The sequence below is a fragment of the Vibrio sp. SCSIO 43086 genome, assembly GCF_051132235.1.
Lineage (GTDB): Bacteria > Pseudomonadota > Gammaproteobacteria > Enterobacterales > Vibrionaceae > Vibrio > Vibrio diabolicus.
In genome coordinates, this window is record NZ_CP072677.1 from 2,702,058 (window position 1) to 2,759,728 (window position 57,671).

The following is a 57,671-nucleotide window of genomic DNA, read 5'->3' on the forward strand; positions in this document are numbered from 1 at the left end:
GCTTCAGCGTTGTTACCAAGGTCAAGTACGATTGTGTCGCGGTTTACTTTTTTCACAACGCCAGTGATTAGATCACCTTCATTGTCGATGAACTGCTCAACGATTTGTGCACGTTCAGCTTCACGAACTTTTTGTACGATAACTTGCTTAGCCGTTTGAGTCGTAATACGGTCAAACGTTACTGATTCGATTTCGTCTTCTACGTAGTCGCCAAGTTCGATTGAGTCATCTTCGTACTGTGCTGCTTCTAATGAGATCTCTTTTGTAGGGTTCTCAACATCATCAACAACTAACCAACGACGGTAAGTCACAAACTCACCAGTTTTACGGTCAATGGCAACACGTACGTCGATTTCGATTTCGTATTTTTTCTTTGTAGAAGTTGCTAGAGCAATCTCAAGAGCCTCAAAGATACGCTCACGAGGTACCGCTTTTTCGTTCGATACCGCTTCTGCTACCGCTAAAATTTCTTTACTCATTGTATTTAGCCTCTAAGCTTAAACTTTTTTAGGGAACTAAAATTTAGGGATCAGGTTAGCTTTGGAAATGTTACTTAGAGCAAACTCTTCTTGCTGACCGTCTACAGTAATTGTCACTGTTTCGCCATCAACGCCGTGGATAATACCTTTCCACTTACGACGGTTTGCTACAGCCATTTTCAATACGATGCTGACCTCGTGACCAATAAATTGCTCGTAATGTGCTGCTTTAAAAAGTGGTCTTTCTAAACCTGGAGAAGACACTTCTAGGCTGTAAGCAACAGAAATTGGATCTTCAACGTCTAAAACCGCACTAACTTGGTGGCTAACTTCTGCACAGTCGTCCACGTTAATACCATTTTCATGGTCAATGTAGATGCGTAACGTTGAGTGCGCGCCTGCACGAATGAATTCTAATCCAACCAACTCATAGCCTGATGCCTCTACTGGTGCTTCAAGCATTTCAGTAAGTTGTCTTTCTAAACCAGTCATTTAACCACTCCAGAAACAAAAAAAGGGCTCAGAGCCCAATCAAAAAACCAAGCAGTCTCTGAGCTATTTCAAAAAGCTCAGATAACAAAAAACCCCGATAGTCGGGGTTTTATGCTGCTGGACCCTGATACGTTAAGAATAGCCAACAAATGCTTCTCTTAACTCGTAGTGTGGTTAGCACTACGCAAACTTGCCAATCTACGATTTCTTCTTATAAGAAAGAGATTGGTTGCGGGGGCCGGATTTGAACCGACGACCTTCGGGTTATGAGCCCGACGAGCTACCAAGCTGCTCCACCCCGCGTCCGACTTGCTGAGCATTATACTCGCAAACAAGTGATTTACAAGTTTGTAAATACATGGTGCCGAGAGAGGGACTCGAACCCTCACACCTAAGGCACTAGCACCTCATGCTAGCGTGTCTACCAATTTCACCATCTCGGCATCAAAACCTTACAGCTTATTGAGGAATTTCATCACCCGCAGGGGCTGGAACTTCACTCGCTGCATCCTTAACTTGTTCAACACCTGGTTGACCTAATGTTGGGTCTACCCATTGTGATTCAGTCTGGTGCGTAGACATACGACCAAGCAACAAGCTAACGATAAAGAATACGGTTGCTAAAATAGCAGTTGTTCGGGTTAAGAAATTACCTGAGCCGCCAGCACCAAACACTGTGTTTGAAGCACCAGCACCGAACGAGGCTCCCATATCTGCGCCTTTACCTTGTTGAATCAACACAAGGCCAATCACACCAAGCGCTGCCAACAGGTAAATCACAAGTAGAACTGAAAACATTTTTTCCACCTATGTTCCAAATTGTTGAGCCAGCGCCGTTCAAGAGAATAAATCATAATTGAACAAGGCTAGCGACCTCCTAACGGGAGGCGGAGCAATACTAGCGAAAGCCGGTAACGCTGACAAGGGAAAATTAGTAAAAAATCAATGCCAATGCGCTAAGCGCTCAAAAAAAGGGCAAAAGATGCCCTTTTCATTCACCGCACACTTTAACGCAATGATTAACAACTTGCTTTTACAGCTTCGGCAATTTTCAATGCAGAGCTTTGAACTAGCTCGCCATCCTCACCTTCCACCATAACGCGAATCAAAGGCTCTGTGCCAGATTTACGCAGCAATACACGTCCTTTATCACCCAGCGTAGCTTCTACTTCGGCGACGGCGTTTAGTACTGCTTGAGCTTCAAGAGGATTACTTTCCCCTGCAAAGCGGACATTTTCTAGAACCTGAGGATACAACGTCATGCCTTGCGATAGCTCATGCAAAGACATATCACTGCCAACTACAGAAGCAAGTACTTGCAGTGCTGCAACAATCGCATCGCCCGTGGTGACTTTATCTAATAAGATCACATGGCCTGAGTTTTCAGCACCAATTTTCCAGCCTTTTTCTAGCAGCTGTTCCATGACATAACGGTCACCAACAGCGGCACGTACGAATGGAATGCCTAGCTGCTTTAAGCCATTTTCCATGCCCAAGTTAGTCATCAACGTACCAACTACACCACCCTTTAGCTCACCACGACGAAGAGCATCACGAGCAATAATGTAAGCAATTTGGTCGCCATCGACTTTGTTGCCAAGGTGGTCGACCATAATGATACGGTCACCATCACCATCAAATGCGAGGCCAAGGTGCGCTTGCTCTTCAACGACACGCTTTTGAAGCGCACGAACATCTGTTGCACCCACTTCTTCATTGATGTTGATGCCGTTAGGCTCTACGCCCATTGCAATAACTTCTGCGCCAAGCTCTTTGAAGACATTTGGAGCAATGTGGTACGTTGCACCGTGCGCACAATCTACCACGATTTTAAAGTTTGCAAGACTCAATTCAGATGGGAAAGTACTCTTACAGAATTCGATGTAACGGCCAGCAGCGTCATTTAGACGAGTGGCTTTACCAAGTTCTGCAGACTCAACACATTCAATGTCTTTATCCAGTTCAGCTTCAATCGCCAACTCTATATCGTCAGGTAGCTTAGTACCTTCAGAAGAAAAGAATTTAATGCCGTTGTCGTAATATGGGTTATGCGATGCAGAAATCACAATCCCCGCCTCTGCGCGGAAAGTTTGAGTTAAATATGCCACTGCTGGAGTTGGCATTGGACCAGTAAATGTTGCTTTAAGTCCCGCTGCCGCAAGGCCTGCTTCTAATGCAGATTCAAGCATATAACCGGAGATACGCGTATCTTTACCTATAATAACTTTCTTTGTGCCTTGTTTTGCTAGTACACGACCAGCAGCCCAGCCAAGCTTAAGTACGAAGTCCGGAGTGATTGGGTATTGTCCTACTTTACCGCGCACACCGTCAGTACCAAAGTAACGTCTTTTATTCGACATAAACTTTCCTTTATTATTTTTAAATATTGTTTTTCGTCATCTCAACAACTTTCATTGCTTCGATTGTCTCTTCAAAGTCATGCACACGAATGATCTGCGCGCCTTTCATTGCTGCAATCGTAGCGCAAACGACACTCGCATTTGTACATTCAGCCGCTGGCTTATCCAACAATTTAAAAATCATTGACTTACGAGACATGCCAGCCAAAATTGGCAGGCCGTATTCATGAAACTTTTCAAGATGAGCGAGCATATGATAATTGTGTTCTATCGTTTTGCCAAAGCCAAACCCAGGATCGAGAATCAGTTGAGATTTATCAATCCCTGCTGCTTGACATGCCGCGATACGTTCTTCTAGAAAGGCAGATACGTCGCTCATCACATCATCATAATGAGGTGCAACTTGCATGGTTCTAGGTTGACCTTTCATATGCATCAGACAAATTGGAAGCTTTGCTTCTGCTGCGACTTCGAGAGCACCAGGTTCTTGCAAAGATCGAATGTCATTGATCAAATCTGCACCAGCATCAATAGCTTGACGCATAACTTCCGCTTTACTGGTATCGACCGAAATCCACACATCGTACTTTTCACGAATGGCCTTGATTACTGGAACAACACGTCGAAGTTCTTCTTCTAAAGACACATCTGGTGCGCCAGGCCTTGTCGACTCCCCACCAACATCAACAATGCTTACACCAGCCTTTATCATTTTATCAACTTGAGCAAGGGCGAGTTCAATCGAGTTGTATTTACCACCATCCGAAAAGGAATCCGGAGTCACATTTAGAATGGCCATAACATGTGGACGGGAAAGATCTAAAAATTTGTTATTTGCTGTAATCATCATCATAAACACAAAAACCCCGAGATAACTCGGGGTTTATTATTATCAACACTCTTTATTCAGAGTCTTTCTTTTCAGGCGCTTCGCTAGAAGTCGCTTCTGGAGAGCTAGACTTTTCTGCATCTTTCGCAGCGTCCGTTGCTTCTTCTTTAACTTCTGGCTTTGCTTGAGGCTTCTCGTTGTCTTCAGGTTTGCTAGTTGAGTTATCACTCCAGCCCGCAGGCTCACGAATTTCAGCTTTGCGCTCCATCAAGTCATCAATCTGGCGAGCATCAATGGTTTCATACTTCATCAGCGCATCTTTCATCGCATGCATGATATCCATGTTCTCTTGAAGAATCTTCTTCGCACGATCGTAGTTGCGGTCAATGATCTGACGAACTTCATCATCAATCAACTTCGCTGTATCGTCAGACACATGTTTAGTCTGAGTTACACTACGTCCTAAGAACACTTCGCCTTCATCTTCTGCATACAGCAGAGGACCAAGCTTTTCAGAGAAACCCCATTGAGTAACCATCTTACGAGCAATATCAGTTGCACGTTCAATATCGTTTGACGCGCCTGTTGAGACTTTATCAGCACCGTAGATGAGTTCTTCCGCTAGACGACCACCGTACAAGCTAGAGATCATAGACTCTAGATGCTGGCGAGACATGCTGACACGGTCTTGCTCCGGTAGGTACATAGTCACACCCAACGCGCGACCGCGTGGAATGATCGACACTTTGTACACTGGATCGTGCTCAGGTACTAAACGACCAACAATTGCGTGACCTGCTTCGTGATAAGCCGTTGACTCTTTTGTCTCTTCAGACATCACCATTGAACGGCGCTCGGCACCCATCATGATTTTGTCTTTCGCTAATTCGAATTCAACCATAGAAACGTTACGCTTGTTACCACGCGCAGCAAATAGCGCCGCTTCGTTGACTAGGTTTGCTAAATCAGCACCAGAGAAGCCTGGTGTACCACGAGCGATTAGAGAAGGCTCTACGTCACCTGCTAGAGGGACTTTACGCATGTGTACTTTTAGAATCTGCTCACGACCACGTACATCTGGCAATCCAACCACTACTTGGCGGTCAAAACGACCAGGACGTAGCAACGCTGGGTCAAGAACGTCTGGACGGTTAGTTGCAGCGATTACGATGATACCTTCGTTACCTTCGAAACCATCCATCTCTACTAGCATTTGGTTTAGTGTTTGCTCACGTTCATCGTGACCACCACCAACACCAGCACCACGCTGACGACCTACCGCATCGATTTCATCGATGAAGATAATACAAGGCGCTGCTTTCTTAGCTTGTTCGAACATGTCACGTACACGAGATGCACCGACACCCACAAACATTTCTACGAAATCTGAACCCGAGATGGTAAAAAATGGTACTTTTGCTTCACCAGCAATGGCTTTCGCTAGAAGCGTTTTACCCGTACCAGGAGGACCAACCATTAACACACCAGTAGGAATCTTACCGCCCAGTTTTTGGAAGCGGCTTGGATCACGCAAGTAGTCCACCAGCTCTTTCACGTCTTCTTTTGCTTCGTCACAACCAGCGACGTCAGCAAAAGTTGTCTTGATTTGTTCTTCGCTCATCATTCGAGCTTTGCTCTTACCAAAAGACATGGCGCCTTTACCGCCGCCGCCTTGCATTTGACGCATGAAGAAAATCCATACACCAATCAGTAAGATCATTGGGAACCAAGAAATGAAAATAGTACCAAGCAAGCTTTGCTCTTCTGGAGGCGTGCCCTGTACTTTCACGTTTTGGTTAATTAGGTCATCTAGAAGCTTTTGGTCATACACTGGCATGTAAGTGACCATTTTGGCACCGCCGCCACGACGAACAAAGCTAATTTCACCGTCTTTAAAAGTTGCTTCTTGAATCTGGCCTTGGCCAACTTCCTGTACAAACGTGGTGTAATCCACGGTTCTGCCATTGCTTTCTCCAGGGCCAAAGCTCTGGAATACCGACATCAATACGACGGCGATAACAAGCCACAGAATTAAATTTTTTGCCATGTCACTCAAGGTGTAAGCCTCTCGATAACTAATTGTAATTAAAGGTAGGGTACTACAGTTCATTCACTGTAGCTATAGTGTTAACACGCTCTCAAGAGAGCAAAATGGTTAACCTTTGTAACCAGTGGCTACAACAAAGACTTCTCGAGAGCGAGCTCGCGATGAGTCTGGTTTTCTAATTTTTACGGCTTTAAACATGTCTCGGACTTCTTTCACATACTGATCGAAGCCTTCCCCCTGGAAAACCTTTACGACAAAGCTACCATTAGGCGCTAGAACTTGTCGACACATATCTAAAGCCAATTCAACTAAATACATAGCACGAGGTTGGTCAACAGAGTTATTTCCCGCAATATTAGGTGCCATGTCAGACATTACTACGTCTACCATTGAAGGTTGGATTCTTTCTAGCAAAGCTTCCAATACTGCATCATCGCGAAAGTCGCCTTGTAAAAAGCTGACACCTGCAATCGGGTCCATAGGAAGCAAATCACACGCAATGATCTGACCACTGTCTCCTACTATCTTAGCAGCATATTGAGACCACCCGCCCGGTGCCGCACCCAAATCGACGACTGTCATCCCAGGCTTTAACAATTTATCTTTCGTTTGAATCTCATCGATCTTGAAATAAGCACGTGAGCGATAGCCTTTTTTACGAGCCTCATTCGCGTATTTATCATCAAAGTGTTCTTTCAACCAACGACCAGAACTAGCCGAATGTTTTTGTTTACTCATTTTAATCCCAACAAGGCGCAAATTGGAGCTATTGTTTTAATAGGCGCTACCTATTACTCAATAAATTATAGTCTTCAGCAATAGATGGCGTTAAAATAGCTTTTTTCAACCCTTATTTTAAAGAAAATTGGCCGCGTAATGAACCTAAGCACCAAACAAAAGCAGCACCTTAAAGGCCTAGCTCACAGTTTAAAACCTGTCGTGCTAATGGGCGCAAATGGACTTACAGAAGCCGTGCTAGCAGAAATTGAAATCGCTCTTAACCATCACGAACTGATCAAAGTAAAAGTTGCTTCAGAAGATCGTGAAACAAAACAGCTAATCATCGACGCTATCGTACGTGAGACGGGCGCAGAAAAAGTTCAGACTATTGGTAAAGTGCTTGTGCTGTACCGCCAGTCTGAAGAGCGTAAAATCGAAATCCCTCGTAAGTAATTCTACTTACGTTGCTGAAGAAAAAAGGTCGCCATTGGCGACCTTTTTGCGTTTTATTGGAGTAACATACTACTCTCAACGACTTAGATGTACTCTACTCGGTCGATTTCGAAGTCTTTCGCGCCACCCGGAGTTTGAATAGCAACCTCATCGCCTTCCATCTTACCGATCAAGCCACGAGCAATTGGTGAGCTTACTGAAATACGGCCAGCTTTAATGTCTGCTTCGTCATCACCAACAATTTGGTATGTTTTTTCTTCTTCGGTGTCGATGTCAATCAAGGTTACGGTTGAACCAAAAATAACTTTACCCGTGTTCTCCATCTTCGTTACATCAATTACTTGAGCAACTGACAGTTTGTATTCAATGTCACGGATTTGTGCTTCACAGATACCCTGCTCTTCTCGAGCGGCGTGATATTCTGCGTTCTCTTTTAAATCACCTAACTCACGAGCTTCAGCGATTGCCTCTGAAATTTGAGGACGTAGTTTAAGTAGACGATCGAGTTCTGCACGTAGCTTTTGCTCGCCACGTAATGTCATTGGAACTTTTTCCATTTTATAACCTCAAGCCCAAATGGGTCTTTGGACAAAAAAAAGCCCACCCTGCCATAGGGCTGGGTAGTGCGCTTAAAGATGTATTTCATTTAGTGTAAACAAACTCCCGGACGAAATCATCTTAATTCGAAAGGCTGTAAGACTATGCATTTTCGGCATAATGATATAAGTCACTTTTAGAACGATTCTAGAGTGCATCACTGTCGCAATTTGTTGAAAAACAACACTGTTCATTACACCAAAAACATCAAAAAAGATAAAAACTAATCAATGTCAGACGAATGTTATGGCCACAAAATATCATTTAAAACAAAAAGTTAAATCAAAAACCAGAACAATCGAACAGTGTTCATCGATACGATTTATATCATTTTACTAACTCATACGGAAACTTTAGCAGTAAAACATGTCCAGCGAGTTGTTAGATCAAAGGCTTACAAGGGCGAATTATACCGCTTACTGGCCGATTATAGACCAACAACTTGTGAGAGATTACCTCTCCCCCATACAACAATGATTATGGACAGCTAACTAGGACAAATAAGATGAAAAAGACTCTAATTGCTCTTTCTGTATCTGCAGCAGCTATGGCAACTGGCGTAAACGCAGCTGAACTTTACAACCAAGACGGCACTTCTCTAGAAATGGGCGGCCGTGCTGAAGCACGTCTATCTATGAAAGATGGCGACGCTCAAGACAAATCTCGCATCCGTCTAAACTTCCTTGGTAAACAAGAGATCAATGACAACCTATACGGTGTTGGTTTCTGGGAAGGTGAATTTGAGACTGCTCAAAACGGTACTGTAGACGGCGACGACAAGAGCGATCTAGAAACTCGTCTTGCTTACGCTGGTCTTGGTGGTGCTTACGGTGAGTTCGCATACGGTAAAACTGAAGGTGCACTAGGCGTTATCACTGACTTCACAGATATCATGGCTTACCACGGTAACTCTGCAGCAGACAAACTAGCTGTAGCAGACCGTACAGACAACATGATGGCTTACAAAGGTCAATTCGAAAACCTAAGTGTTAAAGCAAGCTACCGCTTCGCTGACCGTACAGAGCTAAAAGCAGACGGTACTCCTGCTGGTGAAAACGATCGCGTTGATCACTACTCAGACAACAAACAAGACGGCTACTCTCTATCTGCAATCTACGCAGTAGCAGACACAGGTCTTGAGCTAGGTGCTGGTTACGCAGACCAAGACGAAGCTAACGAATACATGCTAGCTGCATCTTACACTATGGGTGACCTATACTTCGCTGGTATCTTCACTGACGGTGAAAAAGCGAAAACTGAAGGTGACTACACTGGTTACGAACTAGCTGGTGCTTACACTCTAGGTCAAACAGTATTCACAACAACGTACAACAACGCAGAAACTAACAACGAAACTTCTGCTAACAACTTCGCTATTGATGCATCTTACTACTTCAAGCCTAACTTCCGTGGTTACGTTTCATACAACTTCAACCTAATCGACTCTGGCGATAAACTAGGTAAAGTTGGTGGCAACACTACAGCATCTAAAGCTGATGCAGAAGACGAGCTAGCTCTAGGTCTACGTTACGACTTCTAATTCCGGTCTTTGACTAGAATATCGAATGCCCGCTTCAAGCGGGCATTTTTTATACTCCATTTTAAGCCGCGCGCCTTTCTCTCATGTCTCATTCCTGATGACATATAAAGCATTTCTTTAGTTACCTAGCATATTGAAAGGACTTGCGTATACTCAATCACATAACTCACCTTAGAAAGTATCATTATGCGTTTACGTTGGCCCTTGCTCATATTCTCTTCATTACTTTCTGCTTTTTCACAAGCGTACCCTCATCAAGAAGTGTTGCCGGAAGGCTCTCGCATCAGTTTAGTCGCAGAAAAACTCAGTGAGAATGCTGAACTTGACGGTGTTCATCCTACCGAACAACTGTTCCCACCAGCCAGTACATTAAAAATCGTCACAGCATTAGCGGCAAAGTTAGAGCTAGGTGATAACTTCCGCTTTCGAACCAAGCTAGAAGCGTCAAGCTCAGACGCAGTGATTTACTTTGTCGGCGATCCAACGCTCCAAACCAACGATTTAAAATCACTTCTTACCCTAGCCAAGAAAAATGGCTTAAAACGTATTGACGGTGACTTATGGCTCGATAACAGCGCATTCACTGGTTACAACCGTGCAGTGGGCTGGCCGTGGGATATCTTGGGAGTTTGCTACAGCGCTCCGGCATCGACCATCACACTCAATAACAACTGTGTGCAGGCTTCTATCTATACGCAAAAAGACGGTGGGACTCGAGTCTACGTACCTGAGCATCAACCTATTCGTGTAACAAGTACTGTCGAGACCGTTTCTAAAACGATTAAGAAAAGTCGTCATTGCGATTTAGGCTTAGTCGCAAACCCTGATAACAACTACAAGCTAACTGGATGCTTAGTTGAGAGGGAGAAACCATTGCCACTTAAATTTGCCATTCAAGATCCTGAACTTTATACCAGCCATAGATTGGCAGCTTTGCTTAAGCAGCTCAATATTGAGTTATCAGGAAAGATTAGGATCGGTTCGGCTCCGGAAAAACAGCGCAAGCTAATCGCCATGCATCAATCAGAGGCATTACCAGACATTCTGGAAGAGATGCTTAAAAACTCTGATAACTTGATTGCAGATACATTAACCAAAACACTTGGCGCTAAGTTTTTTGTTCAGTCAGGTAGCTTTGCCAACGGTACAGAGGCGATCAAGCAGATCATTTTCGCCAACACTGGTATTGATATTCGTAATGCGCGCCTGGAAGACGGCTCAGGACTTTCGCGAAACAACCGTATTTCCGCCACCAAAATGGCGGAAATTCTTCGTTATATTTGGAAGCACGAAGACGAGCTTAAACTGATCGCCATCATGCCGAAGTCAGGTGAGTCAGGCACACTAAAGTACCGACAAAGTATGCGAAAGTTGCCAATTAAAGGACAATTGATCGCCAAAAGCGGCTCCCTCTACGGAACTTACAACATGGCCGGATATGGCTTGGATAAAAATGGTCAACCTAATACCGTTTTTGTTCAGTTTGTTTCAGACTACTTCCCAGAAAAAAGGGACGATAACAAACCTGTCATCGCCCCTATTACACATTTTGAGCAGCTTTTTTACAATGATATTGTGAACTTTAGTCAGGCAATACCTAAGAAATAGTTCACCACGTTAAAGTATATCCACATCCCTGAAATATCGACGATAGATGCAAGCACTGGACTCACCAATACCGCTGGGTCCATCTTGCAAGCTCGTGCAATAATTGGTAGCAGCCCACCTAATGTTGTAGAAATCGTTACTTGGATGAATAACGCAACCGCTATTGCCAATGCAATATCGGTAAGTTCAAAGCCCCCTGTTGATTGACCGGCACTAAATAACATAATGCGTCCAATCATCACGATAGCGATCGCTAACGCAATAAATAGAGCAACGCGGCTCTCTTTCCACAAAACTTCTAACCATTGGCGTTTTTTTAGCTCTCCAGTTGCAAGAGCACGAATCACCAAAGTTGCAGCTTGTGTTCCTGTATTGCCACCAGCCGCAGCGATCACAGGCATGTACACCGCAAGCAAAACGAGCTGGCTAAGGGTGTCCTCATACTGAGCAATGATCAAACCCGACACAATCCCTAAAAGGGCCAGTGCAATGATCCACCCAATACGCTGCTTCACGTGCCCCAAAACACTAGTCGATAAATAACCATCAGGTGTATCAACTTCAGACATATGCAAACCCAATTGGTGAGCATAATGACGTGCGCGTTTGTCATGGCCTGCTTGCTCAAGTTGAGCAATAAGACTATTCACATAACCGACAGAGCAATGCTGCAAAATACCTACCGCCTCATCGATCGGCATGATCGTAAGCAAATGGATTTGTTGCTCTTGCTCATACTGCAAAAATGCATTGCGAGCTGCACCAATTTCTACTTCAGAAAAGTTTGGTGTTGTTTCAATAAAAGTGTTGTTCATTACCGTCATGGCGAATCTCCCGATTGGCATTGGTAACGACCATCGACAAGGCACGCAAAGTCAATCTTGCATACTTAAAGTCACACAACAATTAAGATGCACAGAGAAAACCAATGCGGATGCACTGTCTATTCAGAATGTATGAAGGAAATAACGAGAAGAAAATTAGAAAAGATGCCTCACCACTTAGGTAAGGCGGAGATCGCCAATACCGAAGCGGGTTATTTCGCTCCCTTGCTCTTACTCACCCAACGACTGGGAGGATGGTCGGTATTGTTCATGTAAATCTCCGATAACGCTGCCATTATTGGCAGCGAGAGTATAGTAGCAAAGTTAAACATGTTTGGAAGTTTTACTTTGTCTTTTTCGCTAAATTTTTATACAAAAAAAGCGCCCATCAGGCGCTTTCATTTGCAGCGATTATTGATTACTGAATAGTAATACGTGCAAATTTACGTTTGCCTACTTGGAACACGTAAGTACCCGCTGCTGGAGCAAATTTGCTGTCCGCAATTTTTTCACCATCTATCTTCACAGCGCCCTGCTTAACCATACGCATCGCATCTGACGATGATGGGCATAAGCCAGCCTCTTTCAACAGATTGCTCACTGGGCGACCTGCATCAAAATCAAATTCTGGCATTTCATCAGGAATTTGGTTCTTCGCAAAACGGTTTACGAATTCTTGCTCTGCCGCATCTGCATCAGCTTCACTGTGGAAACGAGCAATAATTTCTTTTGCTAGCAATACTTTGATGTCACGAGGGTTTTTGCCCGCTTCTACATCAGCTTTGAATTGAGCAATCTCTTCCAGAGGACGGAAAGATAGCAGCTCGTAGTAGCTCCACATTAGGTCATCAGAAATAGACATGATTTTACCAAACATTTCGCTTGGCGCTTCGCTGATACCGATGTAGTTATTTGCTGACTTAGACATCTTCTTCTCGCCATCAAGGCCCACTAGAAGAGGCATCATCAGAACAACCTGTGGTTTTTGACCGTGAGACTTTTGCAGTTCACGACCCATTAGCAGGTTGAACTTCTGGTCAGTACCACCAAGCTCAACGTCAGTTTCCATTGCTACTGAGTCCCAACCTTGTAGAAGTGGGTACATGAATTCATGAATAGCAATTGGCTGACCACCCGCGTAACGCTTTTTAAAGTCATCACGTTCTAGCATACGAGCAACAGTTTGGTTTGCAGCAAGACGAATCATACCTTCTGCACCAAGCTCAGATAACCACTCAGAGTTGAACTGAATCTTAGTTTTTGCAGGGTCTAGAATTTTGAATACCTGCTCTTTGTAAGTTTCTGCATTACGCAATACGTCTTCGCGGCTTAGCGGTGGACGTGTTGTGTTTTTACCTGTTGGGTCACCAACCATTGCAGTGAAGTCACCAATTAGGAACGTCACCTCATGACCTAGCTCTTGGAACAAGCGAAGCTTATTGAAAATAACCGTATGACCTAGGTGAATATCTGGAGCCGTAGGATCCGCACCCAATTTAATACGTAGAGGACGGTCTTCTTTTAGTTTTGCGATAAGCTCTTCTTCTGGAATCAGCTCTTCAACACCGCGCTTAATCTCGGCTAGTGCAGCTTCAATGCTCGCCATTCTTGTTCACTCCCACAGATTTGGCAAAAATATAATAGCTGAACATATTACTTGAATAGCGATGCATTTTGAAACACGTTAGACTAGGTAGTTGTGAATTTTTCCGTTTAATTTAGCAATCAAGTACCTCATGCATTCGATTTTTGTCCGACTTCCACTCTTGCACAAAGTATTGATCGGTTTTTTTAGTGCGCTGATTATCTTCGCGCTCTTCTTTTTACCTGATCCGCAAGACCTAGACCCACAGCAGAGCCGATTAAAAGTTGGTCAACATTATCCTGTGCCAGTTTCCCTAGAACTCAGTGCACTAAACAGTTCGTCTCCAGCGTCCCCCGCTGTACTGCGTTGGGAAACGTACAAAGTGAAAAATGGTGAGAGTGCCGCCATCTTGTTTAGTCGCGTGGGGCTTTCTGCCCGTCTATTGCATGAGCTTGTCTCATCAGACAAAGAAGTGGAAAAGCAATTAACCCGACTTCGACCTGGCGATCGATTGCAATTCGGTTTTGATGAAAACAACGACTTAGTACAGTTAAGAAGAACATTAAGCGCATTCGAAACTTTTCGTATCACGTTAAAAGACGGCAAATACGTCTCAGAAGTCGATAAAAAAGAAGTCGACTTCCAGTACAACTACGCTGAAGCCACCATCAAATCAAACTTTTGGAATGCGGGAATATCTTCTGGATTAAATGGTAACCAAATCATGGAACTGGCTGGCATATTTGGTTGGGACATCGACTTTGCTTTAGATATTCGTAAAAACGACAGCTTCCGAGTGCTTTACCAAGAGGAAGTGGTAGAAGGTGAAGTAATCGGTCGTGGAAAAATCATTGCTGCGATCTTTAAAAACCAAGGCGATACCTTCACCGCAATACTGGATCAGAAAAGTGGCAAGTATTACGACGAAAATGGACGAGCAATGAAAAAAGCGTTCTTGCGCGCGCCGTTGGATTTCCGTCGAGTTTCGTCTAACTTCAACCCACGCCGCTTACACCCTGTAACGGGACGCGTTCGTCCTCATAGAGGCACGGACTATGCGGCACCAGTGGGCACCCCGATTTGGGCGGCTGGCGATGGTGTCGTTCAAAAATCGTCTTACAACAAATTTAATGGTAACTACGTTTTCATTAAACATAGCAATACTTACATTACCAAGTACCTGCACTTAACTAAACGTACAGTACGAGCGGGTCAACGCGTTAAACAAGGTCAAACCATTGGTACGCTTGGCGGAACAGGTCGTGTAACAGGCCCTCACTTGCACTATGAGTTCCTTGTGAATGGTGTCCACAAAAACCCGCGTACGGTGAATTTGCCACAGTCTAAATCCCTAACAGGCAAAGCGAGACAAACTTTCATGGCAAACGCAAAAATTAGCATGGACAAGCTTGAGCGCTACAGCAAACTGTTAGCAATGAAGTAAATTGATGCATTGAAAAGGGCAGCTCAGCTGCCCTTTTTGTTTCTTTAATATCATCACGATGAAGCTTACTTTTCGGAGTGATGCTCTCTCCCGAGCATGAGCAAGCATGGTGTCAGAACCAGTGTTAGCAAAGTCGCAAACGCCAATCCACCCGCGACAGCCGTCGCAAGTTGAGACCACCATTGAGTGCTTGGCGCGCCAAATTCCACTTTTTGGTTAACTAAGTCGATGTTCATTTCTAGCACCATTGGCAATAAGCCTAGTATGGTGGTCACCGTCGTGAGTAAAACGGGTCTTAAACGCTGCACACCTGTGCGCAAAATAGCCTCAGATTTTTCTAAACCACGTTTACGCATCTGATTATAAGTATCGATTAAAACAATATTGTTGTTTACCACGATACCAGCCAACGCAATCACTCCAATTCCCGACATAATGATACCAAATGGCTTTTGGAAAATAAGCAATCCAGCAAAGACCCCAACGGTAGAAAACAACACAGCACTGAGGATTAAGAAAGCTTGATAAAAGCTATTAAACTGCGTAATTAAAATCAGAGCCATCACACCAAGCGCGACAATAAAAGCATTTTGTAAGAATGCTGATGAGTTTTCCTGCTCTTCATTTTGACCCCGAATCTTATATTCAATGCCTTCCGGTAAGTCGAGCTGTTCCATTCCAGCGGCAATCTTAGGTAACTCAAGCGCCAAATTGTAACCTTCCACCATATCCGCTTTAATATTGATAACTCGATGACCGTCGACCCGACGAATAGTGTCTTGCTTATGATCTGGTTTGATTTGAGCAAAATTCGTAATCGGTACCAGACCAGCTGCCGTTTTCACTCTCAGTTGATCAAATCGACCTATGTCGCGCTTATCTTGCGGATAGCGCACCAAAATATCGACTTCTTCATCCGCATCATCAGGCAAATAATCGCCTATTTTCAAGCCGTTCGTAACAAACTGGACGGTATTCCCGACTAAGGTAGCATCCGCTGCAAAGCGAGAAGCGTCATCTCGCTGGATATCAATTTGCCAATCAATCCCTTCCTTATTAGTGGTATCACTCAAGTTGGTCAGTGCAGGATTACCATCAGCCCAATGTCGTACTTTTTTGGCTGCTTCATCTAACGCACTAACACTCAAATTTCGTGATGACACTTCAATCACGAGATCATGCTCGACAGGCGGCCCTGCGTCCGGGAATTTATACTCAAGTTCAACACCATAAAAGCGGTCTGTCGTCTCTTTTAGTTCCTCAATAATGGTTTTCACTTTGCGTCGATACTGCCAATCCACAGGCGTTATTTGAATCTGGCCAATCTCGTCCCCATTATCGCTCGATCCTGTGCGCGTGTAGACACTTTCAAACTCGTCATGACCGAGCATCACCTTCTCGATTTCGCGCATAACAACATCTTTTTCGTGAATAGACAGGTCACCATAAGAACGAACTTTAACGGTAAAAAAGGCAGGGTCCACCTCAGGGAAAAACTCTGCACCCAAGCCAGCTTTGTTGTAAGTGAAGCCGACACCTGCCGCTAGCAGTATCGCGCTGAGTAAGACTTTCCATGGATGACGAATCGCTACAGACAGAGTCTGGAAATAAAGCTTGGTAATGCCTGTCGCTTTTTCAAAGTTGCCGTTATGCAGCTCAACCATTTCTCGCTGAGCTTTCTGATTGACTACTTGAGGCTTGCCAATGATCCCACCGATGACAGGAACGAACAGCAACGCCATCATCAGCGAAGCGGCCAAGGTAGCAATTAAAGTAAGTGGTAAGTACTTCATGAACTCACCTGTGATGTCTGGCCAGAAAAGTAACGGAGCAAACGCAGCCAATGTGGTTGCAGTGGATGCGGTAATTGGCCATGCCATCCGCTTTGCTGCATCTCGATAGGCTTCTTTACGTGGCGTACCTTCTTGCATGCGCCTGTCAGCAAACTCTGTCACCACAATGGCACCATCCACCAACATGCCCACCGCCATAATTAAGGCAAACAGTACGACGATATTGACCGTCAACCCAAATACCGATAACACCAACAACCCAGTCAAGAACGATCCCGGAATAGAAATACCTACGAGAAGCGCGGTCCTAACCCCCAATATAGCAATAATGACGATCACGACGAGGATAATTGCGGATAAGATATTGTTTTGTAGATCACTGAGCATCAATTTGACATCGTCGGATTGATCCCAAGTGTATTTGACTTGCAAATTGTCGGGCCAATCGGCTCGTTGTTGTCCCTGAGCCAGTACTTCTTTTACCAGCTCGACCGTTTCAATGATGTTTTCCCCTGCCCGTTTTTTTACGTCCAAAACGATGGCAGATTCACCATCTAAACGAGCAAAACTTTCAGGATCGCGAAATGCACGTCGTACTGTCGCCACATCGCCAAAGGTGATCACCTCTTTGCTATTCACTTTGATTGGCAGTTCAAGCACATCTTTCAGTGAATCAAACACCGATGGGACTTTTACCGAAAAGCGTCCATACCCAGTATCGACAAATCCCGCTGCAACCACTCGGTTATTCAAGGCGATTAAATTATAAATATCCGCTTGATCGAGACCGTAGCTTTCCATCAATAGCGGATCGACAACTATTTCCACGATATCTTCGCGATCCCCTGCGATTTCAACCTCAAGAACCTGACGGAAACTCTCCAAACGATCACGTAGCGTTCTGGCAATCTGTACAATGGTCCGCTCTGGTACTGTGCCATATAGAACAACAGTCAAAACAGGCTCTTCAGATGCAAACGTGACTTCATTTACCGTTGGCTCATCACTGTCCTCTGGTAATTTTGGCTTCGCAAGGTCAACGGCGTCTCGGACATCTGCCATCGCTTTATCAAGATCCACTCCAACACTAAATTCCAGCGTCACCGAAGCATGACCTTCTGATGCCACAGAGGTCATCTCTTTTACGCCTTCAATAGAGCGCAACTCTTGCTCTATTGGGCGAACTAATAAACGCTCGGCATCGACGGGAGAAATGCCTTGATGCCCAACAGAAACGTAGATAATAGGAATGGTAATATCAGGGCTCGATTCCTTGGGGATTGTGACGTAAGTAATGACACCGGCAATTAAAATCATCACTAATAATGTCAGCATGGTGCGAGCGCGGGATAACGCAGCATCAATCAGAGTGTACATAAGTGCTCCTTACTGCTCACTAGCCGCTTCAACAACTACGTCATCAACTTTATTGGCCAGCACCTGATCGCCATCGCGTACAAACCCTTGCCCCAGCACGATAATATCGGCTCGTTCTCCTAACCCAGAGAGCCAAACGCCATCATCTTCGGCCTTAACGAGCTGAATCGGAACAAATTCAACATGCTCATTACGCAGTGTTTTAACACCTAAATTACCTTCTTCATCGAGTGCTAGCATTGCAGCCGTAATCTTTACCGCTAACACTTCACTCAACGGCAGCTGTACTTCAGCGCTCATACCGGCCGGAATTCTTGCATCTTGGTTATCAATTTCGATTTCAATTGGAAAGGTGTTAGTAGAAGCAGAAGAAACACGCCCAATGTAGCGTACCCGACCTTGATAATGCTGTTGGTTAATGGTTCTTACATCGGCTTGTAGGCCTTCCTTAAGGTATTGTATATGCCGCTCACTGACATCGGCTTCAATCACCAAAGTGTCCAAATCAATGACCGTCGCAATAGGATCGCCAATCCCTACAAAGTCGCCTAACTCAACAAAGTGGTGATCAACAATGCCATCGAATGGTGCTTTCACCTCGGTATTTCTTAATGCCGTTTGCACGTTACTCAAATTCGCTCGAGCATCCACCAATGCCGCTTGTGCTGTCGCAAACGCAACTTCGCCCTGTAGTCCGCGACTTTTTAGCGATTTAGCTGCATTAAACTCTTTCTCTTTAACCAACAGCATCGCCTGAGCCCGCTTGAGCTGAATACCAAGATCGCGCTTGTCGATGCTTGCGATCACTTGCCCCTGCTTGACTGTTTGACCTTTTTCTATATTGAGGCTGACTATTTTACCGGCGACTTCAGCGCCAAGGCGCGCTTGACGATTGGGGGCAGTCCGTCCATACAGTTCGATGGTTTTACTTGTGGGTTCAGCAATAAAGGTGTCGAACATCACCTTTGCAAGTGGCGTGGTGTTCGTTGAAGAGGATGAAGAATTGAGATTATCATCTTGTGCTTTCAGTTGACCGATTGCCAACCATGCAACAAGAAGCAATATGAGGATAAGAGATACTAGCCACGGGCGCTCGACAATGCGACGTCCGAAAGACGATCCAGACATATAAAGTCCTTTTTATTATTTCTCTGCATATTCTGCGAGAGCGACTTTACGTGACATCCTTCTACGTAAAGTTCAGGCAGCCACTGGCTGCCTGATTGGTGTTAATTACACACTGAACGATGCACCACAACCACATGTTGTCGTTGCATTTGGGTTGTTTACAAAGAAGCGCGCTCCTTCTAACCCTTCTGTGTAGTCAACAATGCCGCCAACGAGATATTGCAGACTCATAGGGTCTACAACCAGTGTTACACCACTGTTTACGATTGTCGTATCGCCTTCGTTTACATTTTCATCAAAAGTAAAGCCGTATTGGAAGCCGCTACAGCCGCCACCAGTAATGTATACGCGCAGTTTCAATGCTGGGTTTTCTTCTTCAGCAATCAATGCTTTAACGCGAGATGCTGCTGCGTCAGAAAAAGATAATGGTACGTTTACTTCGCTCACGAAGACCTCTCTCACTCGTGTAATGCGTCAAGCCTGAAGCAAGACGTCAAATTTGTGCTAATTGAGACGATTATCCAATACCTGACAAACTCGTTCAAGTATTCACCGCCGATTCTTTATAACAGATGCGGATATATAAGATTACACTGCGAAACAACACATAAATTAAGCAAAACGTTTCTAACTTGATTATAGCTAGGTACAATGCGCTCCACTTGGTCCGAGCAATCAAAAGAGGATAACCCCATGACCAAATCATCAGAGCTGTATCAAAAAGCTCAGCAAACCATCCCTGGCGGTGTCAATTCACCAGTTCGTGCATTCAACGGCGTTGGCGGCTCTCCGCTATTTATCGAACGAGCAGACGGTCCACTGATTTTTGATGCCGATGGTAAAGCGTACATTGATTACGTTGGCTCTTGGGGTCCAATGATTCTTGGCCATAACCACGCGGTTATCCGCGAAGCCGTCATTGACGCAGCGCAACGTGGCCTTAGCTTCGGCGCACCAACTGAACTTGAAATCGCGATGGCAGAGTTAGTTTCTGAACTTGTTCCATCAATGGAGCAAATCCGCATGGTAAGTTCTGGTACCGAAGCGACTATGAGCGCGATTCGCCTTGCACGTGGCTTCACTGGTCGCGACAAGATCATGAAGTTTGAAGGTTGTTACCATGGTCACGCAGACAGCTTACTAGTAAAAGCGGGCTCTGGTGCACTAACTCTAGGTCAACCAAGCTCTCCTGGCGTTCCTGCAGATTTTGCTAAGCACACGCTAACAGCAACATTCAACGACCTAGATTCTGTACGCGAGCTATTCGCTGCTAACAAAGGCGAAATAGCTTGTATCATCGTTGAGCCAGTTGCAGGCAACATGAACTGTATCCCACCAGTGGAAGACTTCCACGAAGGTCTACGTGAAATCTGTGATCAAGAAGGCGCGCTACTGATTTTTGATGAAGTAATGACAGGCTTCCGCGTGGCACTTGGTGGCGCACAAGCGCACTACAACATCAAGCCAGACCTAACGACACTAGGTAAAGTGATCGGTGGTGGTATGCCAGTGGGTGCTTTCGGAGGTCGTAAAGAAGTAATGCAATACGTTGCGCCAACGGGTCCGGTTTACCAAGCGGGTACGCTTTCTGGCAACCCTGTCGCAATGGCTGCAGGCTATGCATGTTTGAACCTTCTAAAAGAAGAAGGCAACGAAAAACGCCTAGCTTCAAAAACCAAACAACTAGCAGATGGCTTTAAGTCTCTAGCAGAGAAACACGGTATTCCTCTGGTTGTGAACCAAGTGGGCGGCATGTTCGGCTTCTTCTTCACTGACCAAGAAAAAGTGACTTGCTACGAAGACGTAACGAAGTGCGATGTGGAACGCTTCAAGCGCTTCTTCCACTTAATGCTCAAACACGGTGTCTACCTAGCGCCTTCAGCGTTCGAAGCGAGCTTTACTTCCCTTGCTCACGGTTCAAAAGAAATCGATGCCACGCTAGAAGCGGCTGACCGCTGTTTTGCAATTCTTGCAGAAGAAGCAAAATAATCGCTTAAAAGCTGCGATAACTAATTTAAAAAAGGACCATCACGGTCCTTTTTTATTGCCAATTCAATATAACCAATACTGCTAAAACACCAATAACAATGCCAAACCACGGTATTCGTTTGGCTTTTTTCTCGGTTTGACACTTTTTATCACCGTTGCAACAACCCATAGTTCATCTCTTGATTGATAACCGACTGATTTGTGGTCATTATAACAAGGTATATTGCTCTGCTCTAATTCGGCATTGTCATAAGCTTGAAAGAGTTAAGAGTGCAAAGTAATAAAGGTTCAACGCCATATTTGAAGGCGCAAACCGTAAACGTCACCTGTAAGTTGGACTAATCTCATGCCAAATAATGTAAAAATAACGTCGAGTCACCGAGTGCTAATGGTCGCTTTACTCGCCGCTGCTTTTGCTTGCTACTTATTGGTTGAGCCATACATCAATTCCATTGTGATGGCTTTTATCATTTCTTTGCTCATGTTTCCGGTACACGAATGGTTTGAGCGAAAAATTCCCAAGCACCCCAATATGGCCGCACTGCTGTCATGTGTCGTCTTGACGTTTATTATCGTTATCCCACTGCTATTTGTGTTTGCAGCCATTGTTCAACAAGGCTCTGTTTTTTCACAAAATACGTACAACTGGGTCACTAATGGCGGCATCCAAGATATATTCCAACATCCTTTTGTTATCAAAGGTTTAGCTATAGTTAATGAGTACTTACCTTTCGATAAAATCGAGCCAAAAGCCATTGCTGAGAAAATTGGTCAATTTGCTACATCGTTTGGCTCTAACTTAGTTGCTATCAGCGCCAAAATTTTAGGAGACGCCACCAACTTCCTAATGAACTTCTTCCTGATGCTGTTTGTGCTGTTTTTTCTGCTTCGTGACCACGACAAAATTATCTCTGCGATTCGTCATATTCTGCCACTTTCACGCAGCCAGGAAGACCGTATATTGACAGAGATAGAGCAGGTTTCTAAATCAGCCGTGATGGGCTCATTCCTAACGGCTATTGCACAGGGTCTGGCTGGCGGTATCGGTATGTGGCTTGCTGGCTTCCCGGGGTTATTCTGGGGAACGATGATGGGCTTTGCATCATTCATCCCTGTGGTCGGAACCGCACTAATCTGGATTCCTGCAGCGGCGTACTTGTTCTTAACAGGCGATATGACTTGGGCTATCTTCTTGACGGTGTGGAGTGTGGTCGTCGTTGGTTCTATTGATAACCTATTGCGTCCGCTGCTAATGCAAGGCAGCGCAGGCATGAATACCCTAATGATTTTCTTCTCGTTACTAGGTGGTCTGCACCTGTTTGGATTGATCGGCCTGATTTACGGTCCACTGATTTTTGCCGTGACAATGGTACTGTTTAATATCTACGAAGAAGAATTCAAAGACTTCCTCAACCAACAAGACAACAGCTAGTCACAGCTTAATCACTTCAAGCTTGGGGCAGATTGTGCGAAAATCTGCCCCAATTATTTCTGATGAACCCAATTTATGTCTGCTTATATCGCTCCTAGCCAAATAGCTCAGCGTCAGCTCGAGTACTTCAACGGAAAACATGTTTTAGTTGCAGGTGAAGTCGAAGATCTCTTTCCACTTGAACTGACCAAACACTGTGAATCTGTAGAAGTCTTCACATCAAACTACAGCTTCTACCGTCAAATTCGCACTCATAACAAGGTTAAAAGCCATTTTGGTTCTGAGTTTAATACTGAGACACAAGCAAACATGGTGCTTTTGTACTGGCCTAAAGCCAAAGCCGAAGCCGAATACCTCCTGGCGATGTTGATGGCGAAACTAGGCGTGAACACTGAAATTGTAGTGGTTGGCGAAAACCGCTCAGGTGTTAAAAGCATCGAGAAGATGTTCAAAGAGTATGGCCCGGTCAATAAATACGATTCCGCTCGTCGCTGTTCATTTTACTGGGGCACTTGCCTCAATGAACCAAAGCCTTTCAATCAAGCAGACTGGTTTAAAACCTATACGGTCACACTTGGTGAGCAATCACTGACTGTTAAGAGTTTGCCTGGAGTATTCAGCCATGGCGAATTCGATTTAGGTAGCCGCCTATTACTCGAAACCTTACCTACTCTATCAGGTAAAGTCCTCGACTTTGGATGTGGTGCTGGGGTATTAGGTGCTTTCATGGCAAAAGCCAATCCAGAAATTGCGATTGAGATGTGTGACATTAACGCGTATGCCATCACATCGAGTCAAGCCACACTAAAAGCCAATGGATTAACCGGCCATGTATTCGCCTCTGATATTTACTCAGACACTGCCGACGATTATCGTTTTATCATCAGTAACCCACCTTTCCACAGTGGTTTAGATACGAACTACAACGCAGCAGAAACACTCTTGGGTCAGGCTCCAAAGTATCTCGATAACCATGGTGAAATGATCATTGTCGCGAATAGCTTCTTAAAATATCCACCAATTATTGAGCGAGCGTTTAATAATTGCGAGACGCTAAATAAGACCAATAAGTTTTCTATCTACTACGCGAAAAAGTCATAATCTTCCCTCGCGCAGGTACAAACCTGCGCGATTTTTTCTCAAAAACTCAACACTCATAAGAAAAACTGCGTCACCCTGCACGCTTTACAACTAACTTTCTTGTCAAAGAAAAAAAACTCGTTAATTTTGTTAATTCTATCTAGTTGAACATCTTATCCGTTTTTAACGAGAACCTCGGCAGCGAAGTACATTTTAGAACTGCCCTTTATGAGTTGTAATCTTATCCATGTTTAAATTCTACAAAAAACAGAAATTTAAGCGCCTTCAGAGTACACTGATGACCGCATTTCTGGTGCTCAGTATCACACCTCTTACTATTACTGCGATCTTTTTCCTACAGTCCCACAGTAAAGATCTGCAAGAACAAAGCACCTCACACTTGTTGTCTGTTCGAGATACAAAACAACAGCAAATTATCGACTACTTTGAGGCGCGGGAAACCGAAGTCATGGGCTTTGTGCGCTCTGAACTGGCTTACGCCAGTGGTGGTCGATTCTACGGTCTCGTCAATGCTTTTAGTCGTTTAGGCAATGACATTGAAGAATCTCGTAAAAATGCCCAACAGCGCTACATTGAAGGCAGCGGAGATCAAATCAAAACGTCAACGTTACCCGAGTCTTCCAACTATGTCGGAAGTGAACGTTACCGACTCTTACATAAACGTTACCACTGGGCCTACTTGGAGCTCCTCAAGCGCTCTGATTTTAATGATATTTTGCTGGTCGATATCAACGGTAATGTCACCTACTCGATCAACAAAGACGATAACTACGGAACAAACTTATTATCAGGCCCCTACAAAGACTCAGCACTTGGCAAAACCTTCAAGCGTCTAGCTGATGACGTCACTGAACGCCGTAAGGTGAATGAAGACTACACCCCTGTGATTGTGTCTGATTTCGAACTGGAAGGTGGTAAACAAGTCGCTTGGTTAGGTGCTCCAATTGTTCAGCAAGGCTACCTACACAGCTATGCTATGTTCCGCTTACCAAATAATGGCATCACGAAGTTAGCCGCAGACGCCAACCGAGAGTCATCCATTAACACCTTACTGGTTGGAAATGATCACCAACCTCGCACAATTAACACCAAGCAAGATGACATTAAGAACAGCTTAGAAGTGATCGATAAAGCACTCTCTGGTGCATTTGGCGTCGGCACTTACACGAACGGTTTAGGTGAAGAGATCATCGCTGCTTATGCACCGATTGAAACGCGTGGTGTTATTTGGGCACTCGTCGTGCAATTACCAGAAAACGAAGCTTTCGCTCGTATTCATCAACTAGAAAAACTGTTTGTTATCGCCATGCTGATCGCCATCATTCTAGTGGTAATCGCTTCCCATTATTTATCAAACTTTATTACTTCTCCGTTGCTGAAGTTAACTTGGGCTGCCGAAAAAGTGTCTGCCGGAGATCTTGATGACACCACCTTTAATACGGTTCGCAAAGATGAAATTGGCCGTCTTGCGCTGAGTTTTGAACGAATGCAGCGCTCTATTCGAGAGAAAATTCAAACCATTAAGAAGCAAAATGAAGAGCTCGAGAGCAACATCCAGATCATTCAAAAACAAAATGATGAACTGCAATTGGCCGATAAACTTAAAGATGAGTTCTTAGCCACCACTTCTCATGAACTCCGCACACCATTGCACGGCATGGTCGGAATCGCTGAGACCTTAGCGTCCGGCGCTAACGGTGCTATCCCTGCTAGCCAAAAATATCAGCTTGATATCATCATTAAAAGTGGGCAACGTCTCGCAAACCTTGTTGATGACTTATTGGATTATCATAAAATGCGTTACGGAAGCATGGATATCCAGAAGTCAGCGGTGAGTTTAGCCAGTGCAACGCGACTGGTACTAGAGCTTTCCAGTCATTTACTCGGAAATAAAACCATCCGTATCATCAACCAAGTACCAGCGGATTTGAAAGCGGTGTCTGCCGATCCTCAACGCCTTGAACAAGTGTTATATAACCTGATCGGTAATGCGATTAAGTACACCTCTGAAGGTAAAATCGTTATCTCCGCCAATGTGGTTGATGATCATGTTCGTGTGCAAGTTGTGGATACTGGGCAAGGTATTCCCGCAGAACATCTTGAACATATTTTCGAACCACTTATCCAAGCGGGACAAGACGCAAGTCGCTATCGTCAAGGTGCGGGGCTCGGGCTTTCGATTAGCCGTCAATTGATTGAGTTGATGGGTGGCTCGTTATACGTCAGCAGCCAGCCTATGGTCGGCACCACCTTCAGTTTCACGTTACCACTTGCCAGTGAAGAAGAGATCCAAACAACTCAAACCCTTGCAGCGCACGGACACTTCCAGATTCCTGAAATCGATGTAGAGAACAATGAAGACTTATCACTGCCAGAGAATCCAGACGGCCCGTTACTGTATGTCGCTGACGATGAGCCAGTAAACCTGCGTGTGCTTGAGAGTTTCTTACGTTTAGAGGGCTATCGCGTACGTACCGTCTCTGATGGACCAGAAACATTAGCACTCGTTGAGCAGGAAAAACCGGAACTCCTGTTATTGGATATCATGATGCCAGGCATGAGCGGCTATCAAGTCTGCAGTGAATTACGTGAAACTTATGACCATGCCGAGCTACCTATCATTATGCTAACCGCGCTTAGTCAAACAGAAGATCGTGTACGAGGCTTTGAAGCAGGAGCCAACGACTATTTATCTAAGCCATTCAATAAACAAGAGCTAGCTGCGCGCATCCAAGCGCACTTAACGGCAAGCCAAGCTGAAATGCGCCACATGGAGAATAAGATACTTGAATCTGAACTTCGCCAACGAGCGGCTGTAGAGGCAAGCTTATTAGAAACTCAAGGGCGATTGTTGGAACAACTGGAATCGGCTCCTGAAGCGATTATCTGTTTGCGTGAAGATAAACGTATCCGGTTTGCTAATGAAGCTGCTTGCAAGCTATTCAAGCGTAACTTAGAACAATTAAAACGTTCATCTGCCGATGAGTTGATTGCACCTAAGTATCTGACCGTCAAACAACCTCATTACTGTGGCAAGATTGATATCTATATTGAAGATATTCGTCAAAACATCGAAGCAGACATTCTTAAACTACCTGAAGGCTCAGGCTTAGATGTCATGTATATCTTTAATGTTGGCGGAGGAGCCAATGCCGCTCGCATACACAACCTAGAAACCGCAGTAGAGGTGCTTTCAAGTTATGCTTTTGATGGCGATAAAGACCAGTTGCAGAAGCTGAAAGAACTCGGTGGAGAGTTTACACGCCTTGCAGACAAAGCGCTTGGTAACAAAAAAGACAAACAAGAGCTAATGCGAGAAATTCTGGTCGACGCAATGACACATGCCTTAGAGTATTGGGAGTCAGTCACTGGTGAAAGTAAATTCGCATTTGCCGAACAAAGTGGCTTATGGCGCGTTTATCTTGACCGTAGCACTCTGCAAACACGCACTTTGGATAAATACATGCGTATAGAAACGCTGCCAAAAACGCCACGTTGGAGAACGGTATTGAGCTCGATAGAATTCATCCTTGAACACTGTAAAGAACAGAGTCCTGAGCGTGCGTACATCGAAGCTCAACGAGATAAACTACAGCGACTGTTGACCAGCTAATACCTATCAAAAAACTAGCCCAGCGCATACGCTGGGCTTTTTATTATCCAAGCCTTCTCTTTCTCTAAAGACGAACAAGGCAGCGACTCTCTACCGTTACCACATTAAAATGCCGAATAAGCCTCTGGACGAAGTTGTCCATGGTAGGCACTCCAAACATACGCTTCTATCACTCTAACCTGCCCAAATTAGGTTGAGTCGAGCGAATAAAACACTTCATTTTCACAATAAAAAAAGAGCAATAAATGAGAGAAAACTGTCGATAAAAGAGACTATTTTTCAGATAACAAACGGTTTTTAACCAACAATTGACAGAGATTGCGAACTCAATCACAACAGAACGGCAGATTAATTTTTAGCTAATTAATTAACACATTTTCTGCATGTGAGCGAGATCTCCGAACCAGGAAGAGAATCATAAGGCTTTTATTTTAAATAGATTATAGGTTAGCAATTACTAACACTCACTATTAATAAGGATATAAACTGCGACGCATATCAACGTTTATTTTTTGGTCTATCTCTAGTCAAAATTAGCCAAAATAACGTTTATAACGGAGAGTGACGATATTTTAACGTTTTTAACGAGAATCGAGTTTGATTATTTTATGGATAAGGTGTTTTCTTACTCCTGCCTAAGGCCTACAGGCCACTCTTGGCGAAACTCAATGTTGTAATGAGTAATGCATAAACAAGAGGTAGGTCTTAGAGAGTGTTTATCAATTGATGACATTCAATTCCATTTAGTGAAATGAAAGCAAATAGTAAGGAACAGCTATGCTTGCCAATATTAAAAAAACAGCACTAGCAACAGCAATTATTGCAACGGCTACTACAGGTTTTGCATCGGTAGCTACTGCGGCTGAACGCAGTGAACTGACTATCCACCCTAAAGAGTTTACAACTTTCGTTCGTAACTTTAACCCTTTCTTGGGTGCAACTAACCTGCACACAACAACCGACTTTATTTACGAGCCGCTCGTTGTTTTTAACGAAATGCACGGTAACACGCCAGTATTTCGTCTAGCAGAAAACTTTACCATGGCTGATGACCTAATGAGCGTGACCTTCGATATTCGTAAGGGCGTAAAATGGTCTGACGGCAAAGCGTTTACCGCTGATGACGTAGTTTATTCTTTCAACCTAGTTAAAGAGAAACCAGAGCTAGACCAGTCTGGTATCAACTCTTGGGTAACTGGCGTAGAGAAAGTTAACGACTACAAAGTTAAATTCCGTCTAAGCGAAGCAAACTCAAACGTTCCTTACGAAATTGCGAAAGTACCAGTTGTACCTAAGCACGTATGGAGCAAAGTGAAAGATCCAGCAACATTCACAAACGAAAATCCTGTAGGTAGTGGTCCATTTACCGAAATCGACACTTTTACACCGCAACTATACATTCAGTGTGAGAACCCGAATTACTGGGATGCTGATAACCTAGATGTAGACTGTCTACGAGTGCCACAAATCGCGAACAACGACCAATTCTTGGGCAAAATCGTTAACGGCGAAATGGACTGGACATCTTCATTCGTACCAGACATCGACCGCACTTACGCTGCAGCAAGTCCGAATCACCACTACTGGTACCCACCAGCGGGTACTCAAGCGTTTGTAGTGAACTTCAAAAACCCAGACGCGGCTAAAAACGAAGCACTTACTAACGTTGACTTCCGTCGTGCGTTCTCTATGGCGCTAGACCGTCAAACGATTATCGACATTGCATTCTACGGTGGCGGTACAGTAAATGACTTCGCTTCAGGTCTAGGCTACGCATTCGAAGCTTGGTCTGACGAAGAGACGCACAACAAGTACAAAGGTTACAACACATACAACGCCGAAGGTGCGAAAAAGCTTCTTGCTAAAGCAGGCTTCAAAGATGTAAACAAAGATGGCTTTGTAGATACACCATCTGGCAAGTCTTTCGAGCTTCTCATTCAATCGCCAAACGGTTGGACTGACTTTAACAACACTGTACAACTAGCTGTTGAGCAACTAGCAGAAGTAGGCATTAAAGCACGTGCTCGTACTCCAGATTTCTCGGTATACAACCAAGCAATGCTAGAAGGTACATACGACGTTGCTTACACCAACTACTTCCACGGTGCGGATCCACACTTGTACTGGGACAGCGGCTACAACTCGAAGCTACAGTCTGGTGACGGTATGCCTCGCTTTGCAATGCACTTCTACAAGAACGATAAGTTAGACGGTCTTCTTAACAGCTTCTACAAAACCGCTGATAAGCAAGAACAGCTAGAAATCGCTCATGGTATCCAGAAGATCATTGCTCAGGATCAAGTAACCATTCCTGTGCTATCTGGCGCGTACATGTATCAGTACAACACAACTCGCTTCACTGGTTGGTGGAACGAAGAAAATCCTAAGGGCCGTCCAAACATTTGGGCTGGTATCCCAGAGCGTCTACTTCACGTACTGGACCTAAAACCAGTTAAATAAGTAGAAGTTCATTTCAAGCGGCATACATCCCGTGTGCCGCCTATAAAAATCCCTTGTTAACGAAACCAATATGTGGCGCTCGTCGTCAGGGGATTTTTCGCTCTAAATTTCGCTAGGAGCGACCTGAAACCAGAAACAGGGAAAAAATCTGGGTGAGTAAGGTGTGAGTTATGGGTTATTTTTTAAGACGTTTGTCGTTCTATCTTGTCGCGCTCTTAGTTGCAGCGACGTTAAACTTTATTATTCCGCGAGCAATGCCTGGTGACCCAGTTACCATGATGTTTGCTAATGCTTCAGTACAGGTGACGCCAGAACGAATCGCAGCAATGAAAGAACTGCTCGGTTTCGTTGATGGGCCGATTTACATTCAGTACTTCTCGTACATTAAAAACATTCTAAGTTGGGAGCTAGGTACATCAATCCAGTTCTACCCTCTTTCAGTTAACTCTTTACTAGGTAGTGCATTTGGCTGGTCTCTCTTCCTAGCTGGTACTGCGGTTGTACTTTCTTTCTCAATCGCTTCTGTACTCGGTATTTTTGCCGCATGGAAGCGTGGTAGTAAATACGATGCATTCGTAACACCTGGTACATTGATCATTCAAGCTATCCCACAGATGGTTATCGCAATGTTAGCGCTGTTTACCTTTGCGATTGGCCTAAAATGGTTCCCATCTGGCTATGCTTACACGCCAGGTACTATCCCTGATTGGTCAAGCTGGGAGTTCATCAAAAACGTGGGTTACCACGCAGTACTCCCTCTATTCTGTGCAACCATCGTTCAGATCGGCGGCTTCCTCGTCAATATGCGTAACAACATGATCAACCTTCTTGCCGAAGACTACATCACGATGGCGAAAGGCAAAGGGCTGAGCGAGAACCGTGTCGTCTTCAATTACGCCGCACGTAACGCGCTACTTCCAAGTGTAACCGCGCTATCTATGTCTTTGGGTATGGCCATTGGTGGCCAATTGATCATCGAGATGATTTTCAACTACCCAGGTTTAGGCACCGTGCTACTTAACGCAATTCACGCTCGTGACTACCAAGTACTTCAAGGTCAGTTAATTATCATGACGATGTTCATGCTGTGCTTCAACTTAATGGCTGACATGCTGTACATGATTCTAGACCCTCGCCTACGTACGGGAGGCAAATAATCATGAAAGAACTATTCAAACTTATTTTAGGTAACTCATTCGCTCGAATCGGTCTTGGTATTGTTACCGTATTCGTATTCGTTGCGATCGCAGCTCCTTTACTTACGAAACATGCGCCAGACAAGCGAACCGGTAATCCACACGAATACCCTAGCTTTGTCGTAAAACAAGCGCAAAATAATCCTGATGGCTGGGTAGCTAAAAATCTAGCAGATGATCGTCGTACGCTGATTATGTCGAAAAAGGCTGATCACGTTCTGGGAACTTCACGTATGGGTCGTGATATTTGGTCACAAGTGGCTTACGGTGCTCGCGTATCGCTAGGTGTCGGCTTTGGTGCTGGCATCATCGTATGTTTCCTAGCAACGGTCATTGGTATCTCGGCAGGTTACTTCGGCGGCAAAGTGGATGACATATTGAGTGCAGCGATGAACATCATGCTGGTAATCCCTCAATACCCATTACTCTTTGTACTGGCAGCCTTTATTGGCGAAGCAGGTCCACTCACCATTGCCTTGATTATCGCTGGTACCTCTTGGGCGTGGGGCGCACGTGTTGTCCGTTCTCAAACCATGGCTCTGCGCGAGAAAGAGTTTGTGAAAGCCGCTGAAGTATTGGGCGAGTCTTCATTCCGCATCATCTTCGTTGAAATTTTACCAAACCTAATCCCGATTGTCGGTGCAAGCTTCATCGGCTCAGTAATGCTCGCTATCAATACTGAGGCTGTAATCTCGTTCTTGGGCCTGGGCGATGCCAACACCATCAGTTGGGGCATCATGCTCTACAACGTGCAAACCTCATCAGCGATGTTGATTGGCGCATGGTGGGAAGTATTAGCACCTTGTATCGCCTTAACTCTTTTGGTGACTGGTCTTGCTCTACTTAACTTTGCCGTTGATGAAATTGCTAACCCACAGCTTCGTTCTCACAAAGGCATGAAACGCTGGAAGAAACTGGCAGAGAAAGACAAGAAAGAGCGCGCGCCTGAAATGGCACCACAAAATGCACTATGGAGCGGAGATAAATAATCATGACTGTACCACTAATTTCTATCCGTAACCTATGCGTAGATTACATCACAGATGCGGGCGATGTCCGCGCCTGTAACAACGTTAGCTTTGACATTGCGCCAGGTGAAGTCTTTGGCCTGGCAGGTGAATCTGGCTGTGGTAAATCCACAGTTGCTTTCTCGCTCATGCGTCTTCATAAGCCGCCAGCATTCATCACTGGTGGTGAGGTCATCTTCAACGGTGAAGACATCATTAAGTACAGCGATGAACGTATGCAATCATTCCGCTGGAGCGAGATGTCGATGGTGTTCCAAAGTGCAATGAACGCATTAAATCCGGTGCTTACGATGGAAGAGCAGTTTTGCGATGTCATCATGCGCCACACCAACATGACACGTGAACAAGCGAAAAAGCGCGCCGAAGGATTGTTGGAAATCGTTGATATTCATCCAAGCCGCTTGAATGACTACCCACACCAATTTTCTGGTGGTATGCGCCAGCGCTTAGTCATTGCGATTGCTCTAGCTCTCAATCCAAAGATGATCATCATGGATGAGCCAACGACGGCACTCGATGTTGTGGTTCAGCGTGAAATCTTACAAAAAATCTATGCACTGAAAGAAGAGTTCGGCTTCTCGATCCTTTTCATTACCCACGACTTGTCACTCATGGTCGAGTTCTCGGATCGAATCGGCATTATGTACTCCGGTGAGTTGATTGAAGTTGCCCCTTCTAAGCAAATTCTGGAAAGTCCTTACCACCCTTACACCAAAGGTTTGGGTAGCTCTTTCCCTCCACTAACTGGTCCTAAAACCAAATTAACTGGTATTCCAGGCAACCCTTTGAACCTATTAGAGATTCCTCAAGGCTGCCGCTTCCAAGCTCGCTGCGACCGCGTCCACGAAGCTTGTACACGAGTACCAACTCAGCTGCGTCAAATTGAACCTGGTCGTTTTTCAAATTGCCACTTATACGGCGACACGATTGCTCAAGCTAAGGTTTAACAACAAAAAATAACGCTAGCTAAGAACAAAATTACACTGGAGAGAATTATGAGCAAACAACTCGGCGAACTGCTGATTGAGGGTAAACATGTCGTTAAGGACTTCCCGTTAAATAGTAACTCAATCAAGCAGTCAAAAATGCGCGCGATCAACGACGTGTCATTCAAGATGTACAAGAGCCGCGGTTTGTCAGTAGTAGGTGAATCAGGCTCTGGTAAATCTACTACCGCTAAAATGATTGCAAAAATGTACGCACCTACCGAGGGTGTAATCGAATACAGAGGTCGTGATATCCAAGATATTACCTCTCGACATGACTTGATGACATACCGTGAAGGCGTACAAATGGTATGGCAGGACCCATTTGGCTCACTAAACCCTACACACAATATCTTTCACCACATTGCTCGCCCGTTGCTAATCCATAAAAAGATTGCACCAGGCAACAAAAAGGAACTGGAAGAGCGTGTGTATGACCTACTAGAACAAGTTGGTCTGATTCCGCCAAAAGAAACCGCACAAAAGTTCCCACATCAGCTGTCTGGCGGCCAGCGTCAACGTGTAAACCTAGCTCGTAATATCGCTGTAGGTGCAGAAGTGGTATTGGCAGATGAGCCAACATCAATGCTGGACGTATCAATTCGTGCAGGTGTTCTTAACTTGATGGAAGAGATGAAGTTCGAGAAACAAATGTCTCTGCTTTACATCACTCACGACATCGCAACGGCGCGTTACATTGCTGAAGATCTAGCGGTTATGTACGTAGGTCACATGGTTGAATGGGGCGATACTGAAGAAATCATTCACGATCCTCAACACCCATATACGCAACTGTTGGTATCTGCTGTGCCTGATCCATCGAAGTCTATCCACGAGAAGCTGAAAGGCAACAAAGGGGAAATCCCACTTTGGACACCGGATTCAGTCGGCTGCCCATTTGCAGGACGCTGCGTACACGCAACCGATAAATGTCGCGAACGACTACCAGGCGTCACTCAGCTTTCTGAGAACCACTTTGTTCGCTGTTACTTATTTGAAGATTAATTATAACGAGGGTCAGGTTCAGCCTGACCCATTCCTGTTTTATCGTTTCCCGGAGACATTGAATGCTGCTACTGACTAACCACATTGGTTATGAACATCTGGGCCCAAAGAAAGCCATTGTCCAGACCGAACAACCACACTTGTCTTCTTACACTGCTCAATTGATTTGTGCCACTACCGAGCAAACCGTGGCAACTTTTGCGGTTGAAGAACAGGGTAAAGTGGCGAACTGGCATCAGGGCTATTTCTATCTCATCGACTTTTCACCTTTCACAGATTCAGGCGACTATTTCCTGCAAGTGGAAGATACGCGCTCTTCCTCTTTCACCATTGGCGAACATATTCTGTTGGATCAAACCCTGTCAGATGTGATCCACTACTTCAAATCACAACATTGTGGTGGAATTTTCGATCAACAAGATCGACAAGTTCCAGTGCTCAACGCCAACCAAACGGTTGATGTACACGGAGGCTGGTACGACGCATCTGGAGACGTTAGCAAATATTTAAGTCATCTTTCATACGCTAATTATTTGAACCCTCAACAAACCCCAATGGTGGTTTGGAACATCCTAAAAGGGCTTTCATTGCTTGAAGGAAGCGAAGACATTGCAGCCTTCACACGTACACGTCTTATTGAAGAAGCCCTGTTCGGTGCAGACTTCCTTGTTCGTATGCAAAACGAAAAAGGCTTCTTCTACATGACGGTCTTTGATAAGTGGAGCAAAGATACTGCGCAACGAGAAATCTGTGCCTACGAAACGCAACTTGGTCACAAATTTGATGACTACCAAGCAGGCTTTCGACAAGGTGGCGGTGTCGCCATCGCAGCGCTGGCCGCGGCGTCGCGTTTAGGTGTTCACGGCGAATACGATCAACAGAAATACCGCAACGCTGCTGAAAATGGTTACTGGCACTTAAAAGAGCATAATACGCAGTACCTCAATGATGGTGAAGAAAACATTATCGACGAATACTGTGCGCTACTAGCTAGTGTAGAACTGTTTAAAGCCACCAAAGAAACTCGCTACTTGGAAGAGAGCCGTTGGTGGACACAACGCTTAGTTGCCCGCCAAATGAGCGACGAGCAGATTCAACACTTTTGGTCAGCAAACCAAGACGGCAGTCGTCCATACTTTCACGCTGCCGAAGCAGGTCTACCCGTTATTGCCCTATGCGAATACCTAGCAATTGAAGACGACTCCGTACAGACAGAATCGGTAAAACGCATCGTTAACCGAGCGTGTGAATTTGAGATCAAAATATCGAATAAAGTGACCAACCCATTCGGTTACCCTCGCCAGTATGTTAAAGGCGTAAATGAGTCAAAACGCGATGCATTTTTTGTCGCACACAACAATGAATCCGGCTATTGGTGGCAAGGCGAGAATGCTCGATTGGGCTCACTCGCGACCATGGCGTATCTTGCTCAACCGCATATAGCGTCGCAAGAAATACAGCAACAACTTTCCGTGTTTGCTCAAGATGCATTGAACTGGATTGTAGGCTTAAACCCATACGACATGTGCATGCTTGATGGCCACGGTCGTAACAACCCTGATTACCTTCCTCAATATGGTTTCTTCAACGCTAAAGGCGGTGTGTGTAACGGAATCACTGGCGGCTTTGAAGACGAGGAAGACATCGCATTTAACCCACCAGCACAAAAAGACGACATGTTACAAAACTGGCGCTGGGGCGAACAATGGATCCCGCATGGCGCTTGGTACTTACTCGCGATAATGAGTCAAGCTCAGCATATTTCTCAGTTGGCAACCTCTAAAAATATTAAGGAACAATAATCATGGGGATGTATTTTGTTGGTATCGATGGTGGCGGCACGTCATGTCGAGCCAGGATTAAAGATTCACAAGGTAATTTTCTTGGCGAGGCCAAAAGCGGCAGCGCCAACATAATGCTAGGCGCTGAAATTGCAATGGCTTCGATTCTTGAATCCATCACTTCAGCTGCCGAGCAAGGCGGCCTGACACAACAAGATTTAGCATCGATGCACGTCGGCTTAGCCCTTGCAGGTGCTGAGCACAAAGCATCTTGGCAAGCCTTCATGTCTCTTCCTCATCCGTTTGCCAGTATGACTCTTAATACTGATGCTTACGGCGCGTGCGTTGGTGCACACAATGGCGAAGATGGCGCAATCATGATCGCAGGAACAGGCTCTTGTGGCATCTATCTTAAAGGATTGGAGCAGCACGTTGTCGGTGGTCGCGAATTCCCGATTTCGGATCAAGGTGGCGGCGCAGTGATGGGGCTTCGCCTAGTTCAACAAGTTTTGTTAGCAGAAGATGGCATCAGAGAGAAAACGCCTCTAGCACAACACGTCATGGCGCATTTCGAAAATGACGTTGATAACGTGGTGGCTTGGTCTAAACAAGCGCTTCCTCGTGATTATGGGCAGTTTTCTCCTGCAATTTTCCAACATGCAGAACAAGGTGATGCACTGGCAATTGAGATGCTGAAGCAAACTGCAGCTGATATAGAAATGTTTCTCGTGGCATTAAACAAGCGCGGCGCAACGCGTATTTGTTTAATGGGCAGCATTGCTGAACGTATTTTACGTTGGCTTTCGCCACCCGTTCAGCAATGGGTTGTTGAACCACAGTTTGACGCGATTGAAGGCGCAATTATGTTTGCAGGTAAGCCTGAACACAACCTTTACTCGCTCAATGCGGCGTAGGAGTAGATATGGAATATCGTGTTGATCTCGTCGTCCTATCAGAGCAAAAGCAAAACTGCCGTTTTGGACTGACGTTTCATAATTTAAGCGATCAAGATCTCCACAATTGGAGCCTGATTTTTGCTTTTGATCGCTACATTCTGCCGGATAGTATTTCGAATGGTCAGCTCAAGCAAATTGGCAGCTATTGCACTCTCAAACCAGAAGGGTTGGTGCTGGCAGCTAACCATCATTTTTACTGCGAGTTCAGTATTGGTTCGAACCCATTCCGTTACTATTCTGATGGATTCAATGAAGCCTTGGTCAACTTTGAAGTCAACGGCAACCTTCAGCGAGCTCAAGTCGATGTCACGCCGATCGTATTGGCTTCACCGTACCGTGAACGTAGTGAGATCCCTTCCAGCTTGACGCATGCGCAGCCTTTATTGCCAAAACCAAACCATATAGAAGTCAGCGATCACTGCTTTAGCTTTAATCATCAAGCTGGCGTTGCGGTTTATTCAAACCTAGCCAATTCAGCTAAAGAGTGGTTACTTGAAGAGCTTAAGCGCATTCATCAATTTGAGTTCGCATCAGACAATGGCAGTCAGATCATCTTCAAAGGCAACCCAACCTTGGATGAAGGCGCTTACAAGCTGAAGGTAGCAGAAGAGTCGATCAAAATTGAAGCAGGCTCTTCGTCTGGTTTTACCCATGCTTGTGCAACGTTATTGCAACTGATCAAAGTTGGCGATCAACCAGCCTCAATGGAAGTGGTTTGCTGTTCAATCAAAGACCGACCTCGTTTTCGTTACCGCGGTATGATGCTAGATTGTGCTCGCCATTTTCACTCCGTTGAGCAAGTCAAACGTTTGATCAACCAGTTGGCTCACTACAAGTTCAATACATTCCATTGGCACCTTACCGATGATGAAGGTTGGCGAATTGAGATCAAATCATTGCCTCAACTAACCGATATTGGTGCATGGCGTGGGCTGGATGAAACCAATGAGCCACAGTACACGCACCTTGCTGAGCGTTACGGCGGTTTTTACACTCAAGAAGACATCAAAGACGTGGTTGCATTTGCTTCTAAACGAGGCATCACTGTTATCCCTGAAATCGATGTACCAGGCCACTGCCGAGCTGCCATCAAGTCGTTGCCACACCTATTGGTAGAAGCAGAAGATACCACCGAATACCGCAGCATTCAGCATTACAACGACAACGTCATTAACCCAGCTCTGCCGGGGAGCTATGAGTTTATCGACAAAGTGCTGGAAGAAGTCTCCGCGTTGTTCCCTGCCCCTTATGTTCATATCGGTGCGGATGAAGTACCGAACGGCGTGTGGTCAAAAAGCCCTGCGTGCCAAGCCCTAATGGAGCAACAAGGTTACAGCGACTACAAAGAGTTGCAAGGGCACTTCTTGCGTCATGCCGAAGACAAACTTCGTAAATTGGGCAAACGCATGCTGGGCTGGGAAGAAGCACAGCATGGCGACAAAGTCAGCAAAGACACAGTGATCTATTCGTGGTTAAGCGAAGAAGCGGCATTGAACTGCGCGCGCCAAGGTTTCGATGTGGTGCTACAACCGGCACAAACCACCTACCTAGATATGACCCAAGACTACGCACCAGAAGAACCGGGCGTGGATTGGGCGAACCCGTTGCCGCTAGAAAAAGCTTACAACTATGAACCACTCGCTGAAGTGCCAGCCGACGATCCAATACGTAAACGCATTTGGGGCATTCAAACAGCATTGTGGTGCGAAATCATCAACAACCAGTCTCGTATGGACTACATGGTCTTCCCGCGCTTAACCGCAATGGCAGAAGCATGTTGGACAGACAAACAACACCGAGATTGGACCGACTATTTATCACGTTTGAAAGGACACCTACCGCTGCTTGATTTGCAGGGAGTGAATTACCGTAAACCGTGGAAGTAATACAGAGCTGATGTAGAAGCATCACGCTTGAAGAGTTTTTAAATTTTGGCTGCAGACGCAGCTTTGTAAAAAGGAAAGACACAAATGAAATACGGCTATTTCGATAACGAGAATCGTGAATACGTCATTACTCGCCCTGATGTACCTGCTCCTTGGACCAACTACCTAGGTACAGAAAAATTCTGTACCGTTATCTCGCATAACGCAGGTGGCTATTCGTTCTACAACTCTCCAGAATACAACCGTGTTACTAAGTTCCGTCCAAATGCGACATTCGATCGCCCAGGACACTACGTTTACCTACGTGATGATGAGACGGGTGATTACTGGTCAATCTCTTGGCAACCAGTCGCCAAAAGCCTAGACGAAGCGAACTACGAAGTTCGTCATGGTTTGTCGTACTCTAAGTTCAAATGTGAATACAGCGGCATTAGCACAACCAAAACGCTCTTTGTACCAAAAGGCGAAGACGCGGAAATTTGGGATGTGGTCATCAAGAACACCTCTGACAAACCACGTACGATCAGCGCATTCTCATTTGTTGAGTTCTCATTCAGCCACATTCAATCTGATAACCAGAACCATCAGATGTCTCTGTACTCTGCTGGTACGTCATACAACGAAGGCGTGATTGAGTACGACCTGTACTACAACACGAACGATTTCGAAGGTTTCTACTACCTAGCTTCAACGTTTGACCCAGATTCGTACGACGGTCAACGTGACAGCTTCCTTGGCCTATACCGTGACGAAGCAAACCCGCTAGCGGTAGAACAAGGTAAGTGTTTCAACACAGCGCAAACGTGTTACAACCACTGTGGCTCTCTGCACAAGCAATTCACTATCCAACCGGGTGAAGAAGTTCGTTTTGCTTACATTCTAGGTATCGGTAAAGGCAACGGTGAGCGTCTACGTGCTAAGTACCAAGACCTTGCAGAAGTCGACAATGCATTTGAGGGGATCAAAGCACACTGGGATGAGCGTTGTGGCAAGTTCCAAGTGAAATCACCAAACGAAGGTCTAGATACCATGATCAATGCTTGGACACTGTACCAAGCAGAAACTTGTGTGGTGTGGTCTCGTTTTGCTTCGTTCATTGAGGTGGGTGGTCGTACTGGTCTTGGTTACCGCGATACAGCGCAAGATGCAATCTCAGTTCCTCACGCTAACCCAGCAATGACGCGCAAACGTATCGTTGACCTACTGCGCGGCCAAGTGAAAGCGGGTTACGGTCTACACCTATTCGATCCAGACTGGTTCGATCCAGAAAAAGCGGATGTTAAACCATCGAAATCCCCAACAGTTGTTCCTACTCCATCTGATGAAGACAAGATCCACGGTATTGAAGACACGTGTTCTGATGACCATCTATGGCTAATTCCAACCATCTGTAAGTACGTGATGGAAACGGGTGAGCACAGCTTCTTCGACGAAGTGATCCCTTACGCAGATGGCGGCGATGCAAGCGTTTATGACCACATGAAAGCTGCGCTAGACTTCTCAGCTGAATACGTGGGTCAAACGGGCATCTGTAAAGGTCTACGTGCCGACTGGAACGACTGTCTAAACCTAGGTGGCGGCGAGTCTTCAATGGTGTCTTTCCTACACTTCTGGGCGCTACAAGAGTTTATCGACCTTGCAAAATACCTAGGCAAAGACGCTGACGTTGAGAAATACACCGAGATGGCGGCAAACGTTCGCGAAGCGTGTGAAACACACCTTTGGGACGAAGAAGGCGGCTGGTATATCCGTGGTCTAACGAAAAACGGCGACAAGATCGGTACTGCGCAGCAAAAAGAAGGTCGTATACACCTTGAGTCAAACACACTTGCGGTGCTGTCTGGTGCGGTGTCTCAAGAGCGCGGCGAAAAAGCGATGGACGCAGTCGACGAAAATCTATTCTCTGAATACGGCCTTCACCTAAACTCGCCATCATTCGCTACGCCAAACGATGATATCGGCTTCGTCACTCGCGTCTACCAAGGCGTAAAAGAAAACGGTGCAATCTTCTCGCATCCAAACCCATGGGCTTGGGTAGCTGAAGCGAAATTAGGTCGTGGTGACCGTGCGATGAAGTTCTACGATGCACTCAACCCATACAACCAAAACGACATAATAGAAAAACGCATTGCAGAACCTTACTCATACGTACAGTTCATCATGGGTCGTGACCACCAAGATCACGGTCGTGCAAACCACCCATGGCTAACTGGCACATCTGGTTGGGCTTACTTCGCAGTGACCAACTTTATCCTTGGTGTGCGCACAGGTTTTGATGGTCTAACTATCGATCCATGTATTCCAACTAACTGGCCTGGATTTGAAGTCACTCGTCAGTGGCTAGGCGCGACTTACAACATCAAAGTTGTTAACCCTGATTCAGTCAGCAAAGGCGTGAAATCTATCACTCTGAACGGCGAAGCTATCACTGGCGCATCAGTACCAGTTCAAGCGGAAGGTTCAGTAAACGAAGTTATCGTTACTCTAGGTTAATCATCTTTTAGGGGATAGCTTCTCCCCTTTTGATTTATCCGATGCACTTGAGTTTGGTGAGTGCATCGGTTCGCTAGCAAAGATTTAAGAGACGGTGGGATGCCGCTCTTATCGAGGATCGAATCATGATCAAATTTGGTACAGGCGGTTGGCGTGCATTTATCGGTGAAGAATTCACTAAAGATAATGTTCGTTTGGTTGCTCAAGCAGTTGCAAACATTACGAATAACGAATCTGTTGCTGATCGCGGCTTTGTCATTGGCTATGACCGACGTTTTCTGTCTGACAAAGCTGGCCGTTGGTTTGCCGAAGTTTTAGCAGCAAACGGCATCGTCGTTAGCTTTATAGATAAGTTTGTTCCAACGCCTATCGTAATGTTTAAAGCGAAGGAAATGGGCTGCGCTTACTCGGCATGTATTACGGCATCGCACAACCCGGCCGATTACAACGGCATTAAAGTCTTCATTGAAGGCGGTCGTGATGCAGATGAAATCATCACCCAAAAAATCGAATCACAAATCGATACGCTCACTGCACAAGATGTAAAAAGTGTCGATTTTGAACAAGCGGTTGAAGATAAGCTGATTCAAATTATCAACCCGATGAACGAATTCGTAGATTCGATCATTAACTTTATTGATATCGAGTCGATCAAAAAAGCCAACCTACGCGTTTTGATTGACCCGATGTTCGGTGTCGCAAAAAATGCGCTGCAAACCGTATTAATCAACGGCCGCTGTGACGTTGATGTGATTAACGATGGAAAAAACCCAGACTTCGGTGGGTTAATGCCTTCGCCAAGTGCTGCAACACTCTACCGTTTGATGCACCTAGTAAAAGAGCAAGGTTACGATATTGGCATCGGTACCGATGGCGATGCGGACCGTCTTGGTATTATTGACGAAAAAGGTAACTTCATTCATCCAAATGAAGTCCTGATTCTACTTTATTATTACTTATTGGAGTACAAAGGTTGGACAGGTTCCGTGGTACGTAACATCGCGACGACTCATCTTCTCGATAAAATTGCTGAAGACCACGGTGAAAAATGCTTTGAGGTACCAGTAGGCTTTAAGCACATCAGTTCTCAAATGGAAGCGGATGACTCACTGATTGGAGGGGAAAGCTCTGGCGGCCTAACCATTCGTGGCCACATCAAAGGTAAAGATGGCGTCTTCGCGTCTAGCTTGTTAGTTGAAATGATTTCAGTAACAGGCAAGAAATTGTCTGAGTTGCTAGATGAAATCTACGGTAAGTACGGCTACGCGTACATGGCAGAAGGTGATTGCAAATTCAAACCAGCGCAAAAAGAAGTCCTGTTCAACAAGATATATGTTGAAAAACAACTGCCTGAGTTTGAGTTCGATATTGAAAAAGTCAGCTACGAAGATGGTGCGAAAGTGTACTTCAAGAATGGCGGTTGGATCATCGCCCGCTTCTCTGGTACTGAGCCACTACTGCGTATTTTTGCAGAAATGCAAGATAAGGACACTGCGGAACGTGTTCTTCAACAGTTTAAAGACTTCTTATCTTTATAACTGACCTTGTGCCCGCTTCGAGCACTTCGGCTACGCTTGTCATGTAATTCAAGCTGTCGCTAAGGGGAAGAATACTTGCCCGGCATCACTGCCGGGCTTTTTTTATGTGTGTAGGCAGGCATAAGAGAATAGTAAAGGTACCCAGTAACGTTATGCGAATGCCAGCACGCCCTGCGTTTCAATTTTCACAGCAACAGACTCACCAATATTTAATGCCTGCGATGCTGTAGCCAACAAACGGTCGCCATTCGCATCAATCACGTAGCGGCAATGGTCGCCCATAAAGTGCTGCTCCAGCACCGTTACTGAGCTCTCTTCATCGGATTGAATTTGCACATGTTGCGGCCTTAGCAACAAAGAGCATTCAGACTGCACTGGGATCTCTTGTTGGGCTGTGGCTTCAACCACACCCAAGTGGGTTTCATATTCTGAATCCGAAACTCGTTTAGCGGCAAGATAGCTACCACCACCTAAGAAATCCGCAACAAACTTACTTGAAGGCTGGTAGTAAAGCTCAGATGCCGTACCATACTGCTCGATAACACCATTGTTCATCACTGCCATTTTATCCGCGAAGGCAAAAGCCTCTTCACGGCTATGTGTAACAAAAATAGCAGTCACGCCTTGCGCCTTAAAAATCTTACGGATCTCACTTATCAACTCATGGCGAACTTGCGTATCAATATTAGAGAACGGCTCATCTAGCAACAATAAGTCTGGGCTATAAGCTAATGAGCGAGCAATCGCAACACGCTGCTGCTGTCCACCAGACAACTGATGTGGATAACGATCGCCATAGCCTTGCAAATGCACGAGCTCGAGCATCTCTTGAACTTTGCCATTTTTCTCTTTTGTCGAGTAATGCTTTAAGCCAAAGGCAATATTTTGCTCCACCGTCAGGTGAGGAAAAAGCGCATAATCTTGGAAAATCATCCCTATATTACGCTGTTCTGGTGGCAACCAGTTCTCCCCATCATCAATCGTGACGCAATTTAAGCTCATTTCGCCTGACGTTAATGGCAATAGCCCTGCAACGGCTTTTAATAGTGTTGTTTTTCCGCAACCACTTGCACCTAGTAAACAGACAATTTGCCCTTGTTCCACCTCAAGAGATAATGATTCGAGTACGGTTTGATCATCATATTGGCAAGTTAGGTTTTTAATTGATAATGCGCAGCTCATCAGTGATTTTGCTCCAGTGAACGGTTAACAACAACAAGCGGGATCAACCCAACAAGAACCAACAGAACCGCAGGCAAAGCGGCCAATTCTAAATGCTCATCCGAGGCGAAGTTATAAACGTATGTGGCTAGTGTTTCAAAGTTAAATGGACGAAGTAATAGAGCCGCATTGAGCTCTTTCATCGACTCGATAAACACTAACAGAGCCGCAATCAGTGCACCACGTTTAACCAGCGGAAAGTGCACACGCCACAGCATGGCATTAGGCTTACAACCCATGGTGCGAGACGCCATATCTAACGAAGGCGAAATTTTATTTAAGTTACTTTCGATACTACCAATCGCCACCGCTGAAAAGCGCACAACCATGGCAAAAACCAGGGCGAACATGGAGCCAGAAAAAATAAGTCCCGGTCTTCCCCATTCCATGGCTTTAGCAAGGTCGTTGACGCGGTGATCCATAAACAGTACTGCGACCATCACACCAATCGCTAATACGGTTCCTGGCACTGCATACCCCATCGAAGAAAGACGCATAAATGCCAAGCTTTCGCGCTTGCCATTGACGCGATGGGTAAAGTTAACGATCAGTGCGACAGCAACACCAATAATGGCGGCAATAACCGACACGACCAAACTATTCCATGCGTATTCACGAAACTCGGGGGTCCAACTCTGCGCAAAGTAAGTTATCGCATAATCAATCAGCTGTAGTAATGGCAAAATAAACGCGACCGAAACCAAGCCCCAACACCAAACCAGCGCGGTCCACTTTTTCCAGCCCGTCAACTCATAACGAAAATCTTCGTGACTGTTAAATTGGCTTTGAAAAAGCTTTTGTTTACGACGACTGTAGCGTTCGGCACTGAGGAGCAGTACTACAATGACGAGCATCATGGCTGAAATCTTGGCTGCTGCATTAAGATTAGAGTATCCCAACCAAGTATCGTAGACCGCTGTGGTTAACGTATTCACAGCGAAGTAACTTACAGTACCAAAGTCACCGATGGTCTCCATTGCCACCAGCGACAAACCCACAGCGATAGAAGGTCGCACTAGTGGCATCGAGATGCGCCAAAAGCTTTCCCATGGAGAGCATTTGAGCAAACGCGCGCTTTGCAACAAAGAGACATTTTGCTCCATAAATGCAGCTCGACACAGCAAATACACGTAAGGGTACAGCACTAAAGCCAACACAAAGGTCGCGCCAGGCAAGGTGCGAATATCAGGGAACCAATACTCGCCAGGTCCCCATCCGGTTACATCACGCAAAAAGATCTGAATTGGACCAGCAAAATCAAACCAATCAGTAAAAATATAACCAATGATATAACCTGGCATCGCAAGAGGTAACACCAATGCCCACTGCAACCATTTTTCGGTCGGCAGTTTACACATGGCCATTATCCAAGCGCTTGGAATACCAAGAATTAAGGACAACACCATTACGCCAATAGTGAGCGCAACCGTGTTAAAAATATAAGTCGGCATGACTGTCGCCATTAAATGGGCAAACAAATCATCCGTTTCACCAATTGCGGTGTAGAAGATCGCTAAGATCGGCAAAACCAGTAACAGAGTTATTACCCCACTACTGGTTTTCCATAAAGAGTGTTTATCTTTCATCGCCTAATTACTGCAAGGCTGTATGAAATACAAATGCTGTTGCAAATACATCTCATATCCTTTAATCAAATGGGGGTACTGTTATACCCCCACAAGGAATTAAAGGTCAAATTTCACTTCGTCTAATAGCTTAATTGCCGCTTCGTGGTTAGCTGCAATATCGTCTAGAGAAAGCTTGTCTGCTTTAAAGTCTCCCCAAGATTCCACAAGTGCAGAACGCTTCACGCCTTCTTTAACAGGGTACTCGTAGTTAACTTCTGCGTACATCTGCTGCGCTTTGTCACCCGTTAGGAATTCCATTAGCTTCACAGCATTGTCTTTGTTTGGAGAGTACTTCGCCATCGCCATACCAGAGATGTTTACGTGAGTACCTGTAGTCTCTTGGTTAGGGAAGTTGATGTAAACTGCATCTGCCCAAGCTTTTTGCTCTTTGTCGTTAACCATTTTACCTAGGTAGTAGCTGTTACCTAGAGAAACATCACATAGACCTTCTTTGATCGCTTTAACTTGTGCACGATCGTTGCCTTGTGGTTTGCGAGCAAGGTTTGCTTTCACGCCTTCCAACCACTCTTTGGTTTCTGCTTCGCCATTGTGAGCAATCATTGCTGAAACTAGAGAAACGTTGTACGGGTGCTTACCGCTACGAGTACAAATTTTACCTTTGAACTCTGGCTTAGCCAGATCTGCATAGTTGAAATCTGCGCCTAGTTTACCTACGCGATCACGTGAAGAGTAAACACTACGTGAGCGTAGAGTTAGAGCAAACCACTCATTCTCTTTATCTTGGTATTGAGATGGTACGTTTTCTTCAATGATTTTGCTATCTACTTTCTGAACTAAACCTTTGTTTGTCAGTTCAGCTAGACGACTGATGTCTGTCGTAAGGATAACGTCAGCTGGGCTGTACTCGCCTTCTTGAGCTAGCTTTTCTGCTAAGCCTTTTTTAGCAAATTTTACGTTTACTTTGATGCCAGTTTCTTTAGTGAACTCGTTGAACATAGGTTCAACTAGGAAAGGTTGACGGTAAGAGTAGACGTTCACTTCTTCAGCAGCCATTGCTGTTGGAGCTAAGGTTGCGCAAGTTAATGCTGAAAGAGTTAGCAGTTTTTTCATTGTTTAATCCTTTACCATGCTAATGATAACGTTTATCAGTTGCGTTATTATATGTATGTTCAATAAGAAGACAATGACAAATATTAAAAAACCTGCTCATCGGAGCAGGTTTTTATATGTTGAGAGTGTAACTATTTATTACAGGCTATTGATTACTTCACAGTGACAAATTCTGGGTACGCACCGACGCCACAATCATGCATGTCCATACCTTCCATTTCTTCATCTTCCGTGACGCGAATTCCAACGGTTGCTTTCAAGATAGCCCACACCACTAGGCTAGCACCAAATACCCAAGCAAAGATAACGACAGCACCTAAAAGCTGTGCACCGAATGTAGCATCGCCGTTACTTAGTGGTACGACCATCAAACCAAAGAAGCCACAAACACCGTGCACTGAAATCGCACCGACTGGGTCATCAATTTTCAGTTTATCTAGGCCAATGATGCTGAATACGACTAGCGCGCCAGATACTGCACCGATAGCAACCGCATATAATGGCGATGGTGATAGAGGATCTGCGGTGATAGCAACCAAGCCAGCTAGCGCACCATTGAGAATCATCGTTAAATCCGCTTTGCCCCAAGTCGTTTTACATACAAACAGCGCCGCAATAGCACCTGCAGCAGCTGCTGCGTTGGTGTTTAGGAAGATCTGACCTACCGCTGTTGCGTTCTCGAAGTCTGAAACCATCAACTGAGAACCACCGTTAAACCCAAACCAACCAAACCAAAGGATGAAAGTACCTAGTGTTGCCAAAGGCATGTTTGAACCTGGAATCGGGTAGATTTCACCGTTTTTGCCATATTTACCTTTCCGAGCACCAAGAAGCAATACACCAGCAAGAGCTGCAGAAGCACCAGCCATATGTACGATACCTGAACCTGCAAAGTCGCTAAATCCAGCTTCTGCTAGGAAGCCACCGCCCCATGTCCAATAACCTTCCATTGGGTAGATAAATGCGGTCAAAATTGCAGAGAAAACCAAGAAAGACCAAAGCTTCATACGTTCAGCCACCGCACCAGAAACGACGGACATTGCCGTTGCAACGAAGACGACTTGGAAGAAGAAGTCAGATTCTAGAGAGTGATCAGCCCCTTCTCCTTGGGTACCAATCAACGCACCAAATGAAGGTAACCAGCCTCCTTCTCCGTTGTCGACATACATGATGTTGTAACCAACGATCAGAAACATCGTACATGCAATTGCGTACAAACAGATGTTCTTCGTAAGAATTTCTGTTGTGTTCTTAGAGCGCACAAGACCAGCCTCTAGCATCGCAAAACCAGCTGCCATCCACATTACCAACGCACCGGAAATGAGGAAGAAAAAGGTGTCAAGTGCGTAACGTAACTCGGTTACTGTTGTTGTTAATTCCATAATAAGTTTCTCCAATCCCTTGAATTCTTAAAGTGCTTCTGCGTCCATTTCGCCCGTTCGGATACGCACCGCTTGGTTCAGGTCGTAGACAAAAATTTTACCGTCACCAATCTTTCCTGTTTGCGCAGCTTTTGTAATCGCTTCAACCACTCGCTCAACATTATCCGCGTGAGTAGCGATTTCAATTTTCACTTTTGGTAGGAAATCGACCTGATACTCAGCGCCGCGATACAGTTCTGTGTGGCCTTTTTGACGACCAAACCCTTTAACTTCTGATACCGTCATCCCTTCGATACCGACGTTAGCCAATGCTTCTCGCACATCGTCTAATTTAAACGGCTTAATAATGGCATTGATTATTTTCATTCAATTCTCTCCGAAGCTTTCATCCTGAAACACTTCTAATAATCCAATCTACGTGCCAAGTTTTTAAGTCATTGAATAATAAAAACTAACGTCAATTTACATATCTATAAACAAAAAGGGCGCACCATATCGGTGCGCCCTTTTCACAAATTTAAAGCAACAGAAGGAAAGTTACCCAAAACTGTGCACTAAATGTTCAAAAAGTCTTTCCATTGCTCGATAAGAATCATGAAGTCCTCTATTCCACAGCTTGCTGTACTTTCTGCATTGTAGAAATCGAATTCACTTTCCATCTCAACATCATGGTCATGGGCCAATGCGTTTTCTTGCACTAGGACTTCATCGCCCTGAATCATCAAGCTAATTTCTGTACCTGTTAGGTTATGCTCTTGAGAAGGCGCTGAAAATGACTGCTCAATTAGCTTTTCAACCTGAGCAATCTTCATAGGATCTTTGCCAATTTCTTCTTGTAGCCAGCGCCCAACAATCTCATGCCCCATGCTGCATTTTACGTAGTACTCGCCCATCAACGTGTTACGGATGAATTCAAATTCCATCGAGATTGCCTTTTCGTATCAATTTGGTGCGGAGTATAGCGAATTGCGCCCATAAAAAAAGCACCTCGTTTGAGGTGCTTTTTAATTGTGCAGTTAAACTTATGCAGGCTCTTGGAAGATCACTTCATCCGCTTTCTTGGTGTACTGATCCATTTTATGGAAGTTCAAGTAGCGGTAAGTATCTGTAGCGGTTGCATCAATTTGCTTCGCATACTCCAAGTACTCTTCTTTGGTTGGAATCTTACCAAGGATTGCACCTACGGCAGCTAGTTCCGCAGACGACAGGTAAACATTCGCACCAGTACCTAGACGGTTCGGGAAGTTGCGCGTTGAGGTCGACATCACTGTTGATTTGTCTGCAACACGCGCTTGGTTACCCATACACAGTGAACATCCTGGTGTTTCGATTCGAACCCCAGCACGGCCAAAGATACCGTAATAACCCTCTTCCGTTAGCTGATCCTTGTCCATCTTCGTTGGCGGAGCGATCCATAGACGAGTTGCAAGCTGTCCATTGAACTTATCTAGCAGCTTACCAGCAGCGCGGAAGTGACCAATGTTCGTCATACAAGAACCGATGAACACTTCATCAATCGCTGTACCTTGTACTTCAGACAACAAGCGAGCGTCATCCGGATCATTCGGTGCACATAGTACTGGCTCGTTGATTTCAGCCATATCGATTTCAATAACATGTGCGTATTCAGCATCTTTATCCGCTTGCATTAGCTCAGGATTTGCCAGCCACTCTTCCATCGCTGTAATACGACGTTCGATAGTACGGCGGTCACCGTAACCTTCAGAGATCATCCACTTCAGCATTACAATGTTAGAGTTTAGGTACTCTTCGATCGACTCTTGCGACAGTTTCACAGTACAACCTGCCGCAGAACGCTCAGCAGAAGCATCAGAAAGCTCAAATGCTTGCTCAACTGTTAGCGTTTCTAGGCCTTCAATCTCAAGGATACGGCCAGAGAATTCGTTGATCTTGCCCGCTTTTTCTACCGTTAGTAGACCTTGCTGAATCGCGTAGTAAGGGATGGCATGAACAAGGTCACGTAGTGTGATACCCGGTTGCATTTCACCTTTAAAGCGAACCAAGATTGACTCAGGCATATCTAGTGGCATAACGCCTGTCGCAGCAGCAAAGGCAACCAAACCCGAACCTGCTGGGAATGAAATACCTAGCGGGAAACGAGTATGTGAGTCACCACCAGTACCAACTGTATCCGGTAGTAGCATACGGTTTAGCCATGAGTGGATAATACCGTCACCCGGGCGAAGAGATACGCCACCGCGGTTCATGATAAAGTCCGGAAGTGTGTGGTGCGTGTTTACGTCTACTGGTTTTGGGTACGCAGAGGTGTGACAGAAAGACTGCATGACAAGATCAGCAGAGAAGCCCAAACACGCCAAGTCTTTAAGTTCATCACGAGTCATAGGGCCTGTAGTATCTTGCGAGCCTACTGTCGTCATCTTCGGCTCACAGTAGGTACCAGGGCGAATGCCTTCTACGCCACACGCTTTACCAACCATTTTCTGTGCAAGCGTGTAACCCTTGCCAGAATCTGCAATTTCACCAGGTTTACGGAATACATCCGAAGGCTCAAGACCTAGCGATTGACGCGCTTTGTCTGTCAAACCACGACCGATGATCAATGGGATACGACCACCAGCACGAACTTCATCAATCAGTACTTCCGTTTTCAGCGAGAACTCAGCTAAAACTTCACCTGTTTCGTGATTACAAACTTTACCTTCATATGGGTAAACATCGATAACATCGCCCATGTTGAGCTTAGTCACGTCGACTTCGATTGGTAGTGCGCCCGCATCTTCCATTGTATTGAAGAAGATAGGTGCAATTTTACCACCAAGCACATAACCACCAGCACGTTTGTTTGGAACGTAAGGGATATCATCTCCCATGAACCAAAGTACTGAGTTGGTTGCAGATTTACGCGAAGAACCAGTACCAACAACGTCACCAACGTAAACCAATTGGTGACCTTTTTCTTTCAATTCTTCAATTTGCTTGATCGGACCAATATTGCCCGGTTGATCAGGATTGATGCCTTCACGCTCGTTCTTCAGCATCGCAAGTGCGTGCACTGGGATATCAGGACGAGACCAAGCATCAGGTGCAGGTGAAAGGTCATCCGTGTTCGTTTCACCTGTTACTTTAAATACAGTTAGAGTGACTTTTTCTTCAAGCTTAGGCTTAGAAAGGAACCACTCAGCATCAGCCCATGACTGAAGTACTTTCTGTGCATGCGCATTGCCTGCTTTTGCTTTCTCTTCTACATCATAGAAAGCATCAAACATCAGAAGTGTATGAGACAGTGCTTCTACAGCAATCTCTGCCAGTGCTTCGTCATCAAGTAGCTCAACTAGCGGCTCGATGTTGTAACCACCTTGCATAGTGCCTAGCAGTTCAGCCGCTTTTTCACGACTCACTAATGGTGATTTAACTTCACCTTTTGCTACTGCTGTTAGGAAACCCGCTTTTACATAAGCAGCTTCATCAACACCTGGAGGGATACGGTTTTCAAGTAGGTCAAGAATGAACTCTTCTTCACCTTGCGGGGGATTTTTCAGAAGTTCTACAAGTCCAGCAACTTGTTCTGCGTCTAGCGGTTTAGGAACAACTCCTTCAGCAGCACGCTCTTCGACGTGTTTACGGTAGGCTTCAAGCACGACTTTTTCCTCTCATTGCGGTTCCTCCTCTATTATTACTATTGTTAAAGTAAAGGAGTGAACATCCTTGGAAACTTGGCTCTCCATTGCCCTTGTTTTCATTCAATTATGATTGAGAAACAGCGCCGTAGAGGCCAAACTGTGGGCAAAATAATAGCAAATTTAACCTTAAATTAAAATCTTATCATTTTGACCAACATAGCAACTTACGACTAAAGTTCTGCTAATTTTGACCAAATATGCCAAGTTTTTGCTTTCTTATACCCGGTTAATTAAACGACGTTCCTACGATCAAATACACAGCATCCATATCCTGCTCAGTACGACCATAAGCCAACATAATTGGCCCGATTGGTGAGTCAACACCAAAGAAAATAGAGCCAGCATTGTAAAGTGGCGCTTCATTCAGCTTCAGATCATTATCTGACCACACTCCACCGTATTCCACTGATGCACCTAGGTAGACTGGCGCTTCAAATAGTCCAAAGTCGTTGTCGAACCATTTGTATCGGTACACCAAGCTACTAAAAAACAGGTTCTGTCCAATCAAGCTATTTCTTGGGATGCCAGATAGGTTTAAAAAGCCGCCTAACTCTCTCGGATCAAGTGGAACCGATGAATTTTTACTTTCTACAAAACTATATTCTGCATGTCCGACTAAAGTATGACGCTGATGACTGACCGCACCTTTGAATCGCGCGGAGATTTCATACACAGTATCTTCAATCATCTTTTCCGTGTCGAGCAAAGTGATGCCTTCCGGACTCTTGTCATGAGATACGAAATATTCAAGATCGACCAGCAGTCCGCGAGTAGGAAATGCAAAATCATCAAGCGTATCGAGTCGATAGCTCGCAAATATACCTTTGCGCTCGAAGTCTAGCTGCCCTGCCGAGGCCAAGGTAGACAGCTCAATATCTCCTGTAGAGTAACGAGCACCAAGGCGCAACTCTTGCCATAACGTAGGTTGAATGCCAATAGCCAGTTCAGAAGCAAAGTCATTATAGGAAACGGGTAAGAAGTCGTTAACTGAGCTGAGGTCCGGATTTTCAAATTCGCTAAAAGGTAAGTTTCTATCTTCACTGCTGTATCCAACACGGCCAGCAACAAAAAGCGTTTGACTAGATAAAACAGGCGAATACAACTCAGCTTCTATCAGCTTATCCGTGCCCATTTCTACGTTGAACGCCAACTCTGCACCATGCGAGTTTAAATTAGTAAAATTGGTCGACATACCGATGCCGTATTGGCTATCCGTATCGAAGTCATCTTCAAGGAAAAATCGAAAGTTAACGTAATTCGGCCCCCACGACTTTTCGTTAACATCAAAAACCAACAATGTCTTACCATCAACATCTTCAAAGTGATAAGTGATTAACTCAAAACGATCCAACGCATAGAGATTTTCAACGGCTTTTTCTATTTCAGCCGTTGGAATACGACGACCTGTTTTCAATTGAATACGGTTAGTAAGTAATACATCGCTGTAGTGGGTGTTATTCACTATCACAATGTCATCAACAATGCGTTTATCACCGTAAACCAGCGTCTTACGTACCTCTTGCTTGTGCTCGATGTACTTTTGGTATTCTGCGTTCGATAAACTTAGACCAAGCAGCTTATCTTCAAGCTGCTTGGTAATATCGTAACCCGCTTGAAAAGCCCAAGGCATTTTGTCGAACTCGACGGTTTCCATGGTGCCCACATTGGGACGAATATAAATATCTTGAGGTTCAAGCTCGTCCACTTGCTGTTGTGTACTACGACGAACGAGATAGTTAGAGAGTTGGTCCGCGACAGTAAACAGCCCCGTAAATTCATCTTCGGTTTTGTAGTCGGTGCTAATATCGACAGCAATAACAACATCTGCCCCCATGGCGCGAGCCACATCGACAGGCATGTTATTAACAACGCCACCATCGACAAGCATATGGCCATTGAGCTTATAGGGAGGAAGCGCTCCTGGTACAGACATACTGGCCATCATGGCGTCCACGAGATAGCCATTGCCAAGAACCACTTCCTCTAGGGCAAGAATATCTGTCGCCACAGAGCGGTAAGGAATGGCAAGATCATCAAAAGAATCGAATCGCCCTAAGTTCCCTGTAGTCTCACGCAATACGCGCAACATGTTCTGGCCTTGCACCACACCCGTTGGGGCACGAACCTCACCAAATCTTAAGCCGAGGTCAGTGTTAATTTGATAGCGGTCTTCATACTCTTTATCACGAACTCGGCGTTGACTACGGTCGACACGATCTCGATAACCACTGCTCCAATCGACGGTGTAGATAAAACTTTCAATTTCATCAGCGCTCATCCCCGTTGCATAGAGACCACCGACATAAGCGCCCATACTGGTGCCCGTTACGATATCGACCGGGATCTGCATCTCTTCTAACGCTTTGAGAACGCCGATATGCGCAGCGCCTTTTGCTCCACCACCAGCGAGCACAACCGCCACCTTTGGGCGAGGCTCCAAGTCATCCGTTTTTGCTAGAGAGTTTGCGAGGGAAACTGAAGGAGTGGTGATCAAAAAGGCACTAACCCAAAGCGCGAAATGGCGAGTCGACGGGCTTGATAACAGCTTTTTGAACATTCACTTCTTCCTTTGTTGAATTTCTTATCAAGTAGGGCGTGCTAGCAGCACCGCACTAACACGCCCTAATATGTACTAAGAATTGACCAGAGAGACAAGCTAATGTTGTTGATTTGGCGATGCTACCAATCAAATAAGCTGTTAAGCCAGTTTGATTTCTTCTCACACTGCTGCTTTATTTGACCCGTTTTATCCCAAACTGGCAGTTTGTAATCACTACGACAGTTCATTTCTAAACCACCATCTGATGTCGTCTTAAATCCTAACGTGGTGATCTCTCTTGGCCATGGAAGCTCTAAACGCTCAGGAATGCGTTGCTTCAAATACTCTGCGTACACTCGTAACGCACCGCTCGATCCCGTTAGATGAACCGGTTTGTTATCGTCGCGGCCTAGCCAAATTGTCGTCACTTCACGGCCATCAACACCGACAAACCAGCTATCGCGGTTATCGTTACTGGTACCCGTTTTTCCTGCCAGTGCAGCCCAACCAAACTGGCTTTGTAAGAAGCGGCCTGTACCTTGAGCAACCCCCTGTTTCATCGCGTAGGTCGTTAGCCATGCTGCTTGCTCATCCACGGCTCTTGATGAACGAGGCAAGGATTGATACAGCACATTACCTTCCATATCCATCACTGAACGCAGAGCGGTCAGTTTCGCACGTTTGCCTGAGTTCGTCAGTGTCTGATACATCTGCGCGACTTCAAACGGCGTCAAAGAAAACGAGCCCAAAAACATCGAAGGCACTGGGCGGATTTCGTCTTTGTTGACGCCCAAACGTTCTAAAGTATTGGATACTTCTGGGATACCAAGCGCCATGCCTAATCGCACAGTTGGCACGTTGAGCGACTTCGCTAGAGCAATATAAAGTGGCACATCACCACGGTATTTTCGGTCGTAGTTGCGCGGTGTCCATACATTACCTTTACTGCTTTTCAGGCTTAGCGGCGTGTCGTGCAGCGTCGTGCCTAGGTTATATTTTTCCGGCTGTTCTAGAGCCGTCAAGTAAATCGCTGGTTTAACTAGAGAACCAATTGGACGACTGGCATTGAGCGCGCGGTTAAAACCTTCATAACCAACACGTTTACCGCCAACCATGGCACGGATTTCACCACTATGACGATCAACCGCAACAGCGGCAGCTTCCAATTCTTTACCGCCTCGTTTAGCTAGCTCCGGGATCTTTTTCGCGATGGCTTGCTCCATTTTGCTTTGCGATACCGGATCCAGAGACGTAAACACGCGCAGCCCGGTTTCCGCTTTAAATCGCTCCCCCACTTTTTCTTTCAATTCAATGCTCAATTGTTGGAAATAAGCGGGCTGACGGCTCGCAATACGTGGTTTGCTCTGCGTATCAAGCGAACGACTGACGGCTTGCTCATACTGCTCAGATGTCAGCATGTTTTGCTGCATTAACAAACGTAATACAAGATCGCGGCGCTCTTTCGTGCGCTCAGGGTAACGAATTGGATTGTAATAAGATGGTCCTTTTACCATCCCAACTAACATCGCCAGTTGATCGATTCGCAGCTCTTGGATCGGTTGTCCAAAGTAATAACGCGATGCCAAGCCAAACCCGTGGATCGCTTCACCACCGCTTTGCCCCAAGTACACTTCGTTAAGGTAGGCTTCCAAAATACGATCTTTGCTGTAACGGTAATCCAAAATTAACGCGATATACGCTTCTCTAACTTTGCGCCACAGCGTTTTATCACGGGTCAAAAACAGGTTTTTCGCCAACTGCTGAGTTAGCGTACTACCACCTTGAACAGTACGACCCGCTTTAATGTTTGCAACCATTGCTCGTGCAATCGCGAGTGGAGACACCCCATCGTGTTGATAAAAATCCCGGTCTTCGGTCGCAAGCAGTGCATCAACTAAAATTTCCGGGAACTGATCACGACGCAAGAACAGACGCTGCTCATCTTGATCTTTCTCCAGCATCCCCAACATCTTAGGCTCTAAGCGTAAGTAACCAAGATCACCTCGGGACTCTAAAGACTGAATACGCTGTAAGCCAGAATCTGAAAAATGGAGCATCACGTGACGATCCGGTTCAGGACCATCGGCAAATTCAAATGGACGACGGATCAGCTCAATACGAGTGGAAGAAGAAGAGTACTCACCAGGATAGCGAGGCTGACTTACCTTACGGTAATTCAGTACATCCAGCTCGTTGCGCAGTTCTTGAATGGTGATATTTTCACCCGGATTTAAGTTCAAGATGCGAGCATAAACCACCGTTGGCAGTTCAAACAGCTGGCCTTCAAAGCGCTCTTTCACGACACTATCTAAATAAATACCCACAAACAGCAAAACAGCGGCAAGCGCAACACCGGCTTTCCAGCTAAATGACCACAAAACTTTCAGCCACGAACGTTTCTCGTTAGCCGGCTTTTTACTCGGTGTGCGTCGAGTCGGTTTTGTCGTTCCTTTATTGGTTGTACTTTTCTTCGCTGGCGCTTTTTTCGCGCTAGGCTTCTTGCTGTTAGTCATTATTCAATTGTCTTTTTGTTTTCGTAGTTGCTACATGATTGGCAGGATCATCTGGCCAAACGTGTTTTGGGTAGCGCCCTTTCATCTCTTTTTGAACTTCTTTATAGCTTCCGTTCCAGAAAGCCGCCAAGTCAGACGTCACTTGCAGCGGACGTTGTGCCGGCGAAAGCAGTTCAAGCACCAAACGCTTACGACCAAGCGCTACCGTAGGGGAGCCACTCTCACCAAATACCTCTTGCATACGCACCGATAATTTCGGCTCATGGCCATACTGGTAACGGATACGCTTCTTTGAACCTGTAGGCAGTTGGTAATGCTCTGGTAACCATTCATCCAGTTGTTGATTGAGTGGCCAACCTAATCGAGCGTTCAGCGCTTCGACCAAGTTTATCTTGCTCAAATCGTTAACCGAACTGACGGACGTCATGTACGGCTCTAACCACTCTTCTAATGAATCCAACAAACTGGCTTCATCAAACATTGGCCATGATTGCTCGGGTAACCATTCCACCGCACAACGAATCCGAGCCAACAAGCTCTCCGCTGCCGGTGTCCAGTTTAGACTCTGTAAGCCCTGGCGGCGGACATACGTGAGTAAAGCTTGTGTCATTTTTTCTTTGCCAGGGCTTGGCAAAGGCTCGCGTTCAACCACCAGCTGACCGAGTTTTGTTTGTCGCTCAGCCATTAGACGCCCTCTTTTTTCATCCCAGTCTACAACTTCTTCAGACGAAAATAGCGCTTCAAAGGTCGCTCGCAATATATTGACATCCAATTCACATGCCGAATGAATTTGACTGGAGTTAGAATGAGAACGCATTAAGTCAACGGCAACCAAATACTCACAGCCACCTAGCATGTCTTCCTGACGACATTCTGCACCATGACCATTAGCCAAAGTAAATCGCCCAAATTGAT

At 45.3% G+C, this 57,671-nt stretch carries 41 protein-coding genes and 2 tRNA genes (2 of these 43 cut by a window edge); 18 read left to right on the top strand and 25 right to left on the bottom strand.

Annotation, left to right across the window (positions count from 1 at the left end):
* The 9 genes from nusA to rlmE all read right to left on the bottom strand — a co-directional run.
* Nucleotides 1-479, bottom strand: partial view of a transcription termination factor NusA gene (gene nusA, locus J8Z23_RS12805; RefSeq protein WP_005380084.1) — the 5' portion only. Its footprint begins 1,009 nt before the window's first position; only the first 479 of its 1,488 coding nucleotides appear in the window; it begins with the start codon at nucleotides 477-479; its stop codon lies off the left edge, out of view.
* Nucleotides 480-515: 36 nt separating this feature from the next.
* The gene (gene rimP / locus J8Z23_RS12810) at nucleotides 516-971 is read right to left on the bottom strand and encodes a ribosome maturation factor RimP (protein ID WP_005394659.1); all 456 of its coding nucleotides are present in this window, start codon (nucleotides 969-971) and stop codon (nucleotides 516-518) included.
* 226 nt (nucleotides 972-1,197) lie between these two features.
* Nucleotides 1,198-1,274: transfer RNA gene (locus tag J8Z23_RS12815), tRNA-Met, on the bottom strand.
* Between the two features lie 56 nt (nucleotides 1,275-1,330).
* Nucleotides 1,331-1,414: transfer RNA gene (locus J8Z23_RS12820), tRNA-Leu, on the bottom strand.
* A 16-nt stretch (nucleotides 1,415-1,430) separates the two neighbouring features.
* Entirely contained in the window at nucleotides 1,431-1,769 is a 339-nt protein-coding gene (gene secG, locus J8Z23_RS12825; protein WP_301659771.1) for a preprotein translocase subunit SecG, read from the bottom strand.
* Nucleotides 1,770-1,990: 221 nt separating this feature from the next.
* Complete coding sequence (gene glmM / locus J8Z23_RS12830) at nucleotides 1,991-3,331, bottom strand: phosphoglucosamine mutase (protein ID WP_005394663.1); 1,341 nt, start codon at nucleotides 3,329-3,331, stop codon at nucleotides 1,991-1,993.
* Between the two features lie 19 nt (nucleotides 3,332-3,350).
* Nucleotides 3,351-4,181, bottom strand: coding sequence for a dihydropteroate synthase (gene folP, locus J8Z23_RS12835; protein WP_301659787.1), 831 nt, complete (start codon nucleotides 4,179-4,181; stop codon nucleotides 3,351-3,353).
* 52 nt (nucleotides 4,182-4,233) lie between these two features.
* Nucleotides 4,234-6,207 (bottom strand): ATP-dependent zinc metalloprotease FtsH, encoded by a 1,974-nt coding sequence (gene ftsH / locus J8Z23_RS12840; RefSeq protein WP_253643845.1) that lies wholly within the window; start codon nucleotides 6,205-6,207, stop codon nucleotides 4,234-4,236.
* A gap of 108 nt (nucleotides 6,208-6,315) precedes the next feature.
* Nucleotides 6,316-6,945, bottom strand: coding sequence for a 23S rRNA (uridine(2552)-2'-O)-methyltransferase RlmE (gene rlmE / locus J8Z23_RS12845; protein ID WP_005388985.1), 630 nt, complete (start codon nucleotides 6,943-6,945; stop codon nucleotides 6,316-6,318).
* A 138-nt stretch (nucleotides 6,946-7,083) separates the two neighbouring features.
* Here rlmE and yhbY point away from each other — a divergent pair, with 138 nt between their 5' ends.
* Entirely contained in the window at nucleotides 7,084-7,380 is a 297-nt protein-coding gene (gene yhbY, locus J8Z23_RS12850) for a ribosome assembly RNA-binding protein YhbY (protein ID WP_005380066.1), read from the top strand.
* An 83-nt stretch (nucleotides 7,381-7,463) separates the two neighbouring features.
* Here yhbY and greA read toward each other — a convergent pair whose 3' ends face one another.
* The gene (greA, locus tag J8Z23_RS12855) at nucleotides 7,464-7,937 is read right to left on the bottom strand and encodes a transcription elongation factor GreA (protein WP_005380065.1); all 474 of its coding nucleotides are present in this window, start codon (nucleotides 7,935-7,937) and stop codon (nucleotides 7,464-7,466) included.
* A 545-nt stretch (nucleotides 7,938-8,482) separates the two neighbouring features.
* Between greA and J8Z23_RS12860 the strand changes: the two genes are divergently transcribed.
* The gene (locus J8Z23_RS12860) at nucleotides 8,483-9,517 is read left to right on the top strand and encodes a porin (RefSeq protein WP_258644632.1); all 1,035 of its coding nucleotides are present in this window, start codon (nucleotides 8,483-8,485) and stop codon (nucleotides 9,515-9,517) included.
* A gap of 186 nt (nucleotides 9,518-9,703) precedes the next feature.
* Entirely contained in the window at nucleotides 9,704-11,125 is a 1,422-nt protein-coding gene (dacB, locus tag J8Z23_RS12865) for a serine-type D-Ala-D-Ala carboxypeptidase (protein ID WP_104969760.1), read from the top strand.
* Here the strand turns inward: dacB and J8Z23_RS12870 are convergent.
* The gene (locus J8Z23_RS12870) at nucleotides 11,104-11,949 is read right to left on the bottom strand and encodes a magnesium transporter (protein WP_203343389.1); all 846 of its coding nucleotides are present in this window, start codon (nucleotides 11,947-11,949) and stop codon (nucleotides 11,104-11,106) included. The genes dacB and J8Z23_RS12870 overlap by 22 nt on opposite strands.
* 418 nt (nucleotides 11,950-12,367) lie before the next feature.
* Nucleotides 12,368-13,555 (bottom strand): tyrosine--tRNA ligase, encoded by a 1,188-nt coding sequence (gene tyrS / locus J8Z23_RS12875; protein ID WP_065645535.1) that lies wholly within the window; start codon nucleotides 13,553-13,555, stop codon nucleotides 12,368-12,370.
* A gap of 130 nt (nucleotides 13,556-13,685) precedes the next feature.
* Between tyrS and J8Z23_RS12880 the strand changes: the two genes are divergently transcribed.
* Nucleotides 13,686-14,978, top strand: a complete 1,293-nt coding sequence (locus J8Z23_RS12880) for a peptidoglycan DD-metalloendopeptidase family protein (protein ID WP_046875053.1) — start codon at nucleotides 13,686-13,688, stop codon at nucleotides 14,976-14,978.
* 65 nt (nucleotides 14,979-15,043) lie between these two features.
* Here J8Z23_RS12880 and vmeK read toward each other — a convergent pair whose 3' ends face one another.
* The 3 genes from vmeK to erpA all read right to left on the bottom strand — a co-directional run bounded on the left by vmeK (nucleotide 15,044) and on the right by erpA (nucleotide 19,723).
* Nucleotides 15,044-18,148 carry a multidrug efflux RND transporter permease subunit VmeK gene (gene vmeK / locus J8Z23_RS12885; RefSeq protein ID WP_434633802.1) on the bottom strand — a complete coding sequence of 1,035 codons (3,105 nt, stop codon included), beginning with the start codon at nucleotides 18,146-18,148 and terminating at the stop codon, nucleotides 15,044-15,046.
* 9 nt (nucleotides 18,149-18,157) lie between these two features.
* Nucleotides 18,158-19,276, bottom strand: coding sequence for an efflux RND transporter periplasmic adaptor subunit (locus tag J8Z23_RS12890; RefSeq protein WP_046875055.1), 1,119 nt, complete (start codon nucleotides 19,274-19,276; stop codon nucleotides 18,158-18,160).
* A gap of 105 nt (nucleotides 19,277-19,381) precedes the next feature.
* Nucleotides 19,382-19,723 (bottom strand): iron-sulfur cluster insertion protein ErpA, encoded by a 342-nt coding sequence (erpA, locus tag J8Z23_RS12895; RefSeq protein ID WP_005380031.1) that lies wholly within the window; start codon nucleotides 19,721-19,723, stop codon nucleotides 19,382-19,384.
* A 246-nt stretch (nucleotides 19,724-19,969) separates the two neighbouring features.
* Between erpA and hemL the strand changes: the two genes are divergently transcribed.
* The 14 genes from hemL (at nucleotide 19,970) to J8Z23_RS12965 (ending at nucleotide 42,740) form a co-directional block, all read left to right on the top strand.
* The gene (hemL, locus tag J8Z23_RS12900; protein ID WP_434633807.1) at nucleotides 19,970-21,265 is read left to right on the top strand and encodes a glutamate-1-semialdehyde 2,1-aminomutase; all 1,296 of its coding nucleotides are present in this window, start codon (nucleotides 19,970-19,972) and stop codon (nucleotides 21,263-21,265) included.
* A gap of 346 nt (nucleotides 21,266-21,611) precedes the next feature.
* Nucleotides 21,612-22,697 carry an AI-2E family transporter gene (locus J8Z23_RS12905; RefSeq protein ID WP_006743285.1) on the top strand — a complete coding sequence of 362 codons (1,086 nt, stop codon included), beginning with the start codon at nucleotides 21,612-21,614 and terminating at the stop codon, nucleotides 22,695-22,697.
* A 75-nt stretch (nucleotides 22,698-22,772) separates the two neighbouring features.
* Nucleotides 22,773-23,798 (top strand): 16S rRNA (guanine(1207)-N(2))-methyltransferase RsmC, encoded by a 1,026-nt coding sequence (gene rsmC, locus J8Z23_RS12910; protein ID WP_256894551.1) that lies wholly within the window; start codon nucleotides 22,773-22,775, stop codon nucleotides 23,796-23,798.
* Nucleotides 23,799-24,024: 226 nt separating this feature from the next.
* Nucleotides 24,025-27,411: a hybrid sensor histidine kinase/response regulator gene (locus J8Z23_RS12915; RefSeq protein ID WP_048625952.1), complete on the top strand. Its 3,387-nt coding sequence runs from the start codon at nucleotides 24,025-24,027 to the stop codon at nucleotides 27,409-27,411.
* 777 nt (nucleotides 27,412-28,188) lie between these two features.
* Nucleotides 28,189-29,871, top strand: coding sequence for an ABC transporter substrate-binding protein (locus J8Z23_RS12920; protein ID WP_005394703.1), 1,683 nt, complete (start codon nucleotides 28,189-28,191; stop codon nucleotides 29,869-29,871).
* Nucleotides 29,872-30,041: 170 nt separating this feature from the next.
* Nucleotides 30,042-31,028 carry an ABC transporter permease gene (locus J8Z23_RS12925; RefSeq protein WP_005394705.1) on the top strand — a complete coding sequence of 329 codons (987 nt, stop codon included), beginning with the start codon at nucleotides 30,042-30,044 and terminating at the stop codon, nucleotides 31,026-31,028.
* A gap of 2 nt (nucleotides 31,029-31,030) precedes the next feature.
* On the top strand, nucleotides 31,031-32,056 hold the full coding sequence (locus J8Z23_RS12930; protein WP_005394707.1) for an ABC transporter permease: 1,026 nt from the start codon (nucleotides 31,031-31,033) through the stop codon (nucleotides 32,054-32,056).
* 2 nt (nucleotides 32,057-32,058) lie between these two features.
* Entirely contained in the window at nucleotides 32,059-33,042 is a 984-nt protein-coding gene (locus J8Z23_RS12935; protein ID WP_434633813.1) for an ABC transporter ATP-binding protein, read from the top strand.
* A 48-nt stretch (nucleotides 33,043-33,090) separates the two neighbouring features.
* Nucleotides 33,091-34,086: an ABC transporter ATP-binding protein gene (locus J8Z23_RS12940; protein WP_005394711.1), complete on the top strand. Its 996-nt coding sequence runs from the start codon at nucleotides 33,091-33,093 to the stop codon at nucleotides 34,084-34,086.
* Between the two features lie 62 nt (nucleotides 34,087-34,148).
* Complete coding sequence (locus J8Z23_RS12945) at nucleotides 34,149-35,888, top strand: glycoside hydrolase family 9 protein (protein ID WP_434633817.1); 1,740 nt, start codon at nucleotides 34,149-34,151, stop codon at nucleotides 35,886-35,888.
* A gap of 2 nt (nucleotides 35,889-35,890) precedes the next feature.
* On the top strand, nucleotides 35,891-36,781 hold the full coding sequence (locus J8Z23_RS12950; RefSeq protein ID WP_434633820.1) for a BadF/BadG/BcrA/BcrD ATPase family protein: 891 nt from the start codon (nucleotides 35,891-35,893) through the stop codon (nucleotides 36,779-36,781).
* 8 nt (nucleotides 36,782-36,789) lie between these two features.
* On the top strand, nucleotides 36,790-38,709 hold the full coding sequence (locus tag J8Z23_RS12955; RefSeq protein ID WP_395191961.1) for a beta-N-acetylhexosaminidase: 1,920 nt from the start codon (nucleotides 36,790-36,792) through the stop codon (nucleotides 38,707-38,709).
* 84 nt (nucleotides 38,710-38,793) lie between these two features.
* The gene (locus J8Z23_RS12960; RefSeq protein ID WP_434633823.1) at nucleotides 38,794-41,202 is read left to right on the top strand and encodes a GH36-type glycosyl hydrolase domain-containing protein; all 2,409 of its coding nucleotides are present in this window, start codon (nucleotides 38,794-38,796) and stop codon (nucleotides 41,200-41,202) included.
* Nucleotides 41,203-41,327: 125 nt separating this feature from the next.
* On the top strand, nucleotides 41,328-42,740 hold the full coding sequence (locus J8Z23_RS12965) for a phosphoglucomutase/phosphomannomutase family protein (protein ID WP_256956146.1): 1,413 nt from the start codon (nucleotides 41,328-41,330) through the stop codon (nucleotides 42,738-42,740).
* A 150-nt stretch (nucleotides 42,741-42,890) separates the two neighbouring features.
* On the opposite strand, the gene J8Z23_RS12970 is transcribed toward J8Z23_RS12965, so the two are convergent.
* The 10 genes from J8Z23_RS12970 to hrpB form a co-directional block, all read right to left on the bottom strand.
* Nucleotides 42,891-43,922, bottom strand: a complete 1,032-nt coding sequence (locus J8Z23_RS12970) for an ABC transporter ATP-binding protein (protein WP_005396732.1) — start codon at nucleotides 43,920-43,922, stop codon at nucleotides 42,891-42,893.
* The gene (locus tag J8Z23_RS12975) at nucleotides 43,922-45,547 is read right to left on the bottom strand and encodes an ABC transporter permease (RefSeq protein ID WP_005396731.1); all 1,626 of its coding nucleotides are present in this window, start codon (nucleotides 45,545-45,547) and stop codon (nucleotides 43,922-43,924) included. Before J8Z23_RS12975 ends, J8Z23_RS12970 begins: the two co-directional genes overlap by 1 nt.
* 99 nt (nucleotides 45,548-45,646) lie before the next feature.
* Entirely contained in the window at nucleotides 45,647-46,660 is a 1,014-nt protein-coding gene (locus tag J8Z23_RS12980; protein ID WP_434633826.1) for a Fe(3+) ABC transporter substrate-binding protein, read from the bottom strand.
* Nucleotides 46,661-46,812: 152 nt separating this feature from the next.
* On the bottom strand, nucleotides 46,813-48,042 hold the full coding sequence (locus J8Z23_RS12985; RefSeq protein WP_046875065.1) for an ammonium transporter: 1,230 nt from the start codon (nucleotides 48,040-48,042) through the stop codon (nucleotides 46,813-46,815).
* A gap of 27 nt (nucleotides 48,043-48,069) precedes the next feature.
* On the bottom strand, nucleotides 48,070-48,408 hold the full coding sequence (locus tag J8Z23_RS12990; protein ID WP_005396729.1) for a P-II family nitrogen regulator: 339 nt from the start codon (nucleotides 48,406-48,408) through the stop codon (nucleotides 48,070-48,072).
* A 188-nt stretch (nucleotides 48,409-48,596) separates the two neighbouring features.
* Nucleotides 48,597-48,965 (bottom strand): YacL family protein, encoded by a 369-nt coding sequence (locus J8Z23_RS12995; protein ID WP_434633830.1) that lies wholly within the window; start codon nucleotides 48,963-48,965, stop codon nucleotides 48,597-48,599.
* A 99-nt stretch (nucleotides 48,966-49,064) separates the two neighbouring features.
* Entirely contained in the window at nucleotides 49,065-51,662 is a 2,598-nt protein-coding gene (acnB, locus tag J8Z23_RS13000; protein WP_012841427.1) for a bifunctional aconitate hydratase 2/2-methylisocitrate dehydratase, read from the bottom strand.
* A 268-nt stretch (nucleotides 51,663-51,930) separates the two neighbouring features.
* Nucleotides 51,931-54,261, bottom strand: coding sequence for a patatin-like phospholipase family protein (locus tag J8Z23_RS13005; RefSeq protein WP_434633834.1), 2,331 nt, complete (start codon nucleotides 54,259-54,261; stop codon nucleotides 51,931-51,933).
* Nucleotides 54,262-54,383: 122 nt separating this feature from the next.
* A complete protein-coding gene (gene mrcB / locus J8Z23_RS13010) occupies nucleotides 54,384-56,756 on the bottom strand; it encodes a penicillin-binding protein 1B (RefSeq protein WP_434633837.1) in 2,373 nt (790 codons plus the stop codon).
* Nucleotides 56,749-57,671 carry the 3' portion of an ATP-dependent helicase HrpB gene (hrpB, locus tag J8Z23_RS13015; protein WP_434633840.1) on the bottom strand. 1,546 nt of this gene lie beyond the right edge of the window, so only the last 923 of its 2,469 coding nucleotides appear in the window; the start codon falls outside the window, past its right edge — the gene reads right to left on this strand; the stop codon is at nucleotides 56,749-56,751. The genes mrcB and hrpB overlap by 8 nt, the downstream gene beginning before the upstream one ends.

Excerpts from the sequence above, each read along its gene's own strand:
- tyrS (WP_065645535.1), bottom strand. The coding sequence starts at position 13,555 with ATGGCGAGCATTGAAGCTGCACTAGCCGAGATTAAGCGCGGTGTTGAA.
- hemL (WP_434633807.1), top strand. The coding sequence starts at position 19,970 with ATGACCAAATCATCAGAGCTGTATCAAAAAGCTCAGCAAACCATCCCT.
- J8Z23_RS12990 (WP_005396729.1), bottom strand. The coding sequence starts at position 48,408 with ATGAAAATAATCAATGCCATTATTAAGCCGTTTAAATTAGACGATGTG.
- J8Z23_RS12945 (WP_434633817.1), top strand. The coding sequence starts at position 34,149 with ATGCTGCTACTGACTAACCACATTGGTTATGAACATCTGGGCCCAAAG.
- J8Z23_RS12935 (WP_434633813.1), top strand. The coding sequence starts at position 32,059 with ATGACTGTACCACTAATTTCTATCCGTAACCTATGCGTAGATTACATC.
- J8Z23_RS12960 (WP_434633823.1), top strand. The coding sequence starts at position 38,794 with ATGAAATACGGCTATTTCGATAACGAGAATCGTGAATACGTCATTACT.
- J8Z23_RS12925 (WP_005394705.1), top strand. The coding sequence starts at position 30,042 with ATGGGTTATTTTTTAAGACGTTTGTCGTTCTATCTTGTCGCGCTCTTA.
- J8Z23_RS12880 (WP_046875053.1), top strand. The coding sequence starts at position 13,686 with ATGCATTCGATTTTTGTCCGACTTCCACTCTTGCACAAAGTATTGATC.
- J8Z23_RS12955 (WP_395191961.1), top strand. The coding sequence starts at position 36,790 with ATGGAATATCGTGTTGATCTCGTCGTCCTATCAGAGCAAAAGCAAAAC.
- dacB (WP_104969760.1), top strand. The coding sequence starts at position 9,704 with ATGCGTTTACGTTGGCCCTTGCTCATATTCTCTTCATTACTTTCTGCT.
- J8Z23_RS12915 (WP_048625952.1), top strand. The coding sequence starts at position 24,025 with ATGTTTAAATTCTACAAAAAACAGAAATTTAAGCGCCTTCAGAGTACA.
- J8Z23_RS12930 (WP_005394707.1), top strand. The coding sequence starts at position 31,031 with ATGAAAGAACTATTCAAACTTATTTTAGGTAACTCATTCGCTCGAATC.
- mrcB (WP_434633837.1), bottom strand. The coding sequence starts at position 56,756 with ATGACTAACAGCAAGAAGCCTAGCGCGAAAAAAGCGCCAGCGAAGAAA.
- J8Z23_RS12890 (WP_046875055.1), bottom strand. The coding sequence starts at position 19,276 with ATGTCTGGATCGTCTTTCGGACGTCGCATTGTCGAGCGCCCGTGGCTA.
- J8Z23_RS12995 (WP_434633830.1), bottom strand. The coding sequence starts at position 48,965 with ATGGAATTTGAATTCATCCGTAACACGTTGATGGGCGAGTACTACGTA.
- ftsH (WP_253643845.1), bottom strand. The coding sequence starts at position 6,207 with ATGGCAAAAAATTTAATTCTGTGGCTTGTTATCGCCGTCGTATTGATG.
- J8Z23_RS12975 (WP_005396731.1), bottom strand. The coding sequence starts at position 45,547 with ATGAAAGATAAACACTCTTTATGGAAAACCAGTAGTGGGGTAATAACT.
- greA (WP_005380065.1), bottom strand. The coding sequence starts at position 7,937 with ATGGAAAAAGTTCCAATGACATTACGTGGCGAGCAAAAGCTACGTGCA.
- J8Z23_RS12870 (WP_203343389.1), bottom strand. The coding sequence starts at position 11,949 with ATGACGGTAATGAACAACACTTTTATTGAAACAACACCAAACTTTTCT.
- yhbY (WP_005380066.1), top strand. The coding sequence starts at position 7,084 with ATGAACCTAAGCACCAAACAAAAGCAGCACCTTAAAGGCCTAGCTCAC.
- J8Z23_RS12940 (WP_005394711.1), top strand. The coding sequence starts at position 33,091 with ATGAGCAAACAACTCGGCGAACTGCTGATTGAGGGTAAACATGTCGTT.
- J8Z23_RS12920 (WP_005394703.1), top strand. The coding sequence starts at position 28,189 with ATGCTTGCCAATATTAAAAAAACAGCACTAGCAACAGCAATTATTGCA.
- glmM (WP_005394663.1), bottom strand. The coding sequence starts at position 3,331 with ATGTCGAATAAAAGACGTTACTTTGGTACTGACGGTGTGCGCGGTAAA.
- rlmE (WP_005388985.1), bottom strand. The coding sequence starts at position 6,945 with ATGAGTAAACAAAAACATTCGGCTAGTTCTGGTCGTTGGTTGAAAGAA.
- J8Z23_RS12860 (WP_258644632.1), top strand. The coding sequence starts at position 8,483 with ATGAAAAAGACTCTAATTGCTCTTTCTGTATCTGCAGCAGCTATGGCA.
- J8Z23_RS12965 (WP_256956146.1), top strand. The coding sequence starts at position 41,328 with ATGATCAAATTTGGTACAGGCGGTTGGCGTGCATTTATCGGTGAAGAA.
- J8Z23_RS12985 (WP_046875065.1), bottom strand. The coding sequence starts at position 48,042 with ATGGAATTAACAACAACAGTAACCGAGTTACGTTACGCACTTGACACC.
- folP (WP_301659787.1), bottom strand. The coding sequence starts at position 4,181 with ATGATGATTACAGCAAATAACAAATTTTTAGATCTTTCCCGTCCACAT.
- rsmC (WP_256894551.1), top strand. The coding sequence starts at position 22,773 with ATGTCTGCTTATATCGCTCCTAGCCAAATAGCTCAGCGTCAGCTCGAG.
- rimP (WP_005394659.1), bottom strand. The coding sequence starts at position 971 with ATGACTGGTTTAGAAAGACAACTTACTGAAATGCTTGAAGCACCAGTA.
- secG (WP_301659771.1), bottom strand. The coding sequence starts at position 1,769 with ATGTTTTCAGTTCTACTTGTGATTTACCTGTTGGCAGCGCTTGGTGTG.
- vmeK (WP_434633802.1), bottom strand. The coding sequence starts at position 18,148 with ATGTACACTCTGATTGATGCTGCGTTATCCCGCGCTCGCACCATGCTG.
- J8Z23_RS12980 (WP_434633826.1), bottom strand. The coding sequence starts at position 46,660 with ATGAAAAAACTGCTAACTCTTTCAGCATTAACTTGCGCAACCTTAGCT.
- J8Z23_RS13005 (WP_434633834.1), bottom strand. The coding sequence starts at position 54,261 with ATGTTCAAAAAGCTGTTATCAAGCCCGTCGACTCGCCATTTCGCGCTT.
- J8Z23_RS12970 (WP_005396732.1), bottom strand. The coding sequence starts at position 43,922 with ATGAGCTGCGCATTATCAATTAAAAACCTAACTTGCCAATATGATGAT.
- J8Z23_RS12950 (WP_434633820.1), top strand. The coding sequence starts at position 35,891 with ATGGGGATGTATTTTGTTGGTATCGATGGTGGCGGCACGTCATGTCGA.
- J8Z23_RS12905 (WP_006743285.1), top strand. The coding sequence starts at position 21,612 with ATGCCAAATAATGTAAAAATAACGTCGAGTCACCGAGTGCTAATGGTC.